Here is a 56,970-nt window from a genome sequence, read left to right on the forward strand (position 1 = left end):
ACTGCCGCTTTGACTTCAGGAACGGCAGATGGCTGCTCAGTCATTCCGCCACTAAATTGCACTATTAATGCGATAACTAATGCCAATACAGGCAGCGCCCAACTAAATCGCAGCCAACGGCCGGTTTTTTTGACCGGCGCCACAGCGGGTGCGGGTTCAGTGGCCGGCAGCAGAGCGGGTGGCACTTCTGGCGTTGGCGGCGGTGGGGCGACCGGGGTGACCACCGGCACCAGCGGGGTCAGCGGCGCGGCACTCAGCGCGGTGATCGGCGGCTCAATTATCTCTGCGGTTTGACGTAAGCAATCGAGTGGGTCAGTACGGGGTTTTTTATCCTGACTGACAAAGCCCCAGAAGGTCAACACCGGTTTACCTGCCACCAAATAGAGGTAGCTCTGATCGGGGAACTGCACTGTTTTGGCGAGTAACACACCGAAAAGTCGCTGGGAGGCTTTGTCTGATTTTTGCGCCCGCTGACACAAATCACTGGTGCTCGCCAGACAGACTGACAGCTGTTTAATCGCGGCTTTACGCTCCGCGTTACTGGCCGCCAGCCATGAGGTCACTTTACCTTCAATGGGGGCATACCAATCAATGCGGTCACCTTGCTCATTGAGCTGAGGAATGGCGAGGCAATCAGCAATATGCTGTTGTTTTTTAAGGCGCAATGCCTCTCTAATCTGCAGCGCTGAGGCATAAACCGGCTGCCCGTTTTCGCCCAACGCCAGAATATCGTCCAAACTACCACTGCGTAAAAATGATTTCGCCACGCAAAAGAGACCTTTGTAAGAAGAGCAAGGCAGAAAATAGTGTGCTATCTGCGACAACCACTACTTTAGTGCTGATAGGGGAAATCAAACGCCGGAATAAGTGGCAAAATCGCCCGTTGTTTAGCGGGCAAAGTAGGATAGCCACAGGATGAGGGTAATGAAAAACTGCGCCGAGAGGTTGGCCCTAACTCAATAAGTTTGCTGTGAAATAGCGCATTTTGCTGCATTGCGGTGTAGGGTAAACTCATCACCGCCTTTACGCGTATTGCAAGGAGTTATCTTGAATCAATCACAAGCGACAACCCATCTCTCAGCCACCGAGGCGATTGATCAACTGGAGAGTTTATACCAGTCGGCGCTGATGGCATTGCGTGATGCTATCAGCGCATTTATCCACGACGGCACCTTGCCAGATGTCGGCGAGCGAGCCAAGGGGCTGTTTTCGTACCCGCAACTGAGTGTCAGTTGGGATGGCCGATCCCGCGACCGTCAACGCACGCGCGCTTATGGACGTTTCTCACGCACTGGCCAATACAGCACCACCGTGACGCGGCCCGCGCTGTTTCGCGAATATCTGATCGAGCAACTGACGTTACTGGAGAGTGAGTACGGCGCAACGTTTGAAGTTACACCGTCACAACAAGAGATGCCATACCCTTTTGTTATCGACGGTTCCGACCTTGTTCTTGATCGCTCAATGACGGCGGGGCTGGCTCTGCACTTCCCGACCACTGACTTGTCAAAAATTGGCGATAGCATCACTGATGGTATTGATACCGATTCCGCCGATTTTCCGTTATCGCATTTCGATGCGCTGCGCACCGATTTTTCACTGGCGCGCCTGAAACACTATACCGGCACGCCAGCAGAAGATATTCAGCCCTACATTCTGTTCACCAATTATAGCCGCTACGTTGATGAGTTTGTCAGTTGGGCCTGCGAACAAATTCTGGACCCAACCAGCCCCTACCAGGCGTTATCCTGCGCCGGTGGCAGCTACATCACGGCGGAAAATGCCGATCCAGAGAGAACCACCTCTGATCTGGCATGGAAAAAGCACCAGATGCCGGCCTATCATTTAATCGCGGAAAGTGGGCATGGCATTACGCTGGTGAATATTGGCGTGGGTCCATCGAATGCCAAAACCATCTGTGATCATCTGGCAGTGCTGCGGCCCCATGCCTGGTTGATGATAGGGCACTGCGGTGGCCTGCGTGAGAGCCAGGCCATTGGCGATTATGTTTTGGCCCATGCTTACTTGCGTGACGACCATGTGCTGGATGCCGTGCTGCCGCCGGATATCCCAATTCCCAGTATCGCCGAGGTGCAACGGGCACTGTATGACGCCACCAAAGCGGTCAGCGGTATGCCGGGTGTCGAAGTAAAACAGCGGCTAAGGACCGGCACGGTGGTGACCTCTGACGATCGTAACTGGGAACTGCGCTTTTCTGCTTCCGCGCTGCGCTTTAGCTTAAGTCGCGCGGTGGCGGTGGATATGGAGAGTGCCACCATTGCAGCGCAAGGTTATCGCTTCCGTGTGCCTTATGGCACCTTGCTCTGTGTTTCGGATAAGCCGCTGCATGGTGAGATTAAGTTACCAGGGCAGGCCAATCACTTCTATGAAGGGGCGATTTCTGAGCACTTGCAGATTGGCATTCGGGCGATAGATTTGCTGCGGGCAGAGGGCGATCAACTGCACTCGCGTAAATTGCGCACCTTCAATGAGCCGCCGTTCCGCTAATGGGGCGGGGTGTTGGATCTCAGTTTGATTCCACTCAGTATCGGGCGGCGATGGATCTATAGTCGCCGTCCAGAGTTGTACGCTATTTAGAGTGGTCATAAGGAAGAAAAAGGGAAAGGGGTAATCAACAGCGCAAGCAGACGACGCTTAAGGCAACATCGCCTGTTAAAAGTGTGGATTTAGCCAGTGCATCAATGGCAAATTTGCGCCACTTCTTGATCACTCAGACCTGTCATTTTCATTACCGTGACGCGATCAAGACCATTGGCGAGCATGGTACGGGCAATTTTAAGAGTGGCATTCTTCTCGCCTTTAGCTTCGCCTTCTTGTTTCAATAGCGCGAAATAAATAGGGTGCAAAAGTTGCAGGAGTTAGCGGCGAACACCGGTGCCAATAGTGATACTGGAGATCCCACTTGAACCGCCGCTTACTCCAACATGGCCGCTATTGGCACAGCCAAGCAAGAGTAGCGCAATCATCACTACCGGTAATATCTTCATTTTGCGTCCTGCGCTATTTAAATCATTCGATAACTCATTATATGTGCAACAGCGGAATAGGTCGCCCTCAAAGTCATATACAGCGTAAATGTATAGCGGTAGCAGGCTGATTCAACCTGATTGGTCACAGCATCTGTTTAATAATCAGATCAACACCTTTGGTCACACTTAATTAACAGGATCGCCTATGCACTTTACTCAAGCCATCGCCAGACGCCCAGCGGAAACCTGTGGTAGCGGCCAGACCACTTCTCAACTGGGAGCACCGGATTTTGCCGCCACCGGTCAGCAGTTTTTGGCCTATGTGGATACCTTGCTGCAACTGGGGCTGAAAGTGACCATTTTACCGGCGGCCCCCGCCTATCCCGATGCCCACTTCGTTGAAGATACGGCGGTGGTGATGCCTGAGCTGGCGGTGATAACACATCCCGGTGCGCCGAGTCGTCAGGGAGAAGTGGATACTATCGAGCCACTATTTACTGACCGCGCCGTTTTTCGGATGAGCAGTCGCGGCCATCTTGATGGTGGCGATGTGCTGTTGGTGGATAAGCAGTTCTTTATCGGGCTGACATCACGCACTGATCAGGCGGGTATTACTGAATTTACTGACGCAGTGGCGCGCTATGGCTATCGTGTCACCGCTATTGAAGTGAGTGCCGGGCTACACCTGAAATCAATCGTTAACTACGTGGGCCGCAACACCTTGCTGCTGACCGAGGATTATCAGCACCATCCCGCATTTGCCGCGTTTGATACCATTGTTATTCCTGAGGCGGAGTCTTACGCCGGTAATACCTTATGGATCAATGATACGCTGATAACCCCGCAGGGTTATCCTTACACCCTGGCGCAAATTGAAAAACTGGGGATGCCTATCATCCAGCTCAATACCCGTGAATTTAAAAAAATGGATGGCGGCTTGACCTGCCTCTCACTGCGTTTCTAATGACCGATTGTTTCTACCGATTTTTCGTTTAACCACTTGCCAACACCGGGATCTTAACCATGAAAAAGACATTAGCGGCTCTACTGACTGGCATGATACTTTCTGCTCCGATGCTTTCGGCCCCGGCTGCGGCGATTGAGACGATAAGCTTTGGTGTCGATGGGGGTTATCCCCCTTTTGACGTGCTCTCTCCCAGCGGTGAGATCACCGGTTTTGATATCGATATCGCCAATGCGCTGTGTGACAATCTGCACGCCAAATGCGTCTTCGTGAAACAGCCCTTTGAAAGCATGATTGCGGCCCTTAACGCCCGTAAATTTGATGCCATTATTGCTTCACTCAGCATCACCGATGAGCGCAAAAAAGAGGTGGATTTCACCGACCGCTACTATCGCAGTGCCGCGCAGTTAGTGGCGCGTAAAGGCAGCCCGCTGCTACCGGAAGTGGCCAGCCTAAAAGGCAAAACCGTCGGCGTGCAGACCGGGTCGATTCATGAAACCTACGCGAAAAAACATTGGGGCGGGCAGGGAGTGAAAATTGTCTCCTATGCTAATCAGGATAACGTCTATCTGGATCTGCTCTCTGGGCGTATCAATGCGTCACTGCAAGATAACATTCAGGCCGCCAGCAGCTTTATTGATACGCCGCGTGGGCAGAAATTTGCTTTCGCAGGCCCGGTTATTCAGGATGACACCATCTCCTCTGATGTGGGGATCGCCGTCGGCAAAGATAATCCGGCATTACGTGATGCACTGAATGGCGCGATTAAGGCGATCCGCGCCGATGGCACCTATGACGCCATCCAGAAGAGATATTTCAGTTTCGATATCTACGGCGGCTAAACTACTTACGGTGACCAAGATTTTATGGTCACTAAGCTTGATAGCCATTTGATTCTATTGATCAATCCAAACCCGGCGGGAGGCCGATAATGGTCACAGACTATTTGCCATTACTGGCACAGGGGGCGGGGTTATCGCTGTGTGTCATGCTGCTTTCATTAGCCGTGGCACTGACACTTGGGCTGATTAATGCAGTGATCAAGCTGTTTGGCCCGCGCTGGTTACGTTGGCTATCCACCGGTTACACCACCCTGGTGCGGGGTATTCCTGAACTGGTGATCATGCTGCTGCTGTTCTTTGGCGGCGAAATGCTGGTAAATGGTCTCCTCGGCGTACTGGGTTTGGGGCCGGTTCGCTTCAACACCTTTATCTCTGGGGTGTTGGCGATCGGCATTGTGTTCGGCGCGTACTACACCGAAACCTTCCGTGGGGCGTTTCAAACTGTGGATCGCGGCCAGTTAGAGGCGGCGGTGGCCTATGGTATGCGCCCGGCACAGGTGTTTCGGCGCATTATGTTGCCGCAAATGCTCAGTTTTGCTATCCCGGGCATCAATAATAACTGGCTGGGATTGATGAAGGCGTCAGCGCTGATCTCTATTTTGGGATTGGAAGATATGGTGTGGCTGGCGGAGCAGGCGGGGCGGGCGACACAAAAACCCTTCCTGTTCTACTTCCTGGTGGCGATAATTTATATGGTCATTACCGCGCTTTCCAGTTGGGGCTTTAGCCTGCTGGCGCGGCGCTATGCGCTATCAACCTCAACGGCTGCGAGGGCGCGCTGATGAATTTGCAAACCATGCTGGAAGCCGCACCCACTTTTTTGTACAGCGACGGTTCGGATACCACCGGGCTGGCGATGACCGCCAAACTGTTTTTACTGTCGGTGATCCCCGGTTTGTTGCTGGCGCTACTGGTGGCGGTCGGGCAGGCGTTTGGCCCTCGGCCAATATCCTGGCTTATCCGCAGCATCACCTACTTCTTTCGCAGCACACCGCTCTATCTGCAATTAATGCTGATCTACTATGGTTTATCGCAATTTGACATTGTGCAGTTGGGCTGGCAGGAGGATCAGCCATTCTGGTTGCTATTTCGCGATGCCACCTTCTGCGCCACGCTGGCATTGGTGCTCAACACCAGCGCTTATGTTGCTGAACTGCTGGCGGGCATGATGGTGACTTTTCCTCGACAAGAGTGGGTGGCGGGCGAGGCGTTCGGCATGAGCCAGTGGCAGATTATTCGTCGGCTGGTGCTGCCCGCCACACTACGGCGCGGTATTCCGGCCTTGAATAACGAGATGGTGTTTCTGCTACATGCCACCTCGCTGGCCAGCACCGTGACTTTGCTGGATATCACCGGTGTGGCGCGGGCTTTTTATGCCTCGACCTACTCGCCGTTTATCCCGTTTCTGATGGCCGCCGCACTCTACCTGCTCTGCACCTTTATGCTGATCTTCCTGTTTTCACGGGCAGAGCGCCGCTGGCTCGCCTTTGCCCGCCACGACTGAGTGCCGGATTCAGGTTCGCTTGATCACCTGTAGCTCGGTCAGGGTGACGATTTTATCGACCCGAAATTTCTTGCTGGTCAGCCAGTTATCGGCCAGTAAGCGGTAATGTTCCATGTTGCGGCAGCCAATGCGCACCAGAAAATCAAAGCTGCCGCCGACCAGCCAACAATCCAGAACTTCCGGCGTTTTGCGCACTTCCTGTTCGAACGCCGCCTGTGATTGACCGTGGTCAGCTAGGGCGATTTGCGCCTGAATGACAAAAGCATGTTCTGGCTCCGGCAGCTCAATAATGGCGCTGTAGCCGCGAATAATACCGGCGCGCTCCAGTAACCGAACCCGCTCCAGACAAGGGCGCGCGGTCAGATTGACCTGCTCAGACAGCTTCTGATAAGAGATGCGGCCATCCTGACTCAGTATTTCAAGGATTTTTTTGTCAATTCGGTCAAGTCGGGCTTTCTTTTCCACAGATAGGACGTCCAATGAAAATCAATCATCATAAGTTACCTGAACATGCCCTGAGTGGGCAGCGGCAATTAACCAGTTTTCATTTCGGCCAGCCGGGTCTTGGCGAAAAAATTTACCTGCAAGCCGGTCTCCATGCCGATGAGCTGCCTGGCATGTTGGTTTTACACTATCTTAAAAGATTACTGAGTCAGGCGGAACGACGCGGTGAAATTCAGAGTGAAATTGTTGTTATGCCGCTGGCAAACCCGGCGGGTAGCGCGCAGCTGCTGTTGAACTGCGGCATCGGCCGTTTCGATCTGGTCAGTGGTCGCAACTTCAACCGCGATTTTCCTGATCTGGCCCGACTGGCGCAATCACGACTGACATCGCCCCTTGCGTTCGATGACAAGAGTCCGGGCGACCAAAAGCGTCTGCGGCAACAAATTCGCCGCGCCATGGTTGAGGCGCTGCATGACCTGCCCGCGCCCAGTGAGGTGGCCGCCATCCGCCAACACTTGTTGCAGCTGGCCTGTGATGCTGATCTGGTGCTCGATCTGCATTGTGACGATCACGCCATTTTGCACCTCTACGCCGATCCCGCCTGGCGTGAGCAGGTAGAAACGCTGGCACAATTTTTGGCTATCGACACTGTGCTACTGTCACAAGATAGCGGCGGCGGCTCCTTTGATGAAGCTTGCGGTTTGCCGTGGCATCGGCTGGCGGCGCAGCATCCGCGTCTCAGCCTGGCACCGGCTTGCATGGCGGTCACCGTCGAGCTGCGCGGGCAGCAGGATGTCAGCCACTCACTGGCGAGTGCCGATGCCGAACGTATTTATCACTATTTGCAGCACCGTGGCGCGATTGCCGGGCCAGCGCCTGTCACGCCGCAGCGGGAAATAGTGATGTTGCCGTTCAGTGCCGGCGAGATAGTCACCGCGCCGGCCAGCGGCATCCTGCTGCTGTTGCGTCAACCGGGTGAATGGGTTGGCAAGGATGAAGTGGTGGCCGAAATCATTGACCCGATCACCGATACTGTAAAAGCGGTACGCGCCCAGGCGGGCGGAATTATCTACGCCAGCCGACGCGCCCCTTTTGTGACCCTTGGCGCAGAAGTGATGAAAATCGCTGGAAAAACCCCCTACGACGGTGGCGGGGAGGTGGCGCAGTGAGGTTGCAGCAACACCATTAAATCGGGCAGGGAGTTATTTTCCTGCCCGATGTTCATTGCATAATGGCACGGCCTATAGGATAGAGTGCCGCGTGCTTTTTCCGCGGTTACTTCAAATGATCAAAGTCTGATGCGTCGTGGCGCTCGGGCAACTGCTCTTCTGCTGCGCCCCAGGTGCGGTTGACAATGCGACCACGTTGCACGGCCGGTCGCTTGGCGATATTTTCTGTCCAGCGCAGCAGATGGGTATAGGATTTCACATCCAAAAACTCCCCAGCTTCATATTGCAGACCGAGCACCAGATTGCCGTACCAAGGCCAGATGGCGATATCGGCAATTGAGTACTCATCACCAGCGATATACTCACGCTCTTTGAGCAAGGTGTTGAGCAAATCGAGCTGGCGCTTGGCTTCCATGGTGAAGCGGTCGATGGCGTATTCAATCTTTATCGGCGCATAGTGATAAAAATGACCAAATCCGCCGCCTAAATAGGGGGCCGCGCCCTGTAGCCAGAACAGCCAATTCAGTGCTTCGGTTCTTCCCGCAGGGGATTTCGGCAGGAAATGACCAAATTTGTCAGCCAGATAGAGCAAAATCGCACCGGACTCAAATACCCTGATTGGCGTGGCTGTTGAGTGGTCCATCAGTGCCGGGATTTTTGAATTGGGATTGACCGCCACAAAGCCACTGGAGAACTGTTCGCCTTCACTAATGCGGATGAGGTGTGCATCGTACTCGGCCCCTTTTTCACCGAGTGCCAGTAGCTCTTCCAGCAGGATAGTCACCTTCTGCCCATTGGGTGTTGCCATAGAGTAGAGTTGGAGTGGATGCTTGCCCACCGGCAGAGTCGCGTCATAACGAGCGCCGGCGGTAGGTCGGTTGATTTTCGACCATACACCGCCGCTTTCACTGTTCTCACTCCAGACCTTCGGGGGCTGGTATTCGTTATCTTTCATCATTGATTACCTTAGTTGAGAATGAAGACGAACTTGATCATACGCATAATAGCCGCAGAAATTATGCTATTTTCAGTCAATTAACGCTATTCAATCCATTATGCACTCTCCTGCAACACCTCTGATGCGGCGGCTTCAAGTTGCTGCTCCAGACTGTTGAGGATCTTGGATAACACCTTCTCTTGTGATTTGAACCACTCATCTTTATTGGCGTGGGAGGTGACCAGCCACCAGGACTCCTGGCCCTCCAGCTCATCCAGTTCGCGCAACATCGCATCAATTTGCTCTCTAACTTCATTGATTTTGCGGCGAAGTCGCTCAACATCATCAATGTAATCACTCGCCATCAACGGCTCCAGCCCTTGCTTTAAACTCTCCAGCAGAGTGTGGATCGCCGTGAAATCGCCTCTTTGGCGAGCTTGATTGAGCTGAACCATCAGTTGATGGGCTTTTTCTTTAAATTCATCCGCCACTAAATCTGGATGGCAAAGCCGACTGGCTTGCCGCCACAAGCGTTTTAGCTCCAGACGCTGATCAGAAGAGAGTTTTCGATCACTGTCATGGCGCTGCTCAGCATCATATTGCTGCTCCTGATAGCTTTCATATTTCTCTTTTGCTTCTTCACGGGCTTTGCGGGTTGATTCGGTATTGTGCGCATAAAAACTGTTTTCCAACTGTTGGATTTCGCCCAGCAGTGAGATCACCAATTCTGTCTGTTGTTGGATCTGCTTACGTATATCTATGGTTTCACTGGAAATAGGGGAGAGCGATAACCAGCGCTGCTTTAACGCAGCCAACTCATCAATGGCCTGAGCAATATAGTGCTGGCAGTGGCGATAGTCGCGCTCTTTGCGGCGGGCTTCTGCCTCAGCTTTGCGCAGGGTACTTTCCGCCAACTGCTTGCGTAAATTGAGGATCTGCTTAGTTATCGGGCCAAGGCGCACATGGTAGAGATCGTTAAAATCATCGAGCAATTGGATGCGCTCGTTGCGTTTATCGATTAACTCGCGTAACTGCTCCTCCAGCGCTTTTAGCTCCAGTTTACAGGCGGCCAACTCAAGATCCTGCCACTGCGTGACCCCCTGTTTATTGTTCAGCCACGCCGAAATGGCTTGCAGCGCATCGCTAAATTTTCCCTGTTCAATCGCCATGACGATAAACCCCAACGCGACATCTTCAGCTTCACTTTTAAGATAGGGAAGTTGCTGGCGGACAATATCATCATCTTCAAGCTCAATGGCGCTTTTAATGATCTCCAGCCGCTTAATGATTTTTTTCATAGATTTCGGATTGGCTAATGGCGAAGAGAGGATACCCCCATACTAAACAACGGTATCAATTTGTTCCAGATGAATAGGGCGTGTATCTATCGAAATAGAGTGATAATTCATGGGCCGAATGGCGGAGGTACTGATTGGCGATGACTTAAGTTAAATTAGTGTGCTCGCGGGGCTTACGCGAATGTCGAGCCACACATTCAAGATGGTGATCGGGTTTATGCTAAGCCCGATGACCGCGTTATTTAAAGTCGTCAGGCTGGAATCGTGCCGATTCAAAAAGAGAGGGGATGATAAAAGGCAACTGAGTGGTTTGTGGTTATCAGAAGGATAACGATGTGGTCATGAACAGTGATAATCAATTTAACATAATATACATTATGCGCACCAAGGTAAAGATAGGCGGAATCTGAGGTTTTGGGTCATGGCGAACACCACGCTGGTGAGTTGCTCTATTTATAGGTTTCAAAAACGCAACACGCCTCTACTACAGCAATGACTCTTTTAGCCTAAAATCCGAAAGATCCACTCATCACTGGATAAACCCAGCGATGAGAACAATACTTATATCGCTATAGAAATAAGCTCCACAGGGTCGAAAATATCTTTGATGAGAGGAATACTATGAAATTATTTAAAGCAATAACGACGTTAGTACTTTTAACAGCATTCTCTTCCGGTGCTATCGCCGCAGAATTGTTAACTAAAGAAGATCTGAATAAAAGCCCTGATCAGTATGAAAAAGTCGGTACTATCGTGACTTCTGGTGAGTTAGCCCCCATTGATGCCAAGGCTGAGTTGTCAAAAAAGGCAGATGAACTTGGTGGGGATTATTATGTAATAACCTCAACAAACACCAATACGAAAATTCACGCTAGTGCTGATGTGTATAAGAAAAAGTAGCGCGATGACTCTATTACTCAAGCTAAATCGGGCTGTTATCGTCACAGCTCGATTTTTTATCCTATTAGTCGGCCCCTTTAACCTGTAATGCCGTAGCATAAAAACCCCCTTCTTAATGTCTGGTGCCAACACCTTTTCCAACATGGCACAGCAGCTGTCAATGGGGCTGGGAATTGCCATTGGAGCACTCTCATCCCACTGGAAAATTTCCAGATAGCATTTGTGATTATTGGCGCACTCGCATTACTATCGATAATCGATACCTTGACGCTTAACCCAGATGCGGGCGATGAAGTACGCAAGCGGCCAGCCAAACATTGAATCCATTTATTCGTTAGCCGCAATCGCTTTCGTCTTTAGTTAAGAGTATGTTAATCATATTAATTATGTCATTGGCACTGAAAAGTAAGGAATGCATATGATAGTTTTCGTCACAGGTGCGACCTCCGGATTTGGTGAGGCTATTGCGCGCAAATTTATTAGCCACGGTCATCAGGTTATCGCAACAGGTCGTCGCCAGGAACGGCTGGATGAGTTAAAGGATGAACTGGGCGCTAAGTTGCATATTGTGCGGTTAGATGTGCGAAATCGTGCGGCTATTCAACAAGTTATAGACGACCTGCCGGTTGAGCTAAAAAATATTGATCTGCTGGTCAACAATGCCGGACTGGCATTAGGGCTGGAGCCTGCCCACAAAGCCAATGTTGAAGACTGGGATACCATGATTGACACCAATACCAAAGGGTTGGTTAATATGACTCGCGCGTTGTTGCCTGCTATGGTCGAGCGTAATGTGGGTCACGTGATTAACATTGGCTCTACTGCGGCTAACTGGCCCTATGCCGGTGGCAATGTTTACGGCGCGACCAAAGCATTTGTTAAGCAATTCAGTTTGGGCCTGCGTGCCGATCTGCATGGCACACGGATCCGTGTGACAGATATTGAGCCGGGTATGGTCGGCGGTACTGAATTTTCATCTGTGCGCTTTAAAGGTGATGATGACAAGGTGAATAAAACCTACGATGGCGCTAATCCATTGATACCAGAAGATATTGCTGAGGCGGTATATTGGGTGGCGACACTGCCCGCGCGGGTCAATATTAATTCGCTGGAGATGATGCCGGTCAGCCAATCTTTTGCTGGCTTGAGTATTCATCGCGAAGGCTAAAGGTAGCTTAATTATCAATCCCTAAAACGCCTGATGAGATCCATCGGGCGCTTAATTCTTTCATCAATAAAGACAAAATCTTCGAAGGTTCCGGCGTGGAAACCCTTCGTCAACCACCAGGAGCGGAAAATGAAGGCCAATGCAATCCATTCTGTTGTCGCGGGAGCCGTGTTCATGGCTATCTGTACTCAGACCTCGATAGCTGCTGAATCTGTTGAGGCGCTTTACAAACAGTGCCAGGCTAAACAAACGACGGCCGAGCAGCGCGAATGCTATCCGGTAGTGGCAAAACAATCGGAAATTGAACTTGTCGCGACCGAGAAAAAGGTGCGAGCTGCCTTGGTCGAGTTGGAGAACGAAAGCGAAGGCAGCCGGTCGATGCATCCCGTTAAGGCGTTCGACAACGCTGAGCGGGCATACCGGGCGTTTCGAACTGCCGAAGGCCATCGCGTGTTGGCCTCTTACGGTTCAGGGAATGGCGGTGGCCTTGCCTCGTACCAGGCGACCATCGAAATGAATATGATGAGGATCCATCAGTTGAATGACCAGTGAACCATTGTGCCATAGAATCTGGGACAGGCCCCTGGCCCAGTATTTTCTCAATACACATAACAGATTAATGATGGTGTTTATCAACAACCCGCACATGCCGGATTGCAACATAACTCACAGCACCAGTCATAATCAGTTTCCACAAGTGGTGGGGAGTTTACATCGCAAACTCTATTTTTTAGCTCAACTGTTATTGGTGTTGATGATATATCACCAGCACCACTTAACGCCTTATCTTGACCAAAAGTACAAAATGAAAACAGCATTAACGCGAGAACCATAATAACTTTTTTCATACAACCTCCATAGCTCAGTGGTAGAGCTTATGCTAATTGGTATCACAAGTTAGAAAATAAAACTTCAAATCTACAAATAGAGAAAATACGATGTCTGGCCCCGTTTATGGGCCTGTCTCAGATGATGAACCACTGTTTTTTTAATACTGCCTTTAAATGCTATGCTAACTAGTTAATTACCCGTCCGAACTAAATGATATTTTAGTTGATATTTTTTGTTCCAGTAAAAGTTATTATTAATAATTTGCCTATAAATATTTTTATATGCACCTCAAGTTTATCTTTATTGTTGATTATTAAGGAAGGTGTTGGCTTAATGATTTAATCGATTAATTATCGACATAAATATATTAGCCGATTTCTTTTCTTAACGAATAATTTAGGTGGACGTCTAAGTTGTCAGGAGAGATCCATTGGCTACATACCGCACTGAGTTGATACTTAGGGTTATCGATTGAACACTTTATATCATTATGCAGCCCTGATGCCATTTTCTATGCTCTGTTTGGTGAATGACTGTCGTTCCCCGTGATCGACAGTGCCTGGTTGTCTGATCCACAACCCTATAACAGGAGTACACTGCAATGTCATTCGTTCAATTTGCTTCAGACCCTACCTTAACGGCACCCCAGATTCCTGATGCCACCCGCAGCGGCGGTTTGGGATTCTATCCTGCTGGCGGGCAAATTCCGGTGCTACTCACCCCCGGCCACGCCGATATGCATATCAATGATGTGCTTATTTTGTTCCTGCAGGGGGCGGGTGATATTGGTTATCGCGAAGTCAGTCGTCGGGTACTATCCGCTATTGACCTGGAGACGGGCAGTTTGCTGCTACCCGTCTCCGCGGACGGTCTCCTCTCGGGGGCGGCCAATTTTTACTATACATTGGGGGCGGCCAGCTCTTTCCCGCTCACCGTGAGAGTCAAAACCAGTGTGCCCGGCGGCCCGCCAGTTCTGAACGAGAATCCCTATGTGAATGACGCCTTGCCACCCGTCGCCGGGCTACCGGCTATCATCAAGGCCAGCGATGTGCCGGGGAGCGGGCTAGCGGTCACTATCGCCAACTACCCCAATATGCACGATGGCGACACTGTTTATCTCACCTATGGCAATACCCGTGTGGTACGTCATATTGCCGGAGAGGACGTAGGCCTCCCGCTGAAGGTGGTGATCCCGGCCGCCACCTTGTTTAGTCAAGGAGACTGTACCGGACTGGTGGTGCGCTATGAGATCTGTGACCAGGTCAATAACTGGTCCCGCTGGTCGCCGGCTGTGCGGGTAGACGTGCGCACTCTGTCTCCCGGAGAGCTGCTCCCCATACCCTGGGTTCGGGATGACGTAAATGCCAATCTTGACCTCTCCACTTTGGGGTTGCAGGACGTGGCCATCTTTTTACCGAGTTATCCTGATATGGCTATCGGCGATATCGTCAATCTTCGCTGCTTCGGGATGGTGCCCGCATCGACCGACTGTGGTGAGGAGTCCACCTGGTTACCAGGCCAGGGTCAAAGCCTGACGGTTAATACGGCAGATATCCAATTTCCCTTGCAGTTTACCATTGCCAATAGCTGGCTACATATGCTGCCTCTTGGCAGTTTGCTGCTCTCTTATAACGTCGAAAAGGCCGATGGCTCCATGCCTAACTCCCGTAGCTTAGGGCTGACGGTGACCGGGGCCGGCGTGGGTCTTGGTCTACCGGCGCTAACAGTAGAAAGTGCTGTGGGAGATATGCTTGATCCGGATCTGGTGTTGTCCCCGGCCCTTGAAGTGACACTGTCACCCTATCCGATGATGAACCATGGTGACAAGGTCATCTTCACCTGTTTGATCAATGCCGCTCAAGATCTTGGCAATATGGGTTCGTTCCCAGTGTTGCTGGAGGAGGTGCGTTACATTGAAAGCTATCCGCCATACAGTTCGCTCAATTTCTCGCTAAATAAATCAATGCTGGAACATGAGGTCAATAATAAAAATCTGGGGTCAATTATTCTGATGTACCGGGTGGTGAGAAATGGCAATGTCCGCGTCTCGCCACGTCAGGTATTCCGGCTGCCGGAGGCGCAGTTCCGCTTACCGCGCCCAATGATTTTCCCCGCCGCTCAGGACGGAAAGTTGAATCTCAGTGATTACCCGAATGGGTGCGTGATCACTATTCTGCCGTATCCGGGCATGGCACGAAAAGACAGTGTGTTCTGCTACTGGAATGGCTTTGGCGCAGCCGGAACATATGAGGAGGAACAAGGGGTGACGACAAATATGGTCAACAGCCCACTGAGTTTCGAGATAAGTGCGGCGGTAATGCGGGCCAGTGCGGGACACCAGGTCAAGGTCAGCTATATGGTAGACCATGCTGATGGTGAACTCAGTTACTCAGAGGTATTGCAGCTAGAGGTGCTGCCGCTCGCGACTGTAAAGAGCTAACACTCACGCTGGATCGTCAACATGCCAGACGTGAGCAGAGCATTCAATTGGTGCTGACTGCCAGTGATGGGAAGGGAAAACCGCTGAACGGAGCCAATCTGGCACTGACACAGTTGTCGGCGACCAATCGTCAGGGAATAAGCTACCCCGCAACGTTATTGCTAAATGGTGAAAAGACCTACAGTGGTACTACTGGGGAGGATGGCACAGTGATGCTGATGCTAACCGACCCGGCGGGATTAGGGCTGGAAAGCACGCTGACGTTCAGCCTGCTTGGTGACGCCGGGGAGGTATCCGCGACAGCGAGTCAGTCGGTGATTTTTACCATAGTGACCAGTCCGGACACCAACAAGGCTAACTTCTGGGGACATATGAGCGATACGATAGTCGTCAGGAATGTTACGTTTAAACGTCCACCGTTGGCTGCTGAATGGGCAGCTGTTAGCCGAGAGGTGAATAATGAAACTTGGTCATGTTGTGAGTGGTTTGCTGCGAGTCAGTCCGGTGTACTGGCGAGCAGAGAACAATTGCTCGACTTACAGAGCAGTTACCCACTTGATAAGATTGAGACTTTTTATGGCTGGCCACTCCAGTTCTCGGGTACTGGGAATTTTTGGTCGTCAACAATCGGCATTAATCAAGTTAATCACTATGTCGTTAACCTCTCTAATGGTGTATCCGGTGAAACGAATAACAGGGATCTTTACTGGCCGGGCTGGTTATCAAAATAGTAAAATAGATTAATTATCAATCTGATGTTCTGCTCAATAAAGTCCAACAACCGGTAGCTTGTTGGACTTTATTTTATACAGAAACCCCAAATCAGGGGATGCCCCTCTCCCCTGAGGTAGCCATTAATTGACTCGCCAACCCGCCACAATAATCAACATTCCCGCGAGCGCAACCCCCGCTCCGACCCAATCGAACAGCGAAAGTTTTACGCCATCGACCACTCGCAACCAAACATTTTCAATTCACATTGCGTTACTTTACCTATCCGTCATCGAGCTGTCACTGACTGGTTTATCGACCTCAAGCAATGATATAATTTTTACCCGCTGATAGCGTGCCAGTAAATGACATAATGATTGAACATCACCGACTCATAAAGGACTTAAGACGATGAAGATAGATAGACTGCCACGCCTGATCCGCGTTTTTCTGCCACTCGCTCTGCTGACCTTGCCGCTGACATGGCAAACCCCGGCATTAGCACAATCAGCAAACTGCACTCAGGGCAGCACTTGCGTCTCTGTCGGCGGGAATAATGACCCCATGTCAAAAGAGCAGGCGCGCCAAAGCCAACAGCAGTGGGATGATAACCATCGTCTGCGCAACAAAGTGAACAGTCGGGTAGAAAAGAATTTCGATAAATTCGATCGTGCTGAAGATGCGAAAGATAGCTGTAATCGCAGCGAGAATTTAAACGCCTATTGGGAGCCGAATACTGAGCGCTGCCTCGACCGCTTATCCGGCCGCCAGATTAATCCGTAAACAGCGGCGATGGCTCAGATTTACTTGAGGTCATCGGGATCTGGGCTATCCTTTAAGCTGAGTTTAGGGATCAATACGTAGGGCAACCTGTTCATCCACATAAGGATTTTATGATGAAAAAAACAATTATTATCAGCACCCTGTTACTCTCTCTCGCGCCTCTGGCGGCGCTGGCATCTTGCGAAAGTGTCAAGGCGGAGATCGCTCAGAAGATTATTAACAATGGCGTGCCTGAATCAGGTTTTAAGCTGGATATCGTCCCTAATGATCAGGTCGAGCAAGCCGGTGGCCAAGTGGTTGGCCATTGCGAGAATGATACCCAGAAAATTGTTTATACCCGTATCAATAACGGCGAGTAATCCCGTGCCGTTTCCCGTCAGGGCGCGCCTTATGGTGCGCCCTTTTGCTTTGTTGATAACTCTTTTTTGTCGATAATCCTGTTTTGTCGGAAATAGCTCACAATATTGATAAAGATTCACTGGTCATTCACTTGACGGCAAGTAACAATCTATCGGCTTGCTAAATAAGGGGTTTGTCTCGATATGTCAGTCAGTGACTTTATCTCAGTCAACAACGTTACATGAAACATCCAGCGCATCTCTATCACTACCGCGCCATGCTGCGCCGACTGCTGATCTCAATCATGCTGGGCATGATGGCAGCCCTGATCGTTTGGTTATTTCATCAGGCGATGTTGGGGCTGGAGTGGCTGCTTTTCGCCCGAACCGATGGCAGCCTGGTTGCTGCGGCCTCTTCGATTACTGGCTGGCGACGGGCATTAACCCCGGCACTGGGTGGTTTGGCCGCCGGTGCTTTACTGTGGGCCTATCAACGTTATCAACAGCAAAAGCCCAGCACACCGACCGACTATATGGAGGCCATCGAGATCGGCGATGGGCGGTTAGCTGTCTCAGCCAGTTTGGTCAAATCCCTCGCCTCATTATTGGTGGTCTCCAGCGGCAGTGCCATTGGCCGTGAAGGGGCGATGGTGCTACTGGCGGCCTTGTTTGCTTCTGTTTTTGCCCAGCGCTATGCCAAACCGAGTGAGTGGAAACTTTGGGTTGCCTGTGGTGCGGCGGCGGGTATGGCGAGCGCCTATCATGCGCCCCTGGCGGGCAGTCTATTTATTGCAGAAATTCTATTTGGCACTTTAATGTTGGCCTCCCTCGGGCCAGTGGTTATTGCTGCGGTCAGTGCTTTGCTCACCACCAATTTATTGCAGGGTGGACAGGAGGCCCTTTATCAAGTGCAAGCCCTACCATCACCCTGGCCGATACAGTATTTCCTAATGGCATTACTGGGGATATTAGCCGGTCTCTGTGGGCCGCTATTTCTCAAAGCTATGGCCGCCAGTGGGCACGCGTTCCGCTCACTTAACCTGCCCCCCCCACTGCAACTGGCACTCGGCGGGATCATCGTTGGGCTATTATCGCTAATTTTCCCAGAGGTCTGGGGCAATGGCTACAGTGTGGTGCAGTCGTTATTAACTGCGCCGCCGGGCGTTTTATTGATTGGTGGAATACTGATATGCAAGTTATTGGCCGTGCTCGCGAGCAGTGGTTCGGGCGCGCCGGGCGGCGTATTTACCCCGACACTGTTTGTTGGTGCCGCTTTGGGGATGCTATGTGGGCAGATGCTGGCCTGGTGGCCGGTTCTCGGCGACAACATTGCACTGCTAATGGCGCTGACCGGGATGGCAACCCTATTGGCGGCAACGACTCACGCCCCGATGATGGCGGCATTAATGGTGTGCGAAATGACCGGCGAATACACCCTACTCCCCAGCCTGCTACTATCCTGCGTGATTGCGACAACCATTGCGCGCTGGTTACGCCCAATATCGGTCTATCACGGGCATTAAATAACTCAGATTGATTCATCTGCCTGGTATTTTAGCATGAGTAATTGGTGGCGGTTTTATATAACAATAAGGTAGTCGCTAACCATCAACAATTAACATTCGATACTGGTGAGTAATGTGCAATTATTAACTGCGCCAGACGAGACGGTGCATCTATACTGACTCTTTTATTCTGCCCATTAAATAGGATGATATAGATCTGTAGTGATTTTATCATGCATAAATTTAATAAAAGAGTAATTTTTCAATTCATAAGGTTCAAATCATGAAGTTCAAATCAATTATACCAGCCAAGCATGGCGGTAATAATTTAAAAGGAGTATTCATATGAATACAGTACAAGCTTGGGCCGCCCCATTATTTTGGGGGCCTTGGGTAAATTTAAGAGGCCATACTGGTAGCTCAGTTTACACCGTGAGTTTTGAAACGGAATCAGCAGCACCCTCATCTTTTGATGTGGAAATTGAATATGCGACAGAAACTCATATGCAGCTGGTCTATACTCAAGGCCCCGGTGAGTTTCAAATCTCTAATAACAATGGCACCGGTACAGATAGAATAAGATTTAAAAGTCATACTGTCGGTCAGGTCATCAAGGTTAACTTCTAAGTAAAGTGAAATTCCGTGGGCTTTTATCTTTATTTGTTATAAGCAATAAACTCTGCGGAATTTCTTAATTGGCATATTCATTGACTATGGCTAATGCCACTGCCCGGTTAGCGACGGCCTGGTAATATACCCCATTAACAAAAAACAGTGCAGATACTATTTTGGTTTCCGGGTATATCTGGTAGCCGTTAAATAGCGTTTGCATTTTTTCTCCAATATTTGAATTGATGAATGTTGAAAATTGCTTCACACACTTTTTCTTGTTATCCAGTTCTATAATGAGATTATCATTTTTATAGAATAGAGATTTATCTTCACGCAGAGATACCTGTTCAACACATGTTTTTTCCAGAGAAAAATATTTATTATTGATCTTGTAAACTAACAGTCGTGGTTCATTTTTTGTTGTACATGAAGAGAGTATTAATAATGAGAGAGTGGAGAATATTATTTTATATAGTTTGACAGCGTTTTTTCTCATAAAAACAAACCTCATTAGTAAAAACAGTCTCAGTGGTCAATAAATAATCACATAACTGCCTGATTAGCACCCATCATATACCTCGGGTGCTAATCAGTGGCAGACTGACCGCATAAATATTTAATCTCTGGCCTTAATCTAGTGGCCTATCGGGCATAACTCACCTTGCCACTCGTACTCTGTACGAGTAATATAACAACTCACAGGGAAGGAGTCGAGGCAGATGGATCTATTACATTTCATTGAAACCTCTATTTTTCAAAGGAAAATCGACGGTTTATTAAGTGCTGATGAGTATCAAAGGTTCCAAGAATTTCTCAGTTTAGATCCTACGGTTGGCGATACTATATCCGGCACGGGTGGATGCAGAAAAATCAGGTGGGCATTATCAGGAATGGGAAAAAGTGGTGGGATTAGAGTCATTTACTACTACCTGACCCGAGAAGGTGAAATATATCTACTGATAGCCTATCCAAAGAGTGAGAAAGATAATCTGACTAACAGTGAAAAAAACCAGCTCAGAAAAGTCATCGAGGCTATCGAGGAGGCAAAATGAAAGATGAATTATTCAGTGAATTGATGGCCAGTGCTCAGGAAGCATTAGCAATTAAGCGAGGTGACATGCAGGCTGCGCGAGTCACTACACTCACTTTGCCGGATGTTAAAGCTATCCGCGCAAAAGCGAAACTAAAGCAAGATGAGTTTGCTCAGGTCGTTGGTGTGTCCCCTTCCCTTGTTCAGGCATGGGAACAACATAAAAGAACGCCAACCGGTAGCAGTTTGAAATTACTGCGCATTATTGAAAAAAACCCAGACATGCTGAATATTTTCAGAATGGCATGATAATATTAGCGTGAGCTCCCCTCACGCTAATGAATCAGATCTATTCGTCGTGGTTTGAGCGGCTAGAATAGCGCGCGGATTATTACTCATTTCATTACCCCAGCCAATGGGATAATTATATTATTGACTAATCACCGATAAATCTAAATATTTCGCCAATGGTTTCTCTTCCGGGTGTGGCAAATAGGGTAATTGTCCTAACTGCGGTGCCGGTAAACGTTCCCGTAGCATGGCGATGGTTTCCGCGTAGTGGGCTAATCCGGGGTTAATGCGATTTGCGACCCAACCTAATAGTGGCAATCCATCATTGAGAATGGCTTGTGCGGTTAATAGGGCGTGGTTGATACAGCCTAATTTAATGCCGACGACCAAAATAACCGGTAATTGTTCTTGTATTACCCAGTCAGAATAGAAACGTTGGTCATTCATCATCACTTTCCAGCCACCACAACCCTCAACCACCACAGTATCCGCTTTGGCGGATAAGCGCTGTAGCCCCTGGGTCATTTCGCCGTAGTTAATCAGCGTATCCGAGCAGGCGTGGATAACATCCGCTTGCAATGGGAATGGGTTAACTTCCTGATAATTAAGCTCAATGGATGACGATGCTTGTAAAATTAGCGCATCCTGATTGCGTAATCCATTGGCGGTCTCTTTGCTTTCGGTCGCGACAGGTTTATAGCCCGCCGCTGTTCTGCCATTTTGGCTTAAGGCCTGAAGTAAGGCCCGTGACACCACGGTTTTACCAACAGCGGTGTCGGTACCCGTCACAAATACTCGCGTTAACATAACAATACTCCAAAATCTGGCCACCCAGACTTAACTCTTTTCACTTAACATTAGCGAAATGGGTAATATGGATAAAAGTCTAGGCGATGCCGACCACGGACAGCTTGCGTTAGCGCAAGGTTTTGCCGAACTGAGAGAGGTTTTTAACGGATAAGAGCAAATAATAGGAGGAGTAGATAAGAGATAACCACTAATAATTAACTCTTAATTATTAGTGTTAATAGGTTAGCCTTGCAGTAGTTTGACTAATAATGAGCCGTTATAGAGCGCTTCTTTTACTAATGCCGCACCGGGCATCGTACCCTGATTAAAGAATGCGGTCGGTTCAACCAGAATATTATCGCTGTATGCGGGCAGTGCTTGTTGGCGAATACAAGCTGCAATGGCCGGATGTAAAATAGAGGCTGCTTTATTTAGCGGCGAACCCACCAGGATTTTTTCTGGATTAAATAAATTGACCATGATGGCAACAATTCGCCCTACGCTGTGGCCAACACCCAAAATAATATCTTTGGCGAGTTGATCACCGGCCAAAGCGGCATCACATAAAGATTCAACACTCAGTGGCGTGCCATGTAATAACGAACTCATGGAGCCGTTTAACCGCTGTTGTGCAATTTCCAGCATATTCTCAATACTGGCAACTGTCTCAAGGCAGCCATGATTACCGCAATAACAGAGTTTGCCGTAGGGATCGACTTGGGTATGACCAATCTCGACCACACTGCGGCTACCGGCATGTAATACCCTGCCCGCAGTAATAACACCGGCACCCACATTATGGTCAATCACCACCTGAATCACATTCTGGCACCCGCGCGAGGCACCATACAGCGCCTCCGCCATGGTCCAGGCGCAAATATCGTGTTGCAGATAAACTGGCAGTCCCGTTCGCTGCTCCAGTGCGGGGCCAAGTAGCATCTCATCAACATCATAAAACGGCATTTTATGCACAATACCTGCTGGCGCATCAATAATACCCGGCATGGTAATGGCGATAGCGGTTAGCCTTTCAAGCTTTTCCTGATGGCGGATAAAGAATCGATCCACCTCGTTGAGAATACGATTTAGCAGGGGTTCAGGGTGACTATCCGGTAACGGGATCTGATCTTCGACCACCAGTTTGCTACTGAGGTCGCGTAATGCGAGGGTGATGAAGTCACGACTAATACGCCCGGAGACATAGTGCCAGGCCTCGGTATCCAACACTAAACCAATCGCTGGCCGCCCACGACTACCCACATCTTGGTATTCGGTCTCTTTAACCAGGTGTGCTTCAACTAGCTCTCGCACGATTTTAGTGATACTGGCGGGGGCCAACTGTGCCCGCTTAGACAGTTCAATACGTGATATTGGGCCGAACAGATCAATTAGCCGATACACGGCCCCTGCATTGGTCTGCTTGATTTGATCAATATGCCCAGGCTGTCCATCCGTTATCACTAAACCGGCTCCTTCTCTGCCAACCGAGTATTTTTCGCGCTTCTAAATAAAGATTATCGGCTATGTTGGGGCTTTTAGCATATGGCGTCAACTATTTGATTAGTTATGTGATTTACTGCACATAATAAGTAATCATTGCTGGTTATTTATACGGTTTGAAGTCAAGGGAGCAGTGGTTTTTTTACCACTACTGCAGCAGTATTTTCTAGGGTTCTTCCACTGGCCCCCTTTCAGGAAGGAGTTAGTGGAGGGCCGAGGGGGAATAACCCGCAAAACTGATTACCTTGTGACGTAGAGGTGTATATGACCAGCATTAACTATGCCATATCGACTGATATACTGAGGATTCTGTCTGCTGAAATAACCGGTTACCATCGTTATAAAATTTTTCTGGTCTGGTGATAATCGAATGCTGGTGACATGTTGCCAATAACCATTTCTTCTTAGAATATCAGGTAAGTTACCCGTTTCCACTCTAGATATATTATCCCTATCAATAGGCGTCATAACCCACTCCATTTTACCGCCGACAACAACTCTAATACGTCCAGCTGCGATAGCATTTTCTATTATCTCATCAAATGTCCGTGGTGGCCCTACTAGTATTGGTGTTTGGTATGGAAACATATTGGGTTGTGCTGGGAAAAGGCCTAATTTTTCTAACTCTTCACGTGATAGCATATTATTCACCGATGATATTTAATGGTTAATGTAACTTGGTCATTGTCATTGTCATTGTCATTGTCACTTTTGCTTTCATATCTATATCCCTTTAGAAAAACCCACTCTCATATTGGCGATTAAAAAAGTGATAAATGGCACACCAAAATAGTCGGTAATCCTAAATCCTGACATTGGTATGGCGCTTTTTCATCATATCTATCTTGCTCTAAAATCACCTCCCGTTATGTACAAAATATTCTTAATAGGAGATTAACGACGCAGTAAGCAAAAATTCTGTTATTTTAATATTAATTTAGATAACGTTAAAATAACGGCAGTAATACTGAGAGTGGGCTTCGAAACTCCGGCTGTTTTTCATTGACAGCTGGGAGATAGTAAATTATGTACAATTGACTGATAAAAAAGGAATTTAAAATGGAATTAGCTCAGTTTATTAATGGAAAGCGTATATTGGTCCGCAGGTGTAATAGCACTCCTTCCAGGCGTGTGGCGGTTATTAGTCATGGGCGATTCTTGCCCTTACAGGCTTTGTTCGGCGGTATGTCGATGGACACCCGTGTTCCAGCAGGCGTTGCGGTTAACTGGTATGTCAGACACGGTGAAACCATCTCAAACCATACAGTTATGGGGCTATATGAGCGGTTACACCGGGGGGATTCTCCTGTGTCGATAAAAGATTATTCAGGTAGAAACACGGTAAAAAACTACATTCTGCGGGCAGATATTTCTCTTGGACGATCTTGCACTTCCCGATCAGGAGGCCACTGTGATGTTATCCTCCCGGTGGATATTATCACCACGCAAAACATTCTGGAAGCCATCCAGGCAGGCCAGTTGCCATACCATGAGGTGTACTTCCTCTCTTGCCGTGCAAACCGACTGACACAGACGAATATCTAATTTACTGCAGTGTTATCGGCTAACTTCGTCTATTCCATTAGAACCGTCAAAGCTGGTGATATCTTGAATTGGCGCGATAAATATGACTGTATTCAGTGACTATCTGGTTGGTCTGGCTTTTAATGCTGCCATTAAGAAATTCAATCTTGTGGTATTGGACATCAAACGTATTGTTCTGCGGCTCATCGTGTTTAAATACGCGAAAGTACTCATTGAGGTCTCTGTTATATTCTGGCCCGTGTCCATGTTTCGAAAACAGATCATTCGCATCTTCTTGCAAAAATCCTGTTGTAACCGAACCGGCATAGCCAACGACATAAGTGTTGGCAATTATACGTGACAACTCTGCCGCTATAGACCCTAGATAAAAATCTGCCGAATGGCAAAATGCCAAATGTATACGCCGGATATTCGCCACCGGAGCACCTTTAATGAAGTTCGCTAGATCCCCCGCACGACGAAACCGATTACCGATAATTGCCACCTTCGATATAAATACATTGTTGTGAAAATCAAATTCACCATGACAATTGATGGTTAACTCCGTTCCTATCGGAGTTTTTTCCTTAAAGATATAGCCATCTTGGCAGTGCAGGACTAACTCTTTCACGGCTCGCTTCCTTACTTTGATTGAAACTATTCGCAATGGTTACAAAACCCCTGTTGTTCGGCTTTTTCACCCTGTGGGGTATGCTTCCGACCCAAATGGATCGGGAGCGTTACGACTCTAAGTACGGCTGGGTGCCGATGTCAATATTCATGTAAACAACGGCTTGGTGGAAGTGGTCAGCAGAAAAATTAGCCCGAATCTGTCACTCATTGTCTCGGGAGATGTTGAACCACTTGAGACGTGATGTCCTATGGCTGGATCTCCGCCAGCATTAGGCGAATCAATGCCTCGGCTGGATCTCCGCCAGCATTAGGCGAATCAATGCCTCGGCTGGGGCGGTAACCGGTCGGTGCTTATGATTGACCAGCCATACCTCGGTGGTGGCGCTGGCTTCCGCCAAAGGTAAGTATTTCACCCCATCCACTTTTATCCGGGTAAATGAGGCTGGCAGGATTGAAATACCCAAACCGGAAGAGACCAGGCCGACGATCGTCATCGCCTCGCCAACTTCCTGCGTAATATAGGGCGTGATACCCGCGCGAGCTAACAGCCTGAGGATCTCGTCATACAGCGCCGTCCCCACCTCGCGCGAAAAGAAGACAAACGGCTGCTCAGCCAGTGAGCTAAATTTGACACTGCCATGGGGTAGTGCCGCCAACGGGTGCTCTTCGTGGACTACCGCGACTAACGGTTCACGCAGTAGTAACCGGTATTGCAGTGCATCTGGCAGCCGTGTATTGCGCATCACACCAATATCAAGCCGCCCATCCAGCAGCGGTTCAATTTGCTGTTTGGTGTTGACCTCCTGCATCTTAATGTGAACTTGCGGATGCAATTGACGGAATGCCCGTAAGTTTTTAGATACCGTGCTAATGAACGGCGCTGATGAAGTAAAACCAATGGTCAATTCGCCGGACTCTCCACGATGTAAACGCGCTGCCTTTTCTGCTGCCGAGTTTACCTGCGCCAGAATTTGATAAGACTCCTTTAAAAACAACGAGCCCGCTTGAGTCAGACTGACATTGCGGTTGTTGCGGGCGAACAGTCGCGCACCGATTTGCTCTTCCAGAATTTGAATTTGCTGGCTCAGCGGCGGCTGAGAAATACGCAACCGCTCCGCTGCTCGCCCAAAATGCAGCTCTTCAGCCACCGCAATGAAGTAACGTAAATGTCTGAGTTCAATACTCATTGGGTTCCATTGATATGTTTAAAGTCTTATTGTGAATGATTAATATATTAGACAAAAAACTCAGCTATTTCTATGATCGCGTCATTGAGCTGTTTAAGTGGCTAGCAAGAAATTCTATTTGATTGTATTAATGATAAGGAAATACCGTGACCACCTCTTCGCGCACCACGGCGACCCTAGCGCCAGCGCCCGCAGCAAATGATGATACCCCCTCTTCAGCACCCGCTTCCGAGGTGGCTCGCTTATCGAAACGCCCCTATATCCAACGCGGCACGCCAGAGTTTATCCGCGTTACGCTGGCTTTCTTTTCCGCCGGATTGGCGACCTTTGCCCTACTCTATTGTGTACAACCGATCCTGCCGTTGCTGTCGCAGGACTTCAATATCTCACCGGCGGGCAGTAGTTTATCGCTCTCGGCCGCCACCGGCATGTTGGCCTTTGGGCTGATGTTTACCGGCCCTCTTTCGGATGCGGTCGGGCGTAAATCGGTGATGGTAGTGGCGTTGATGTTGGCGGCGATCTGCACCCTTATTTGCTCATTGATGACCAGTTGGCACGGTATTTTGTTGATGCGGGCATTGATTGGTCTCTCTCTTAGCGGCGTTGCTGCTGTCGCGATGACCTACCTCAGTGAGGAGATCCACCCCAGTTTTGTCGCACTCTCCATGGGGTTATATATCAGCGGTAACTCCATCGGTGGGATGAGTGGTCGGTTGGTCACTGGCGTACTCAGTGACTTCTTTTCATGGCGCATCGCGCTGGCGGTCATTGGCTTATTTGCGTTAGCCGCCGCTTGTATGTTCTGGCGCATCCTTCCGGCGTCGAAACACTTCCGCCCCACTTCGTTACGGCCCAGAACCTTGGCCATTAATTTCAAACTGCACTGGCGTGATCCCGGCTTGCCATTACTGTTTGCCGAGGGCTTTCTTATTATGGGCAGCTTTGTCACTCTCTTTAATTACATTGGCTATCGCTTACTGGCTCAACCCTATTATCTCAGTCAGGCGGTGGTGGGCTTATTATCAATAGTTTATCTCACTGGCTCCTATAGCTCGCCGAAAGCAGGGGCATTAACCAACCGCTATGGACGTGGGCCGATATTATTGGCATCAATTGGTATGATGCTAATTGGGGTGCTGATCACCAGTTTTCCGCCAGTCATAACCATTTTTATCGGCATGATGGTATTTACTGCGGGCTTTTTTGCCGCGCACTCGGTTGCCAGTAGCTGGATTGGCCGTCGTGCTCGCCGAGCGAAGGCACAGGCATCTTCACTTTATCTGTTTTGTTATTATGCCGGTTCGAGTGTCGCGGGAACATTAGGGGGGATCTTCTGGCTTAATTTAGGCTGGACCGGGGTTGTCGCATTTATCGCCACGATGTTGCTACTGGCGCTATATGTGGGTCAGCGGCTACGTCAATTGCCCGAAGCAGCGAAAATTTAATTTTCAATAAAAACGGTTGAAATATAAATTAAGTATATAATGTAGTTAGGGATTTTTTTACGGTACTAAGTTACTTAATTTACGTCATTTCAGGAGAACATATGACCAGTCACTTTCTTACGCTTTGGGATATTCTGGCGACCACTTTTTCAATCTTCTTTTTTATTGCCTATTTACTGATCCTGTTTCAGGTTATTTCTGATCTCTTCAGAGACCATGAGCTAAATGGTTTTTATAAGGCGATTTGGATTATCTTCTTGCTGTTCATCCCATTACTGACCTCACTTATCTATCTGGTCACTCGCGGTAAAGGCATGGCGCAGCGTTATCGTGCCACAGTACAAAAATCCGTCTCTGAGACCAATGATTATATTCGCCAGGTCGCGGGTAAATCACCGGCAGAACAGATTGCTGACGCCAAAAAGCTGTGGGATGAAGGTACGATCACTGAAAGTGAATATATGCAGCTTAAAGCCAAAGCACTGGCCTAATATTTAATTGATCACTAAAGGCTAAATGTCATCTATTAGATCATTTAGTCTTTAGTGCCGCTTTATTCGCGAATCCGCGACATTTTTTATCGGAGATACAACCAGCGCGATCATCACAATCCCGAAAAGAAGTGCACCACTACCCGCGAAGAGTTGACCGACTGTCATACTGCGCATCTGCCAGCGTTATCATTGCTGCAAAAACAGTTGCAACCACTGCTGGGGTCAATGATTCGGTAGCTTTTATGCCAACACTTTCTACTGTCTCACGCGCCACGTTCACCAATACCCGACCAGGCGGGCGAAGCACTACCTGACGAAGCCCATTGTTGCTGTCGCGTGTGACGAGGCCAATTTTTTCGAGAGCGATCAATTGACGCACTACAGCTGATTGAGGTTTACCCATCTTATTCACGAGTACTGAAATATTTATCCGATCGCCGTCCGATCGCGCGATAACATTGAGTAGCGCAAAGTCACTGAAGCTGATGCCATGATATGTACCCAATTCATCGTCAAGCTTAAGTTGCAGACTGGCGTGGGCACGATATAACGCCAAACAAAAATCGAGATTTGTGTTCATCAACATTTGTTCCTGGGTTCGTCGTAGCTAAGTTCGTCGGGACAGAGGATCTCCTGGCGCCACAGGCTAACTAACATTTCCAATTCCTGCGCGGCATCGAACGCGGGATCTTCACTGGCTTTAACCATGTCCAGCACCTCAAAGAGAAAGTTACTCTCACCATGCTCGACCCAATCCTGCGCAAGTCTCATGTTGCGATGTTGCGCATATCGCAGTTCAAAACGATGACGGTTGAGTGTGCCTTGAACGTTAGCACTGCCTGCAACTAATACTCTCCCCGTAATCTTGTTACGGATCGCATACACCCCCGCTCTGCTTTTCGTCTCCAGGTACTGCCGTTTCAGCACTTGTTTGTTTGTCATCATCCATCCTTTTCATTCCAAATAAGTCATGTCGCAGCTGTCAGCGACATGCTCTTTTACGAATAATACCCGGATAATATTATGTGTCAATAATACCCGGGTAAATATATCTATCTCTATATCGCATGAAAATTTGGGATCTAATGGCGAATGAGGCAGACAGACTCTGAAGAGGGCTTCTCATAATCTGAAAATAAAACCCGTTAAGCTGGCGGTTATGGTCTGAATTTACTGCTGTTTTGCGTCACCAGTAGTTGCAAGTTTTGCGGATGTCGTCAAAAAGGTGACTAATCAGAATGAAACTGTCTGCATAATATTTACTACTAATTTTTATCCGGGTATATTAAACGGCCATTGATATCCCATTGAGGCTGAATGCATGTCTGAATACCTGTCGAAGCCCTCGACAGCCTTTGGAGACCAACAGCTGTTGCTGTCAGGTCCGCTTGTCGAGGTTGCGCTGGCCATTAAAAATGAGCTCGAAAATGGATCAACAAAAACGTTCCTTGTTTTTGATGACGTGACAGGCAGTGTGATCGATTTGGACCTGCGTGGCTCTGATGCCGACATCATAGAGAGACTTTCCCAACCTTCTCAGCCATTTACGGGGCGTTATGCCTCCCGCCAGAACAAGTCGCCAGAACCTGTGGAAGACGATACTGCAGAATCGAAAGGTCGGGGGCGGCCAAAATTGGGTGTTGTTGCTCGCGAGGTAACCTTACTGCCCAGGCAATGGGACTGGCTAGCCACCCGGCCTGGCAGTGCATCAGCTGTAATCAGACGTTTGGTAGATGAAGCCATGCACTCGGAGGGGTCACGTGAACAAAGACGGGCAGCTCATGAGGCGGTTTATCAGTTCATGCAGGCGATCGCCGGCGATCTGCCTGGCTATGAGGAGGGAATACGTGCGCTCTTCGCAGACGATCGAACCAAACTTGAACAATGTATTGCAGCATGGCCTGTAGACATTAAGGCTCATGTTCTTCGCCTGGCTTTTGGTTCATCAGATCAACTTGCTACGAAAACCACTCTATAAAATTGCAGATTTCCGACTGTCAAATAGCATCTGAGCTTTGTGACGTTAACAGGAAGAGATCTGATTAACGAGTCGGTTGAAGAACCCAAATTGTTTGCCGACATTATGTGTCTGAAATGCCCATCATGGGTACGGAGTGCCATCTTTATGGGTGAATTTCCACTTACCGTTCTCTGCCACAGCCTGGAGATCGTCGTCAGGATAGCGACCTTCATCTCCCGGCGTCCTATCACCGACCTCAATGTATACGACCTCCTCTGATGTCTCGTTAATCAAATGGTGACCGTTGCCAGTACCCGCTTTGAAGCCAGCACACATGCCAGGGGAAAGTTGTGTAAGCCCTTCATCGGTGCAAAGTGTTGGGTTTCCCTGCAAAATGTAGATGAACTCATCTTGTTTAGTGTGGGCGTGGCGAAGAGCGGATACTGCATTGGGAGCAAGGCGCGTAAGATTGACACCGAAGTTCGAGAGCGCAAATAAGTCGCCAAGAGATCGCTTTTCCCTGCCGGCCATGCGTGATGCAAATGGTTCGGGGTAGTTTGAAGGCTTTGTTCGAACGGGTGCGTCCGCAGCATTGATTGCGATCAGACTTTCTCGCTTTGTCATTCGATCCTCCGAGAATAAAAATTAGGGATAAGTGTTAAGGTCGACTATAAGCAAGCCACGATGCAACGCATGTGCTGGATGGCTTGTTGTATCACGAATCGGAACTGTGCATCGAAGAATACCATATCGATACCAAGTGCTTATTTCCCTTCCGCTTCCAGTCTCTCCAGCAAACGTGACAGGATCGCGGAGTTGTAATAAACGATCGCGTTGGAGATCAACCGCCTGCACTGGTTGCTGATTTCCGTTTCAATGTCATTTTTCCCGGCTAACTCCTTCTTTCCGCCGACTTTGGCTACTGCGGCGCGTAGAGCTTTGTGCGAAACCTGACAAAAAAACAAATGCAACTGAACATTTTGGAACTAAAAAGCCCTTCACTTGTCAATTTTTAGTACAGCGTCAATATATTTTTCTTCGCTTGACTGGGAACGTTACCGGTGATTTTGTGAAAAAATAGTTTATTTAAATCAATAAAGTATAAATCACATGGAGGTATTACGATGCAAGATCAAGATAGGCAAGAGAAGAAAGCGATGTTTATTTCGTTCGATGCCGTTGCGGTCTCGGGGATCACGGTCGAAGCCATGAAAATCGCCTTATTACTACAAGAGCGCAGTTTTCACTCTTATCTGGATTTGGGATATGACATCAAAATCGATAAAGGCAATTTTAACAAATCCTATGACAAGGAAAATGACATCTACCGCGATGTCTTCGAACTCGTCCGCATCGACGGCATCATGTCGATTCCTAACTATAACCTCGATTTTATCAGACATGTACACGATGCGCTGATTAGCCAAAAGATCCTCGTCAACGATGAAGAGAAAATCATCCTGTTACACACCATCGACCAGACGGCCAGCCAGCTCGCTGAGCATATCGTCGCACAATGGGAAAAACTTGGCGTCAGTAATGTGGTGGTAGAAAACGGCACGCTGCCGGAAAACATCATCTACACCAAAGCCTTGTATCTCGCCATCGAGCATTATGGTCAGCGACATGCTCTAACGCGGTTCGTGATCTGGCGCGATCACGACCTGATGTGGAACAGCGAAAGAACGACGCTGAAGTACGGCTTTCCTCCTTATTCCCATGCTGTTAAGCCGAGCAAATCAAAACACATAACTTACGTCACACTGAATCACGATTTAAAACAAAAACTCGAGGCCTGGTGCGATGATGATATCAAAGTCCAGGTAAAGAAAAACACTTATGATTTTTCGGAACAGAAAGCCAGGATCAATATTCGAGAACGATTGGGCGTGGGTGAAGATGATATTTTAATCGCCAGAACCACCCGAATTATTTCGCAGAAACGATTAGATCGCGATCTGGTGTTGGTCAGCCGACTTAATCACTTATTCCAAAATGATAATAACGATCGTTGCGTCTATCTGGCGATAGCCGGCAATGAAAAAGAAAACCTGACGTGTTGCCGGGAGCTTCAAAAATTAGCCCGGGAATTGCGCATCGAACCCTATATCAAGTTTGTCGGCATGCTTCCCCATGAGTGCATACGCTCTGCGAACGATGCCATCTGCATCGAGGACTTATATTACTCCTGCGATTTGGTCTCATTTCTCACCTCTTACGATTACGACAGTTATGGCAACCCGATTGGCGAGGCGGTGAGCCACCGACGCTGCTACATCACCACCAGTTACGAGTATTATCACGAAGTGTACGGCCAGCACGGTTTCGAAGCGCCGGTCATGAGGATATCCGAAAAACAGGACGGTTTGCCTACCGCTGAATTCGTCAACGAACTGTATCAATTCCTCAATAACAAGGAGCGGATGCAGAGCGTAGCGGAAAAGAATTTCGCCCTTGGAAAAAAGGTGCTCTCCAATAACATTATTGAGTTTTTAAATGCGGGGTTTGAAGTCCAGTGATGTAAAAAACCACGCTACGCGTTATCAGAAATCGATTTTGATACGATCCTGTCTCAAAATATCCAAAAAATGATATTTGGAACCAAAGACTTCAAACTGTTCATTGGTGACGCCCGCTTCGGTATCGATGCCAATGTAGTAAAGGCTGAAAACCGGATTTGTGGCGGAGAGAGGGTTGCCATCGCTAAGCTCCTTATTCCGTCTCGGCGGAGAATTGGGTGTTGATGATGGCCTCAACCAGCGTGATACCGATTGGCGTCAGTGTCACCACCTCGTCGGATACCGTCACCAGCTTCTTCTGCACCAGCTTGTCCAGCGTGCGATTGATCAGGGTATTTTCGAAAAAGCTGTTGCCGTCGAAACGCTGTTTGAACACCTTGTCATCCACGGGGATCAGCGTGGAAAGCGCCATCTTGAAGGCATTGACTTCGCGCTGTGCGGGCGAGAACCCGCGGCTCTCTTCAATGGGCAGCCGGTCTTCGTTCAGCGCCTCTTTGTACTTCTTGTAGCCGGTGATGTTGATGGCCTCGGAACGGGTCGATTTGGAGCTGCCGCCCAGCCCAATCGCCACTTCCGGGTACTGTTTGTTGAGGTCGGTGATCAGGCCTTTCCATTTTTCCGGTTGCTGGTCATTGCGGTGGAAGTACATGGTCGGGTGCTCGGTATAGCCATCGGCCAGGTATTTCTCAACCAGTTCGCGCATCTGATACTGCTTGCCGAGGCCGGGGAAGCTCATGTTATTAATGTTGATCAGCCCCTTTTTCTGCCACAGGCTTTCGCGCTCGCCGGAGACGCCGGTACGGTTTTTGATGAACTCATCCATGTGCAGCTTGGTGCAGACCACGTGGGAAAGCCCCAGTTCGAGCGTCTTCTCCATGTCATATTTCACGTCGTCCACCGTCTGGCCGAGCATGCCGTAAATCAGATCGACGCTGACCCAGTCGATGTCGATTTCCCGCGCATGATAGATGGTTTCCACACACTCATCGGCCGAGTGCATGCGGCCGCAGGCGGTGATAATTTCGTCATTGAAGGATTGGGTGCCGAAGCTGATTTTGCTGAAACCGAGATCTTTTAATATCGCCAGATACTCTTTGTTCAGCGTGCCAGGCTCGCCCTCGAAGCGCATGGTGGCGGTGGAGAAGTTAAAGTGGCTCTTGTAGAACGTCATCATGCGGCGCAGTTCTGGCTCCGGCAACAGTGACGGGGTGCCGCCGAAGATATTGAATTCACCTACTTCCACCGTGGCGAGGCTCGGCACGCGATCTAGCCACATCAGGGCTTCTTTGATATTGAAGTCCACAAGGTCGCGGAATACATCCTGCGACGAGGCGGCTTTCGGGTTCAGGATCACCGTCGGGTACTGGCAGAAATGGCAGCGATAGCGGCAGGTGGGGATATAGGCCCAGAGGTGGATTTTGCCCGCTTTCTTGATATCGCTATCCATATCGGCAAAGAACGACGGCAGCGGGTAGTCGGTTATGTCTCCGGGGAAGACGTGGCAGCCAAAGGGATCTTTGTAGACATACTCCAGAAAGGCGCGGTTTTCCGGCTTCGTCAAAAAGGCGTTCACCAACGGTGTGGGATATTTTTCATCAATATCCAATAACGATTTCAATGCGTCGTTGCTCATCAGAATACGCCTCCATTGCCAAAATAGTTGTGAGCTTCGCCGGACTCGCGGTCTTCGCAGAAGTAATAAACAAAGCGGGTGAAATCTTCGGCCTTGACCGAAGCAAAACAGGCAGGCAGTGGCGGCGGGAAGCCGATATCGTCGCCTACGACGTGCCGCATGGCGGCAAAGAGTTCGTCGCGGAACTCGAGATAGAGGCGGTACGCCGGGGTCTTGTAGGCGTGGATCGGTTTGAAATCGATGATGCGCATCTCGTGTTTAAGTTCGTGAATGCGGCGGTAAAGGCTGTCGGCAAGCGGCCCGGAGAAGAAATCCCGCACTTCGCTGTTTTCCAACAAGAGATAAGGGTTGAGCAGAACGGGAAGAAGGATGTTCTTTGGCGTGTAGTCCTTGACCGAGTAGTCCCAAGCCAATTTTGCTTCCGCCAGCGTGGTGTCCACTAACGTGGGCTTCTGCCGCTCAACGTCCGGCCGCACGTCTTTCATGATAATGATGCCGTCTTTGCCGTAGGCAATGCCGTTGATCACCTCGTCCAGAATGGTGTCTACCCGGCGGCTGTTGATTTCGACATAAGCGTGGCGGGCATAGACCGGTTTGCCGCCGTAAGCGATGACCTTAATCCCGAAATCCCAGTCGTCTGACAGATGCTCGACGAAACGCCCGTTGTTAATCTGGTAGAAAATTTCAATGCCGCCGACGGCGTCATACAGACTGCGTTCCACGCCGAATCCTTTACCGTCGGGGAAACCGCCAAACAGCGAGAAAGAGTATTCGCGCAGGCGCAGCGTTTTTTGGATCTCGGCGAGCAGGTTGGGGCGCCGTTCGAAATCTTCGGCGTTGTAGTAATAGTTGCAGGTACCTAAATCGCCTTGCTGGCTGATCATGGTATTAATCAGTTCATAAAGCCAATAAGCGTCAACGGTACAGTCGGCATCGGCGGAAACAATATAATGTTTGCGCTTTTGCCCCAGTCGGCTGTCTCGCGCTTTGGAGCGCAGCGAGGCGTAATCCATGCCGCGTTTTCTGGCCGAAGAAACGCCCTGTACCTTTTCGTCGATAACGTGAATATTCATTGACGGATGCTGAGTGATAAAGGCGTTTATTTTGGCGACCGAATCGTCGGTGGAGTTATTATCAACGATGATCAGCTCATAGGTGTCGTGAGTAATAAGACTTTCTTTGGTTTTTTGATTGAGGAGCGAGAACAAAACGGTATTAATACGAACGCTTTCATTATAAACGGGCAGTACGACCGACACTAACGTGGTATCGCGCATAGTTCCTCCAGGATGAATTTCCGAGTGGAAAACCTTCGGCACTTTCGCCGAGCTGCCGACCATTTACACTTACTACAGTCTGGTGGCCGAAAACCAAAACAGTTCGCTGCCAGCAGGCCCGAACTACCGTAATGTGCCGGGACAGGAGAAAATCGAGTGCATCGTCGGCATTCACAATCTGGCGCTAAAACCGGGCGTGTCGCCGCAGCAGTTTGAGCAGTTCATCACCGACAATATTTATCGCGTGGAGGACTACCCGGGCTGGAAACTCCATATGCTGAAAGGCCAGAGCGGCAATCGTCTGGATCAGTACGCGGTGATGTTGATCATCGAAAGCCTAGAGTCGCTTAACTCGTTCCACCCTGACCTGGACGAAAGCGCTTGCATTCGTGGCCGGGTATCAGGATACCTAGCAAATGTACGCCGAGTGGAAAGAGCTGGCGTCGTTCTCCGGTGCGCGGCAGATCTACACAGATTATATTTCAATTGCTGGGTACTGGCTATATTCAGAACAGGTCGGCAACGCTTAACGTGAGTTTTCGTTCCACTGAGCCCCCTGTTCGTAGGTGTCCTATGGAAACTTTCGGTGGTTCCGGCGTAGACCCCATATTCCCGTTAATCAATGATGGCACTATACTTTCAAAAGTGTGCTTTTTTATTGATGGTATATAATGTATGTTGTAACTAAAATTACCTTTATTAGAAAAGAAAATGAACAAGTATGATTTGATAGAACGATTGAATAGCCGCTTTACCTCACTAGAGGTTGCCTTGCAACTCCTCCACCAGCAACTCAATGAATTACCTTTACTTGCCGCGCGGGTCTTTTCCCTGCCGGAGATAGAGAAAGGCTCTGAACATCACCCCATTGAGCAAATCGCGGTCACCGCGACTGTCGGTAATCAGGCCAGAGAGCTGGGGTTACAGCATTATCAGCGACTATTTATTCATCATCAGGGGCAAAATACCAGTAGCAAAGCGGCCCTGCGCCTGCCAGGTGTACTCTGTTTCTCAGTGACTGATAATCAGTTGGTTGAATGCCAAAATATCATTCGTGAAATTAATCAGCTAAAGAGTGAATTGGAACAGATAATCACCATCGAGTCCGGGCTACCCAGTGAGCAGCGTTTCGAATTTGTGCATACCCACTTGCATGGTCTGATTACCCTGAATACCTATCGCACCATTACACCGCTACTCAACCCAAGCTCCGTGCGTTTTGGTTGGGCGAACAAACATATAATAAAGAGTGTTACCCGCGAAGAGATTCTGGCGCAGCTAAATAAAAGCCTGAATGCCGGTCGCGCGGTTCCGCCCTTTACCCGTGAGCAATGGGTTGAGTCAATTAGTATAGAGATCAATGATATTCAACGCTTGCCTGAAAAAACCAAGCTGAAGATTAAGCGGCCAGTCAAAGTGCAGCCGATTGCGCGCGTCTGGTATCAGGAGCAACAAAAACAGGTGCAACACCCCTGCCCTGTGCCATTGATTGCTTTTTGTCAGGCGCAATCAGTGGCTGAATTACCTAAATTAGGTGAGTTAACCGACTACGATGTTCGCCACATTAAGCATAAATATAAACCCGACGCCAGGCCGTTGCGGCTGTTGGTGCCGAGGCTACATTTATATAGTGAAGAGACGAAATAAAAAACGCCGGAAATCACATCCGGCGCTCACTATCACTCGGCAGAGGATGACTTCATACTTCCAACCATCTCTTCTGGCTTGACCCACTCATCAAACTGCTCACTGGTCAGATAACCTAACTTCAGCGCGGCCGCTTTTAGTGTTAGCCCCTCTTTATGGGCCTTTTTAGCAATCTCCGCCGCTTTGTCATAACCAATATGAGTATTTAGCGCAGTGACTAACATTAGCGACTCATTTAATAGCTGAGTGATGCGATCACGATTTGGCTCAATACCCACGGCACAGTGCTCATTAAAGCCACGCATCCCATCGGCCAGTAAGCGAATTGATTGCAAGAAGTTATGGATAACCAGCGGACGGAACACATTCAGCTCAAAGTTTCCGGATGCCCCACCAATATTGACCGCCACGTCATTCCCCATCACCTGTGCACACAGCATGGTCATGGCTTCACATTGTGTCGGATTCACTTTACCCGGCATGATGGAGCTACCGGGTTCATTCTCCGGAATAGATATTTCACCGATACCGCAACGAGGGCCAGAGGACAACCACCGCACATCATTGGCAATTTTCATTAACGACGCCGCCAACCCTTTCAATGCACCATGACCATGTACCAGTGCGTCACAAGTGGCTAATGACTCAAATTTATTCGGCGCAGTAATAAAAGGTTGATGTGTCAGGGCTGCAATCTCATTAGCGACACGCACCGCATACTCGGGATGCGTGTTCAGGCCCGTGCCGACAGCCGTCCCCCCAAGCGCCAGCTCACACAGATGGGGGATCGCGGCTTCAATATGCTGTCTGCTGTGAGATAGCATCGCCACCCAACCCGAGATCTCCTGCCCCAGTGTCAATGGAGTTGCATCTTGTAAATGTGTACGGCCAATTTTCACAATATCGCGATAGGCTGCTGCTTTCTCCGCTAGCGTGTGCTGTAAAACCTGCAATTCAGGCAACAGATTCTCTTTTAATCCTATAACCGCCGCAACATGCATTGCCGTCGGGAAGACATCATTGGAACTTTGACTCTTATTAACATCATCATTGGGATGCACCAGGCGGTTATTTCCCCGCTCGCCACCCAATATCTCACTGGCACGGTTAGCCAGCACCTCATTCATATTCATATTGGTTTGAGTACCAGACCCGGTCTGCCAGATAGATAGCGGGAATTCACTCGCGTGGCGGTCGGCCAGCACTTCATCGGCAGCGCGCATAATGGCTTCTGCGCGGTCGGCAGGCAACAATCCCAGATCCCTATTAACCTTCGCCGCCGCCCGTTTGGTCAGCGCCAAGGCATGGATCAATGCCGTCGGCATTCTCTCTTGCGAGATGCGGAAATGTTCTAACGAGCGTTGGGTTTGTGCGCCCCACAACTGGTCTGCTGGCACCTCGATAGGCCCCATGGAGTCTTTTTCACTGCGAGTGGTCATCATCACTACCTCCTTAGCATGTAGAACAAAAAGGTTAAAGTCTGTCATACCGCCTCCCGGACAGTATGAACACTATCATGGCATATTTATCGCCACCGTTATGCGATTGATTCCTATTTCTCTCGTCCGTAGTGCCAACCTGCGAGGCGGATAGCATTACTACTTGCAACCCCTTGACCCCCATTGTTTACTAAGGGACTATTTTTCTCGGGCGCGTGGATTGACCAGCTTGCCATACAAGTTGATGGGTTATCCTCTATTGCGGCCCTTAACAAACGGCAGATCATCGATATGCAAAAAATGAAGAATGCAGTACAAAACTATGCCTGGGGCAGCACTGATGCGCTTACGAAGCTTTACGGCATGGCAAATCCGCAGGGCAAACCCATGGCTGAACTGTGGATGGGCGCACACCCCAAGAGCAGTTCTGAAGTGGCTGATGCCAACGGCCAATGGCACTCATTGCGTGAGGTGATCGCGCAACATCCTGAGGCGAATCTGGGGCGCGAGGTGTTCAAGCGCTTTGGTGAGTTGCCATTCCTGTTTAAAGTGCTCTGTGCGGCTCAACCGTTATCCATTCAGGTTCACCCGAGCAAAGCCGCCGCCGAAATTGGCTTTGCTAAAGAGAATCAGGCCGGGATCCCGCTGGATGCTGCCGAACGAAATTATAAAGATGCAAATCATAAACCTGAGTTGGTCTATGCCCTGACATCTTTTCAGGCCATGAATGGTTTCCGCACCTTGGAAGATATTCAGGACTTACTCCAGCCGTTAGCGGCCGCCCACCCTGATATAGCCGCCTTTTTGCGCGAACCGGATACTGAGCATCTCGCCACGCTTTTTGCCAGCTTGCTGAGCATGGCTGGTGAACCGAAAACGCGCGCCCTTGCCATCCTGAAAGCGGCATTAAATAATCAGTTGGGTGAGCCATGGGATACCATTCGCAGTATTTCGCGCTTCTACCCCGATGATAGCGGTTTGTTCTCCCCGCTGCTGCTGAACGTGGTCACTTTACAGCCAGGCGAAGCGATGTTCCTGTATGCAGAAACACCACATGCCTATCTGGACGGTGTGGCGTTGGAGGTGATGGCGAACTCGGATAACGTATTACGCGCGGGGTTGACACCAAAGTTTATCGATATCCCTGAATTAATGGCTAATCTGCAATTTATCCCAAAACCGGCGGATACCCTGCTCACCACACCCCAGCAGCATGGTAACGAGTTGGCCTTCCCGATCCCGGTTGAAGATTTCGCCTTTTCTCTGCATACATTAACCCCTGAACCTCAGACATTAGCGCAAAACAGTGCTGCTATTGTATTCTGTGTTCAGGGTCAAGCCGTGCTACAAAAACAGCAGCAGGAGATCACCCTGCAACCAGGAGAGTCCTGCTTTATACCGGCTAACGAATCACCGGTAACTGTACATGGAATAGGCTCTATTGCTCGGGTTTACAACGTAGAGTGAACAAAGTTACTCATTTTGTTGTCAATAACTGGCTTTTTGCCGTTTCGATAGATAGATTTCGAACTCGCGTTAAATAGTTATCGTATCAATAATATTTGTGCATGGTGAGTTTGACCTATATTTATCTTTGGTGATATTTAACGAGTAACTCATTACCGTGATCAACACAGTGAATTTGGTGTATTAGAAAAAGGATGAACAGAACAATGAAAAAATCGTTAGTGGCTGTCAGCGTCATAGTCGTACTTGGCGCAGCATGGACTGGAGCCTCATGGTATACCGGCAAACTGATTGAGCAGCGTATGGGTGAACTGGTTAACAACGCAAACGGGCAGATCCGTACCTTGCTGCCAAAAGCCGGGGTGAAACTCGCGTATAAAGATTACCAGCGCGGTCTGTTCACCAGCCAGGTTCGTTATGTGTTGCAAGCAGATAGCAGCGTCGCGGGCGAAAAAGCGTTAAAAGAGGGGGATGAAGTCGCATTCATCGAAACTATCGATCACGGCCCATTCCCGTTAGCGCAATTGAAGAAATTCAATCTGATCCCGAGCATGGCTTCGGTACATACTGAGCTTGCCAATACGCCGGCGCTGAAAAAACTGTTTGAAGTCACCAAGGGTCAATCTCCGTTTACTGCGGATTCACGCATCTCATACGGCGGTGATACCTCTTCTGCCATCACCTTTATTCCTATTGACTATCAGCAAAATACCACCAGTGTGAAGTTCTCTGGTGCCCAGTTTGATGCTGATGTTTCCCGTGATTTACGCAATGTGAAGATAAGCGGTAACAGCGAAAATATCCTCTTCTCAACTAAAAATCAGTGGGATCAAATCGAACAATTTAACGTCCAGGGCCTGACACTGAAAAGTGATAGCCATATGGGTAAGTTTGATCTCAGCATTGGTGATCAGCAACTTGGCATTAAGCAGATCAGTTTTAGTCTTGATGGCAAAGAGACCGCGACACTGGTTGGCTTTAACCTGAACACCCAATTAGGCGAAACCGAGAAAGACTTGAACGGTAAGCTGGCCTACACATTGGATGCACTTAAAATTCAGGGCAGTGATTTTGGTTCCGGTAAACTGGCCTTTACCTTCGACCGTCTGGATGGTCAAAGCTTGAAACAGTTTACCAACGCCTACAATCAGCAAGCGCTGAAAGCCGTTCAGGCCGGTGAAAATCTTGATGCTGAAGCTTATCAGCAAGAGATGACCGAGATGTTGCTTGCTAAACTCCCTGCTCTGCTGAAAGGCAGCCCAACATTCAGCATTGCGCCTCTGAGCTGGAAAAATGCCAAAGGGGAAAGTACCTTTACCCTGAATGTTGATCTGACTGATCCGTCACAAGCTAAAGCTGGCAGCGCTCCCCTGTTAGCGCAGTCGGTGAAAAAAGTCGATGCGACACTGACTATCCCAATGGCAATGGCGACCGAACTGACGACTCAAGCCGCGAAGTTGCAAGGCTACAGCCTAGAAGAGGCGCAAAAATTGGCACAACAGCAGGTTCAGGGCGTTGCTGCTATGGGCCAGATGTTTAAGCTGACCACCACTAAAGACGATGTTATCAGCAGCAGCATTCACTTTGCTGATAACCTGGTTGATTTGAATGGCCAGAAAATGTCACTGCCAGAGTTTGTTGGCCTGTTCGGTATGTTCGGCGGTGCACCGGCTGAAGAAGAGAGTGGTGATGAGCCGACAGATGCTCCAGCTCCAGCAGCACCGGCCCAGTAAGTCTCTTAATTGGTGCACAAAACAGTGCCCCTCTTGATGATGTATCTGGAACGGAGAGGCGGGAGGAAAAGTAAAGCGTCCGCGCCAGGGATGGCGCGGACCAAGCCTCCAGGGAGTTTTTTTTCAAAGGGCAGGCGGCGGGTTTACGATCTACCTGCTCTCTCCTGCGCAACAGGCACTTTATCAAAAACCTCCGGAGCCTATAGCTCCGTTTTTTATCCCTCGCGGATTAATCCTCGCCGAATGACCATTATCGCGACTAACAGATCAACTTAATAAAAAATACGTCAGTTTAATAAGAAATAGCGTGAAGTATTGGAACGACGGCCTGCTACCCCATCACTTTGTTGATAAAAATAGAGACCTGAGTGGGCGTTATCGCAGATCAAGGTTAATGTGTATTTGGTGAGATCAGTACCAAACATCTCTTCTGAGTTAATAACCCCAATATTATCAGCAATCCTTCCATACTTATATTTACCAGAATAATCTTTTCCATTATTTAATATTTTATAGCTATATTTCCCACCACTATGGAACTGCATTTTGTAGACGTTTCCTGCCATAGGATTGCCGGGGCTATAGGCGTTAGATATCTCCATAATAAAATCCTTACCTTCAACACTCTCAGGGAGTTGACAAGAGGCGTAGGCAGTTCCTATTGAAGATATAATAATAGCAAATAATATTTTTTTCATTCATCACTCCTAAAAAGATTGATGGGCACGAGAGAAATAATATATTCAGCCAAGTGATATATCTTTGAGTTGTATTTTGTCGATAAAATAGAGTGCGAAATGCCAATTAACTTATAATGTTAAATAGCAGGTAAATAATTAATTTATTCGGCTGAAAGAGTAAAATACTGAATCGACAGCCGCATATCAAGGATATCCTGCGCTAGCAGCTCAATCTCAATAGTGATCAGCGCCCATATTCAGGCTGATCCTCGGCGGATCAACATCGGCGGTAATATCACATTTTGCAGTTGAAGATCGACCCCCGCAATACGCTGGAGCAATCGTTGCCCGGCACTGTAGCCTATCTCTCGAGCGGAACTGGTAATAAAAGTGAGTGGCGGCTCAGTAAGCTCCGCTTCCGGCACATCACCAAAGCCGATCAATGCCACTTGCTGATCGAGATAGGTATCCACCCCAGCACTACCAATGGTTCTACCAGTACGCAAAATACCAAAATAGGCACCGAGGGCAACTGACGCCTGATGGCAAACAATGGCACTCACATTGGGATGATGGCGCAATAATGTCTCTGCTGCATCAGCGGCAGCTTGCTGCTGACTATCACACTCAACCACCCATTCGGAGCGAAACGGCAGCCCATACTGCACCAGAGTGGCACAAAAGCCCCCTAGCCGCTCGGCCCGTGTTAATGAGTGCGAATGGCCCCCCAGATAGGCAATCTGCCGATGGCCCCGACCAATCAGAAACTCGGTCGCCATTTTGGCCGCCTGCATGTTGTCCGGGCGCACCACATCCACCCCCTCCAATACATTCGAACGAGCCGCGCAAATCAACGGGATATCGTGCTCAGCAGCCCGCTCCTGTAGCCCCATCTCCCGTTTTGCCCCCCCGCCCAGCACCAGCCCATCGACCCCTTGATCAATCAAGGTTTCGAAGCAGCGCAGCAATCCCTGACCTTCCCGACCACTTTGCGTCAGAAATAGCAGTTTACCCCCCGCCTCAATCGCCTCACTCAAACCAGCGGTCATGGCGGCATAAAATGGATCGCCAATATCGCGCACAATCAAACCAATCACGCCAGACTCCCCACCGCGCAGTTGCGCCGCCTGGCGGTTACGCACATAACCTAACTGTTCGATTGCCTGATTGACCCGATCGGCGGTTGCCGGAGAGATACGCCCTTTGCCACTGATAGCCAGCGACACAGTCGCCACTGAAACCCCGGCAAATTTAGCCACATCTGTAATGGTGATTTTTTTAATGGTCATACCGCAGAATAAGCCAAGTTAAACGTTTAATCCGATGGATTACTCTAATACATAAACAGGATCAATAATTGTGATTTACCGCTCATATTATCGAGGTTAAACGTTTTATCTTGTTTTACCTCCAGACAGGGAGACGAAAACATTGCCACTATCAGTGGTGTTAACAACAGGAGCCACTATGTCAGCGGTAAAAAAACAAAAAATCACGCTGTGGGAATTTTTCCAAAGTTTAGGGAAAACCTTCATGCTGCCCGTCGCCTTGCTCTCTTTCTGTGGGATCATGCTGGGTATCGGCAGCTCCCTTAGCAGTAAAGATGTCATCACCCTACTGCCGTTCATTGGTCACCCGGCCTTCCAGTTATTATTTACCTGGATGAGCAAAGTGGGTTCATTTGCTTTTAGCTTCTTACCGGTGATGTTCGCCATCGCCATCCCATTGGGGATGGCGCGTGAAAACAAAGGGGTAGCGGCATTTTCCGGTTTCGTTGGCTTTGCGGTGCTAAACCTGGCAACCAACTTTTACCTCACCACCCGCGGCGTGTTACCCACCACCGACTCATTGGTACTGAAAACCCATAACATTCAGAATATATTAGGTATTCAGTCCATCGATACCGGTATTTTGGGTGCGGTGATTGTCGGGGTCATTGTTTACTTGCTGCATGAACGTTTCAATACCATTCGCTTGCCTGATGCATTAGCCTTCTTTGGTGGTACGCGCTTTGTGCCTATCGTGACCACCGTGGTTCTTGGACTGGTTGGTTTATTGATCCCGCTGATCTGGCCTTGGTTTGCCGCCGGTATTAATGGATTGGGCCGATTGATTAACGGTGCCGGCATGTTCGGGCCAATGATTTTCGGCAGCGGGGAGCGCTTATTGCTGCCGTTCGGCCTACACCATATATTGGTCGCATTGATTCGTTTCACTGAAGCAGGCGGCACCATGGATGTGTGTGGTCATAGCATCAGTGGCGCGCTAACTATCTTCCAGGCACAACTATCTTGCCCCACCACCACTGGCTTCTCTGAGAGTGCAACTCGCTTCCTCTCTCAGGGCAAAATGCCCGCCTTCCTCGGCGGTCTACCGGGTGCGGCACTGGCGATGTACCACTGCGCAAAACCTGAAAATCGCCATAAAATTAAAGGATTACTGATTTCTGGCGTAGTGGCCTGTGTAGTTGGCGGCACCACCGAACCAATTGAATTCCTGTTCCTGTTCGTGGCACCTTTCCTGTATCTGATCCATGCGTTCCTGACCGGTTTGGGCTTTACCGTCATGGCGCTGTTGGGGGTGACCATTGGCAATACCGACGGCAATATCATTGATTTCGTGGTGTTTGGTATTCTGCACGGCACGGCGACCAAGTGGTATTGGGTGCCAGTGGTCGCGGGGATCTGGTTTGTTGCCTACTATATGATCTTCCGCTTCGCCATTCAGTACTTCAATATCAAAACCCCAGGGCGCGAGAATGAAACCGCCGCCAGCCTCAATGCAGAGAAAACAGCCAATGGCACCATTACAGGCAAATCTGGCTACAACTCCCCGGCTATCTTAACGGCTCTGGGAGGTGCGGATAATATTGTCTCGCTGGATAACTGCATTACCCGTTTGCGGATGTCAGTCAAGGATATGAATTTGGTGGATAAAGCGGCATTGAAAGCCAACCGTGCAATCGGCGTGATCCAATTGAATGACCATAATCTGCAAGTCGTTATTGGCCCGCAGGTGCAATCGGTGAAAGATGAATTAGACTCACTGATAAGCCATGGGCAATTTGCCACGCCTTAGCTAAGTGCGGTTACCTAACTACCGATAGACCCAAGGTTTTTGCTGTTGCCGCGGATAACCCGGCGACCTCAAATACCGAGGGTCTATCTCATAAGCGAGACACTCATGTTCGATTTCTCCACCCCCGTCGATCGTCACGGCACCTGGTGTACCCAGTGGGACTATATTGCTGACCGTTTTGGTGCAGCTGACCTGCTACCATTCACCATTTCAGATATGGACTTCCCTACCGCGCCGGTGATCCTGCAAGCCCTCAATCAGCGCATTGAGCACGGCGTTTTGGGCTATAGCCGCTGGCAGCATGAAGATTTTCTCGGCACGATCCGCCATTGGTATCAGACCCGTTTTCAGTGCCACATTGATACCTCCATGGCGGTCTACGGCCCCTCGGTTATCTACATGGTAGCCCAACTGATTCGCTGCTGGTCAGCACCCGGCGACTTTGTTATCACCCATACCCCAGCTTATGATGCCTTTTATAAAGTGATCCTCGGTAACCAACGCCAGTTGCTCAGCTGCCCGCTACATAAAGTGGATAACCTGTGGCAATGTGATATGGCGCATCTCGAAGCGCTACTGGCGCGGCCACAGACTAAAATATTGTTGCTATGCAGCCCGCATAACCCGACGGGCAAAGTCTGGACGCCCGCAGAGCTGGCGCAGATGGCCGAGCTATGTGAGCGCCATCAGGTGAAAGTGATTAGCGATGAAATTCATATGGATATGACCTGGGGTGATCAGCAACATACGCCATGGAGCCAGGTGGGCCATACCCCCTGGGCCTTACTCACCTCCGGCTCCAAGACATTCAATATTCCCGCCTTAACGGGCGCATACGGTTTTATCAGCGATACTGAGACCCGCGAGACCTACAGCCAGATGTTGAAAGGCCGTGATGGCTTATCTTCCCCAGCTGTGCTGGCTATCGTGGCACATATTGCGGCTTATCAACAAGCTGCCCCCTGGTTAGATGAGCTGCGCGATTACCTGCAAGCCAATCTGGCTTATGTGGCGCAGCGGTTGAATGCCGCGTTCCCAAGCTTAAACTGGCAGCCACCACAAGCCACCTATTTGGCGTGGATAGATTTACGCCCCCTGAATATTGATGATCATCAATTGCAGGAAGTGCTGATTGAGCGAGAGAAAGTCGCCATTATGCCTGGTTTCACCTACGGCGAAGAGGGTCGTGGCTTCCTGCGGCTCAATGTCGGCTGCGCCCGCAGTAAGGTGGAGGCGGGTATGGATAAGTTAATTAGTGGCATTCAGTTTTTGCAGGGAGAATAGCTGCAAAATCTGAGTATCGCCCGCTGTCATTCACCAATAAATGTGACTTTAGTCACCTTTTAATGCAACGTGCTGGATATTTTCATTAATTTGTTTTTATAATGTTCTGCACTTTACCCACAAGAATCACCTTCTGATAAAAGTGAGTGCACAATATGATTGATCCCCGCCTTCCCTTGACTGACATTCATCGCCATCTTGATGGCAATATCCGTGCGCAAACTATTCTGGATTTGGGCCGTCAGTTTAACCTGTCGCTACCTGCTGATGAAATCAACGCTCTGCGCCCTCATGTGCAGATCACCAAAACGGAACCTGATCTGGTGAGTTTTTTGCAAAAACTGGATTGGGGAGTCGCGGTTTTAGGCTCGCTTGATGCTTGCCGTCGTGTGGCTTATGAGAACGTCGAAGATGCCGCCAACGCCGGGCTACACTATGCCGAGCTGCGCTTCTCGCCCTTTTATATGGCCATGAAGCATCAGTTGCCAGTTGCCGGGGTGGTTGAAGCGGTGATTGATGGCATCACCTCCGGCTGTCGTGATTTTGATATTGATATTCGCCTGATTGGCATTCTTAGCCGTACTTTCGGTGAGCAGGCATGTCAGCAAGAGCTTGATGGCTTGTTAGCCCATCGCGACGCTATTACCGCCCTGGATCTGGCCGGTGATGAGCTGGGCTTCCCTGGTGGTCTGTTTCGCAGCCACTTCAACCGCGCGCGGGATGCGGGGTTGCGCATTACCGTCCATGCCGGTGAAGCCGCTGGCCCTGAGAGCATCTGGCAGGCTATCCGCGAGTTAGGGGCGGAACGTATTGGTCACGGTGTTAAAGCGGTAGAAGATATCAAGCTGATGGATTATCTGGCTGAGCATAAAATCGGTATCGAGTCCTGCCTGACATCCAACATCCAGACCAGCACAGTCGCAGCACTGGCAACACATCCTTTGGCGACCTTCCTGCGCCACGGCGTGATTGCATCAATCAATACTGATGATCCTGCGGTTCAGGGTATCGAGATTGCTAATGAGTACCATGTCGCGGCACCTGCTGCCGGATTGACGCCGCAAGAGATCCGTCAAGCGCAGGAGAATGGCCTGACCATGGCCTTTATCAGCGAAACTGAGAAACAGGCGCTGCGCGATAAAATTCGTGGGTGAAACGATTGAGATGATCAAATAAAAAACGCCCGCACTTCATGGAGGTACGGGCGTTTTATCAATGAGTTAACTATTTGGTTTCAGCGCGACTCGTCGCGGCCAGCAACTCGGTCGCCTGCTATTTTTCTGCACTCTCTCTGGCGACCCGTTTGGCGTAACGCTGCGCCAATATGGCACAAACCATCAATTGAACCTGATGGAATATCATCAGCGGCAATACCATAACCCCCACCACAGCGGCCGGGAACAGCACATTGGCCATTGGAATACCATTAGCCAGACTTTTCTTCGAGCCGCAGAACACAATGGTAATTTCATCGGCGGTATTGAAACCGAGCCAACGCGCAGCCAGGGTATTGACCACCAATACTACCGTCAGCAGCACCATCGAACAGACCAATATTGCCAACAGCGACCAACCATCAATTTGATGCCAAATCCCCTGAACCACCGCCTCGCTAAAGGCCACGTAGACCACCAATAAAATCGATGACCGGTCAGTGATATTAACCAGTTTTTTATGGCGTTCGACCCACTTAGCAATCAGCGGACGTGAGAGATGGCCGACAATGAATGGCACCATCAGTTGCATGATGATTGAGCCGATAGCGTGCAAAGTATCGGTATCACCGCCCTGAGTCTGCATCAACATGCCCACCAGAATCGGTGACAGGAACACCCCAAGAATGCTAGACGCCGAGGCGCTACAGATGGCCGCCGCCACATTGCCCCCCGCCACCGAGGTATAGGCGATGGCGGATTGAACGGTGGCGGGCAAGGCACACAGATAGAGGAAGCCGAGATACAGCGTCGGGGTTAATACGCCGGGAACCAGCACATTCATGCCAAAACCGAGCAGCGGGAATAGCGCAAAGGTACTGAGGAATACCACCAGATGCAGTTTCCAATGCCCCATGCCGGAGACTATCGCCGTGCGTGATAACTTGGCACCGTGCATAAAGAACAGCAATGCAATTGCTGCGGTGGTCAGGTGTTCAAACCACACTTTAACTTCCCCTTCACACGGGAAGATTGACGCGATAATGACCACTAAAATCAGCACTAATAAGAACTTATCTATCTTTAATCGTTGCAGCCATGACATGCCAAGGTGTTCCCCAAACAAAAATGCTGGGCTATGCTGCCGCCCAGCGAGAGTCAAAACTCAGTTTGCCGATGAAACCGGCAGCGCTTTTTTCTGTTGATCAGAGGCCATACCCAGCTCAATCAACTCCATCACTTTAATCGCTTCGCTGGCCGGAACTGGATTCGGCGCGCTGCCCAAAATGGCATCACGGATCCCCGCATAATAAGCGGGATAATTACCCGGCAGTGTCAGCAGTGGTTTCTCCGCCAGAACACCATCATGTGACAGTGTCACTACACCATCACGCATATCATAGCCCCAATCAGCCTGCGGTAGACGTTCACCCGCTTTCAGCCGATCTTCTTGTGGGTCGAGACCAAACTTAATGTAGCTGCCCTGCATACCGTGAACGATATAGCGTGCGGTTTCTGCGGCGGCGAGCACCGTGCCGTGTAGTACCACCCGTTGATCGGGGTAGCTGAGAATCGCATGGAAATAGTCAACCGACTGCGCACCGGGGCGCAACATGCCCAAATCGACATTCAGCGTCTCTGGCAGCCCAAACAGTTGCAGTGCCTGATCCAGTAAATGTGGCCCTAAATCGTACCAGATGCCGCTGCCAGCACCGGCTTGCTCACGCCAGCGTTGGCGGATCTCCGGGCGATAGCGGTCAAAATGAGACTCAAAATAGACCACTTTGCCCAGCACACCTTCGGCCAGCAGCGTTTTTAGCGTCAGAAAATCACTGTCCCAGCGGCGATTGTGGAACACCGAGAGCAGTAAACCGGCATCATCGGCCTGTCGCTTCAGTTCATTCGCTTGTGACAGTGTCACGGTAAACGGCTTATCGACCACCACATGTTTGCCCGCGGCCAGTGCTTTTTGCGCCAGCGGGAAATGGGTGTCATTGGGGGTAGGAATAACAATCAGGTCGATGGTGGGATCATCAAATAGCGCTTGTGGCTCTGACACCACGGTCATAGTTGGCCAGTCGGCATGAACTTTACTGGCATCACTGCTGGACACGCCGGCCAGTTCCAGCCCCGGAGTGCCCATAATCAGCGGCGCATGGAAGGTTTTACTGGCGTAGCCGTAGCCCAGTAGACCCACTTTTATTTTTTCGGCCATGGTATTCCCTCTTACTCAGGATATTTCGTTATTTGATATCACTCGTTTAACCGATTTGACACCATGATGATTCCCGCGACAAGAGGTAATTTTTTGCTTAACGCAACCGGCGGGCTTAAACCCGCACTATTGCCTCACCACTATCCCGCCATTCTGGCTGACGCAAACTGCGTTGCGGGTAGTTGGTTTCAATACTGCGCCGCCTGAAATCACTGGGGCTGACCCCTACGCGCTTGCGGAAAACGCGGGAGAAATAGAGTTGATCGTCATACCCCACCACCCGACCAATAGTGGCAATCGGCTCTTGCGTGGTTTGCAGTAACAATTTGGCACGGATCACCCGCTGATCTTCGCGCCAGCGCAGGATATTGATCCCCACTTGCTCACGGAACAGGTGCGCCAGTCGCGACGGAGATAGGCAGACATGGCGTGCCACCTCGTCAATACGCAACTCACCCGCCAGATTGCCGGTAATAAACTGGCACGCCTCAATGACACGTGGGTCCATAATGCGCTGCGGGCTAAGAGGATCCTCCTCCATCGCCCGTAACAACAGGCGTTCGAGCAAATTCATGCCCAGCTCTTCACCAAAACGTCGACCCGATTTTTGCGTCTGTTCGATATTGGCAAACAGGCGATCAAACTCCAGCAGCAAGTTATTGTTTGGTAATGATAAGCGCCCGACTTCATGGGTTTTACTGTGCCACTCCAACCAATCAGCCCAATAAGCCCGTGGCCGGAAGTAGACCCAGCGGTGATACCAACAGTCGCTGTTGGGTGAGCGGCCATAATAGTGCGCTGCCTTGGGGGGAAAGAGCAGCAAGTCACCGGGGTTACTGTAAAAGGTATTTTCGCCGTCAAAAATTTTACCCTGCCCCTTGATGGTCAGGTTGAGAATATACCCCTTCATGCCACCCGGTCGGTCGATAAAGAAATCGAGTGGTCCGTCTGCCAGAATCGGGGTTAATCCCGCCACCAGATAGGCGTTAAAGGTGTAGCCTGGTAGCAATGGATTGGGTTGCGGTTCCTGAACCATTCGATGGTACATTTAGCCTCCTTGGAGTCCTGCGCTGATTTTTGCTATACAGATTCACTCTGCCTATTTCAGTTTATCGGACGGATTTCACGCCGCCCGATAGAGGTGACAGAAGTGTGAGCCAGATGGAGTTTTTATGGATTTTTCTGCCATCAGGCGGTTTATACCGTCCGTTTAGCCAGCTGTTTGTAACGGTCGAAGATCACCGCCGCCAGCAGAATCAAACCCCGCACCACGTATTGCGAGAATGGCGAGATATTCAGCAGGTTCATGGCGTTTTCCACTGTCCCCAGAATCAGAATACCGGCGATGACGTAAGAAATTTTACCAATCCCGCCTTTCAGTGAGACCCCACCCAGTACACAGGCAGAAATCACAATTAGCTCATAGCCAATCGAGGTCATCGGCTGACCACTGGTCATGCGTGAGGCCAAAATAATCCCCGCCGCCGCCGAAACTAAACCCGACAACACAAAGATAATGATTTTGGTGCGCACCACCGGAACACCCGCCAGCCGCGCGGCATCTTCGTTGCCACCAATCGCCAGGGTATTGCGGCCAAAGGTGGTTTTATTCAGCAGAAAACCAAACAGTGCCAGACAGGCAATGGTTATCCAGATGGGTGCGGGCAAACCGAGCCAGTTGGTGTAACCGAGGGCGAAGAATCGTTCGTCTTCGATACCCACCGCTTTACCATCAGAGATGATGTAGGCCAGACCACGGACAATTTGCATGGTGGCCAGGGTGGTGATTAAGGCGTTGATTTTCAGGCGGGCAATCACAAAGCCGTTAATCAATCCGCACAGTGCCCCCAGCAGCAGACCCGCACCCACTCCCAGCCACAGGCTTTCGGTCATATTGATCACCACCGCAGTGGTGACACCCGCGCAGGCAATGACCGAGGCGACCGATAAGTCAAAATCGCCGGAGGCCAGACAAAATAACATGCCACAAGCCACCATCCCCGACATCGAGATAGCCAGCCCCAGCCCTTTCATATTGATGAAGGAGCCAAAGTTAGGCACAAATATCACGCAACCAATAAAGACCACGGCGAACACCACCAACATGCCGTAGCTATCCCAGATGCGGGATAGGCCGAATCCGCTTTTAGCCGGTGCATCCTGTGGTGGCTGTGACTGATTTGATGCCGGACTCTTCTTCTCAGAACTCAAAGTAACGCTGGACATGATTCACTCCTTTACAATCAGGCAACCGCAGGCGCGGCATCAGTAGCAATATTCGGGGTACGTAGCATCGCCAGACTTAATGCTTGCTCTTCAGTGGCATAACCGTGGTCTAACTCACCGGAAATCGCCCCTTCACGCATCACCACAATCCGGTCCGCCAAGCCGAGCACTTCCGGCAGATCACTGGAGGCGAACAGCACGGCAATGCCCTGCTTCGCCAGTTGATAGATGACGTTATAGATCTCATGTTTAGCGCCGACGTCAATGCCGCGCGTCGGTTCATCCAGCAAAATCACTTTCATATCTTCGGATAGCCAGCGGCCTAATATGGCTTTTTGCTGGTTACCGCCGGACAGATTCATAATTAGCTGTTGGGCGCCGGGTGTTTTGATATTCAGCGATTCAATGCGTAATGCCGCATTCTCCCGCTCCCAGCGGTTGTTAATCAGACAGCCTGCCGTCACTGTTTTGCGCCGTGCACTAATATTGATATTGTCCTGCACCGAGTGGACCGGAATGATGCCGTCAGCTTTGCGATCTTCCGGGCAGAGCATGATACCGGCGGTGATGGCGTCAATGGGCGAACGGATCTTTAGTGGTTTGCCATCCAGCAAAACCTGCCCGCTGGTCAATTGGGTGCCACCAAAAACCCCTTTTAGTAATTCGCTGCGACCAGCTCCGACCAGGCCAAACAGGCCGACAATCTCCCCTTGATGCACGCTAAGTGTGATAGGCGATTTCACCCCAATGGCTTTTACCGCTTGCAAAGCCAGGCGCTCAGGGCCGAGTTCACGCGGCTGATAGCCATAGATGTCCCCCAGGTTACGTCCAACCATGGCCTGCACCAGCGAGTCGTTATTCACCTGGCTCATATCATCAAAGGTGCGCACATAGCGGCCATCTTTGAACACGGTAATAGCATCGCTGAGCGCAAAAATCTCCTCCATCCGGTGCGAGACATACAAAATGACTCGCCCTTCGGCGCGTAACTCGCGGATCACCCGAAACAGTTGTTCGATCTCGCGGGCGGAGAGTGAGCTGGTTGGCTCATCGAAAGCAATAATTTTGGCATTGCGCGCCAGCGCTTTGGCAATTTCCACCATCTGCCATTGGCCGATGGAGAGATATTTCAGTGGGGTGTCGGGATCAATCTCCAGCCCCAGATGTGATAGCTGCAAACTGGATTCATAGCGCAGCAACTTGCGATCAACCATGCCCATCTTGGTAGGCAATTGGCCCAGATAGATATTTTCTGCCACTGTCATCTCTGGAACCAGATGCAGCTCCTGATAAATAATGGCGACCCCCGCGTCGAGCGCTTCGGTGGTATTGGTAAAATTAACCGCCTGGCCTTTGATGTGGATTTCGCCCTGCGTTGGTCTGTAGTTACCACTGAGAATTTTCAGCAGGGTCGATTTTCCCGCACCATTTTCACCCATCAGGGCGTGGATCTGGCCCGCCTGACAGGTAAAACTGATATCATCCAGCGCCTGAACACCGGGGAAACTTTTTCCGATGCCACAAAAAGCCAGATAAGGTGACTGTCCGGCTTCCAGCTCAGCTTGTAACGCAGAATGGAGTGCTGACATGATGGCTTCCTTATAAAGTTGGGTTGCACTGCCCACCTAATGGCGGGGTTAGTTGGGGCAAGCCGCAGCCTGCCCCCAGTGCGCCATAGCGCGTAATGGAATTACATCAAGCCCTTTTTCTCTAACTCAACTTTGAAGTTATCGCGGGTGATCAGCACCACATCCGTCACTTCGGTAAATTTCGCCGGTTCAACATCTTTGGTCACCCAGTCATGCAGCATCTGAATGCTCTTATAGCCATGGATGTCCGGGCTAGGTAACAAGGAGCCATAGAAGCCCGTCGCCTGACCTTTGGAGAGTTCGCTGACCGCATCCACCCCGTTGATACCAATGCCGATCACATTCGGCGCTTTAAAGCCCTGACCTTCAGTGGCGCGCACCCCACCCAGCACCGTATTGTCGTTCATGCCAACGATCAGCCAGTTTTTCACTTCAGGATGCTGCACTAGCATGGAGTTGGCGGCATCGAATGCGCCGGGGATATCATTGGATTTAGTTGGGACTTTATAGATCTGTTTTTCTGGGAAGCCCGCTGCTTTCAGTGCATCCATGGAGCCACTGGTGCGCCGGCGTGCGGTGTCCAGTTCATCCGAGGTGATGGCCATCACCGCCGTTTCGCCCGGCTGCCAGCCACGATTGCTCATCTCTTTCCACAACTCCTGGCCCTGGCGCTCACCAATTTTGGTCGCTGCCATCATCACCAACGGCACACTCTCCATCGGCTTGCCTTTGGCATTCACGAATTGATCGTCAACCGCAATCACTTTCAGATTATAACTGCGGGCCTTGGCCTCAATGGCTGGCCCCAATTTCGGGTCTGGCGTACAGATAACAAAGCCTTTCGCGCCACTGGCGGCCAGACTGTCGATGGCATTCAGCGTCTTCTCACCATCGGGCACGGCAATTTTTATCACTTCGAAACCTAAGTCCTTGCCCGCTTTGTCAGCGAATTTCCATTCGGTCTGGAACCATGGCTCTTCAGGCTGCTTGACCAAAAAGCCTAATTTCATGCTCTCGGCAATAGCTGAATGTGACATAACGGCCGCTAACCCAACCACTGCCAGCGCCTTAGTTAATTTATGCATAGTGTTCTCCGGACTGTTTTTGTAGGAAGAGATGTTTTTTGTCTGTTTTTTCGTCAACCACCTAAATCTCACGATTTTTAGTGGAAACGTTATCAATACTGTTTTTCAGCTTCAGTGCAGCTAGATGCTCTATTTAAAGCCACCTAACTTAAGCACACCCGGTAAGACGGTGACAGTTTTAGCCTGAATTATGCTTTGGAATGTAGAGCGCTATCACATCCAGAGATTACAGTTTGATTATCCATATATTCAGCAAATTTAACCTCTCTCTAACTTTTGACTGACATCACAAAAACGCTGTAGGAAGCAGAAAAGTACATACTTCCAGCTATCTACTCCTCACCGCTTGCCACTACTCACTCCTATCTTGGATAGCAATTAATCGGCTATTGCCAATGAACCCTTATGTTCTGCAATCGTTAGGAGTAACCACTTATGACAGGCGATGTTATATCGGCAGAGAGTGCCATCCCGGTAAATAGGGCCATCTCCCTCGGGCTGGATTTTGGCAGCGACTCGGTTCGGGTATTGGCGGTTGATTGTCAGCACGGCACCGAGATAGATACCGAAGTGGTCTACTATCCACGTTGGCAGCAAGGTCTTTACTGCCAGGCGGCGCAAAATCAGTTTCGCCATCACCCACTCGACTATATAGAAGCGATGGAGCAGGCCATCCGTCAGGTGGTGGGTCGTCTCAGTGCCGAACAGCGCCAGCAGATTGTGGCTATCGGGGTAGATTCTACCGGATCGACACCGGCACCGATTGATGCACAGGGTCAGGTCCTGGCGCTGCGCCCTGAATTTTCCAACAACCCGAATGCCATGTTTGTGCTGTGGAAAGACCATACAGCTATCGAAGAAGCCGAAGAGATCAATCGCTTATGCCGCAGTGGTGAGTTCGCTGACTATTCGCGTTATATCGGCGGCGTTTACTCTTCCGAGTGGTTCTGGGCAAAAATTCTGCATGTTACCCGCGCAGATGCGGCAGTGCGTGATGCTGCGGTCTCCTGGATTGAGTTGTGCGACTGGGTTCCGGCGCTGCTATCGGGCACCACTGCGCCAGCAGCTATTCAACGGGGCCGTTGCAGTGCCGGCCACAAAAGTTTGTGGCATCCATCATGGGGCGGCTTACCGCCACGCGAATTTTTGGCCGCACTGGACTCCAGTCTGGTTAATGACCTCGATTACCCTCTGTTTACCGAGACCTATACTGCCGAGCGCCCGGTGGGGTTGATTACCGCGCAGTGGGCTGAACGTCTGGGGCTACCCGCTACGGTGATCCTCTCTGGTGGCGCATTCGACTGCCATATGGGTGCCGTCGGTGCGGGTGCTCAGCCTTATACATTAGTCAAAGTGATTGGCACCTCCACCTGCGATATTTTGATTGCCGATGAAAAACTGGTGGGTGACCGCGCCATTGCCGGTATTTGTGGTCAAGTGGAGGGCAGCGTGGTGCCCGGCTGGATTGGGATGGAAGCGGGTCAATCCGCCTTTGGTGATATGTATGCCTGGTTCAGCCGCTTGCTGAGTTGGCCACTACATCAAGCCGCTTTAGCCCAGCCAGAGTTGCAACCGCAACTCAAACAGATTGAATCTACCCTGCTCGCCTCATTAACTGCCGAGTGGGCGAAAAATCCCTCCCTTGATCATCTGCC

At 49.8% G+C, this 56,970-nt stretch carries 56 protein-coding genes and 5 pseudogenes (2 of these 61 running past the window's edge); 31 read left to right on the forward strand and 30 right to left on the reverse strand.

Translation table 11 applies throughout. The features are described 5' to 3' along the window. Together AACW11_RS00920 and AACW11_RS00925 are read right to left on the reverse strand one after the other, a co-directional pair. Positions 1-767 carry the 5' portion of an SrfA family protein gene (locus AACW11_RS00920; RefSeq protein ID WP_212585572.1) on the reverse strand. Its footprint begins 544 nt before the window's first position, so only the first 767 of its 1,311 coding nucleotides appear in the window; its start codon is at positions 765-767; the stop codon falls past the left edge of the window. A gap of 65 nt (positions 768-832) precedes the next feature. After that, on the reverse strand, positions 833-1,015 hold the full coding sequence (locus AACW11_RS00925; protein ID WP_212585573.1) for a hypothetical protein: 183 nt from the start codon (positions 1,013-1,015) through the stop codon (positions 833-835). 32 nt (positions 1,016-1,047) lie between these two features. On the opposite strand from AACW11_RS00925, the gene AACW11_RS00930 reads away from it, so the two are divergent. Further along, the gene (locus AACW11_RS00930) at positions 1,048-2,508 is read left to right on the forward strand and encodes an AMP nucleosidase (protein ID WP_212585574.1); all 1,461 of its coding nucleotides are present in this window, start codon (positions 1,048-1,050) and stop codon (positions 2,506-2,508) included. A 191-nt stretch (positions 2,509-2,699) separates the two neighbouring features. On the opposite strand, the pseudogene AACW11_RS00935 reads toward AACW11_RS00930, so the two are convergent. Next, a pseudogene (locus AACW11_RS00935) lies at positions 2,700-2,840 on the reverse strand (ISNCY family transposase); the annotation flags it as partial. Positions 2,841-2,879: 39 nt separating this feature from the next. Beyond that, entirely contained in the window at positions 2,880-3,008 is a 129-nt protein-coding gene (locus AACW11_RS00940) for a hypothetical protein (RefSeq protein ID WP_283049818.1), read from the reverse strand. Positions 3,009-3,195: 187 nt separating this feature from the next. On the opposite strand from AACW11_RS00940, the gene AACW11_RS00945 reads away from it, so the two are divergent. The 4 genes from AACW11_RS00945 (at position 3,196) to AACW11_RS00960 (ending at position 6,300) form a co-directional block, all read left to right on the forward strand. Further along, positions 3,196-3,954 (forward strand): dimethylarginine dimethylaminohydrolase family protein, encoded by a 759-nt coding sequence (locus tag AACW11_RS00945; RefSeq protein ID WP_212585575.1) that lies wholly within the window; start codon positions 3,196-3,198, stop codon positions 3,952-3,954. 59 nt (positions 3,955-4,013) lie between these two features. Then, complete coding sequence (locus tag AACW11_RS00950) at positions 4,014-4,796, forward strand: ABC transporter substrate-binding protein (protein ID WP_212585576.1); 783 nt, start codon at positions 4,014-4,016, stop codon at positions 4,794-4,796. 89 nt (positions 4,797-4,885) lie between these two features. After that, positions 4,886-5,578 carry an ABC transporter permease gene (locus AACW11_RS00955; RefSeq protein ID WP_212585577.1) on the forward strand — a complete coding sequence of 231 codons (693 nt, stop codon included), beginning with the start codon at positions 4,886-4,888 and terminating at the stop codon, positions 5,576-5,578. Then, on the forward strand, positions 5,578-6,300 hold the full coding sequence (locus AACW11_RS00960) for an ABC transporter permease (protein ID WP_212585578.1): 723 nt from the start codon (positions 5,578-5,580) through the stop codon (positions 6,298-6,300). Before AACW11_RS00955 ends, AACW11_RS00960 begins: the two co-directional genes overlap by 1 nt. A gap of 9 nt (positions 6,301-6,309) precedes the next feature. Here the strand turns inward: AACW11_RS00960 and AACW11_RS00965 are convergent, their stop codons facing one another. Continuing rightward, positions 6,310-6,765, reverse strand: coding sequence for an Lrp/AsnC family transcriptional regulator (locus AACW11_RS00965; protein WP_212585579.1), 456 nt, complete (start codon positions 6,763-6,765; stop codon positions 6,310-6,312). Between the two features lie 14 nt (positions 6,766-6,779). Here AACW11_RS00965 and AACW11_RS00970 point away from each other — a divergent pair, with 14 nt between their 5' ends. Beyond that, positions 6,780-7,913, forward strand: coding sequence for a succinylglutamate desuccinylase/aspartoacylase family protein (locus tag AACW11_RS00970; RefSeq protein WP_212585580.1), 1,134 nt, complete (start codon positions 6,780-6,782; stop codon positions 7,911-7,913). Positions 7,914-8,019: 106 nt separating this feature from the next. On the opposite strand, the gene yghU is transcribed toward AACW11_RS00970, so the two are convergent. Further along, entirely contained in the window at positions 8,020-8,868 is an 849-nt protein-coding gene (gene yghU, locus AACW11_RS00975; protein WP_212585655.1) for a glutathione-dependent disulfide-bond oxidoreductase, read from the reverse strand. Positions 8,869-8,966: 98 nt separating this feature from the next. Continuing rightward, a complete protein-coding gene (locus AACW11_RS00980) occupies positions 8,967-10,148 on the reverse strand; it encodes a DnaJ family molecular chaperone (protein WP_212585581.1) in 1,182 nt (393 codons plus the stop codon). A 621-nt stretch (positions 10,149-10,769) separates the two neighbouring features. Between AACW11_RS00980 and yahO the strand changes: the two genes are divergently transcribed. From yahO to AACW11_RS01000, 4 genes and pseudogenes are all read left to right on the forward strand, one after another. After that, on the forward strand, positions 10,770-11,048 hold the full coding sequence (gene yahO, locus AACW11_RS00985) for a DUF1471 family periplasmic protein YahO (protein ID WP_212585582.1): 279 nt from the start codon (positions 10,770-10,772) through the stop codon (positions 11,046-11,048). Between the two features lie 115 nt (positions 11,049-11,163). Continuing rightward, positions 11,164-11,369 (forward strand): annotated as a pseudogene (locus AACW11_RS00990) (MFS transporter); the annotation flags it as partial. A 97-nt stretch (positions 11,370-11,466) separates the two neighbouring features. Then, a complete protein-coding gene (gene ydfG, locus AACW11_RS00995; RefSeq protein WP_212585583.1) occupies positions 11,467-12,216 on the forward strand; it encodes a bifunctional NADP-dependent 3-hydroxy acid dehydrogenase/3-hydroxypropionate dehydrogenase YdfG in 750 nt (249 codons plus the stop codon). A 129-nt stretch (positions 12,217-12,345) separates the two neighbouring features. After that, positions 12,346-12,768 carry a lysozyme inhibitor LprI family protein gene (locus tag AACW11_RS01000; RefSeq protein ID WP_212585584.1) on the forward strand — a complete coding sequence of 141 codons (423 nt, stop codon included), beginning with the start codon at positions 12,346-12,348 and terminating at the stop codon, positions 12,766-12,768. A gap of 80 nt (positions 12,769-12,848) precedes the next feature. On the opposite strand, the gene AACW11_RS01005 is transcribed toward AACW11_RS01000, so the two are convergent. Then, positions 12,849-13,064: an ST-I family heat-stable enterotoxin gene (locus tag AACW11_RS01005; RefSeq protein ID WP_212585585.1), complete on the reverse strand. Its 216-nt coding sequence runs from the start codon at positions 13,062-13,064 to the stop codon at positions 12,849-12,851. A gap of 584 nt (positions 13,065-13,648) precedes the next feature. Here AACW11_RS01005 and AACW11_RS01010 point away from each other — a divergent pair. Then, a complete protein-coding gene (locus tag AACW11_RS01010) occupies positions 13,649-15,487 on the forward strand; it encodes a hypothetical protein (protein ID WP_212585586.1) in 1,839 nt (612 codons plus the stop codon). 50 nt (positions 15,488-15,537) lie between these two features. Further along, positions 15,538-16,218 carry an adhesion domain-containing protein gene (locus tag AACW11_RS01015; protein WP_212585587.1) on the forward strand — a complete coding sequence of 227 codons (681 nt, stop codon included), beginning with the start codon at positions 15,538-15,540 and terminating at the stop codon, positions 16,216-16,218. A 123-nt stretch (positions 16,219-16,341) separates the two neighbouring features. Here AACW11_RS01015 and AACW11_RS01020 read toward each other — a convergent pair. Then, positions 16,342-16,452, reverse strand: a pseudogene (locus tag AACW11_RS01020) (YnfA family protein); the annotation flags it as partial. A gap of 157 nt (positions 16,453-16,609) precedes the next feature. Between AACW11_RS01020 and AACW11_RS01025 the strand changes: the two are divergent. The 4 genes from AACW11_RS01025 to AACW11_RS01040 all read left to right on the forward strand — a co-directional run bounded on the left by AACW11_RS01025 (position 16,610) and on the right by AACW11_RS01040 (position 19,451). Then, a complete protein-coding gene (locus AACW11_RS01025; RefSeq protein WP_212585588.1) occupies positions 16,610-16,981 on the forward strand; it encodes a DUF1283 family protein in 372 nt (123 codons plus the stop codon). A gap of 113 nt (positions 16,982-17,094) precedes the next feature. After that, positions 17,095-17,340 carry a DUF1161 domain-containing protein gene (locus AACW11_RS01030; protein WP_212585656.1) on the forward strand — a complete coding sequence of 82 codons (246 nt, stop codon included), beginning with the start codon at positions 17,095-17,097 and terminating at the stop codon, positions 17,338-17,340. A 221-nt stretch (positions 17,341-17,561) separates the two neighbouring features. Beyond that, positions 17,562-18,842 (forward strand): voltage-gated ClC-type chloride channel ClcB, encoded by a 1,281-nt coding sequence (clcB, locus tag AACW11_RS01035; RefSeq protein WP_212585589.1) that lies wholly within the window; start codon positions 17,562-17,564, stop codon positions 18,840-18,842. A gap of 327 nt (positions 18,843-19,169) precedes the next feature. Beyond that, positions 19,170-19,451, forward strand: a complete 282-nt coding sequence (locus AACW11_RS01040) for a colicin Z C-terminal domain-related protein (protein ID WP_049600362.1) — start codon at positions 19,170-19,172, stop codon at positions 19,449-19,451. Between the two features lie 64 nt (positions 19,452-19,515). Here the strand turns inward: AACW11_RS01040 and AACW11_RS01045 are convergent, their stop codons facing one another. Beyond that, positions 19,516-19,932: a hypothetical protein gene (locus AACW11_RS01045; RefSeq protein WP_212585590.1), complete on the reverse strand. Its 417-nt coding sequence runs from the start codon at positions 19,930-19,932 to the stop codon at positions 19,516-19,518. A gap of 223 nt (positions 19,933-20,155) precedes the next feature. On the opposite strand from AACW11_RS01045, the gene AACW11_RS01050 reads away from it, so the two are divergent. Continuing rightward, on the forward strand, positions 20,156-20,488 hold the full coding sequence (locus AACW11_RS01050) for a type II toxin-antitoxin system RelE/ParE family toxin (protein ID WP_032898916.1): 333 nt from the start codon (positions 20,156-20,158) through the stop codon (positions 20,486-20,488). Beyond that, entirely contained in the window at positions 20,485-20,775 is a 291-nt protein-coding gene (nadS, locus tag AACW11_RS01055) for a NadS family protein (RefSeq protein WP_032898914.1), read from the forward strand. Before AACW11_RS01050 ends, nadS begins: the two co-directional genes overlap by 4 nt. 120 nt (positions 20,776-20,895) lie before the next feature. Here the strand turns inward: nadS and bioD are convergent, their stop codons facing one another. The 3 genes from bioD to AACW11_RS01070 form a co-directional block, all read right to left on the reverse strand. Further along, a complete protein-coding gene (bioD, locus tag AACW11_RS01060; RefSeq protein WP_212585591.1) occupies positions 20,896-21,564 on the reverse strand; it encodes a dethiobiotin synthase in 669 nt (222 codons plus the stop codon). Positions 21,565-21,789: 225 nt separating this feature from the next. Next, positions 21,790-23,007 carry a sugar metabolism global transcriptional regulator Mlc gene (gene mlc / locus AACW11_RS01065; RefSeq protein ID WP_212585592.1) on the reverse strand — a complete coding sequence of 406 codons (1,218 nt, stop codon included), beginning with the start codon at positions 23,005-23,007 and terminating at the stop codon, positions 21,790-21,792. A 279-nt stretch (positions 23,008-23,286) separates the two neighbouring features. Next, positions 23,287-23,688: a hypothetical protein gene (locus AACW11_RS01070; protein ID WP_212585593.1), complete on the reverse strand. Its 402-nt coding sequence runs from the start codon at positions 23,686-23,688 to the stop codon at positions 23,287-23,289. 417 nt (positions 23,689-24,105) lie between these two features. On the opposite strand from AACW11_RS01070, the gene AACW11_RS01075 reads away from it, so the two are divergent. Continuing rightward, a complete protein-coding gene (locus tag AACW11_RS01075) occupies positions 24,106-24,591 on the forward strand; it encodes a putative adhesin (RefSeq protein ID WP_339379032.1) in 486 nt (161 codons plus the stop codon). A gap of 46 nt (positions 24,592-24,637) precedes the next feature. Here the strand turns inward: AACW11_RS01075 and AACW11_RS01080 are convergent, their stop codons facing one another. Together AACW11_RS01080 and AACW11_RS01085 are read right to left on the reverse strand one after the other, a co-directional pair. Next, positions 24,638-25,201: a hypothetical protein gene (locus AACW11_RS01080; protein ID WP_212585595.1), complete on the reverse strand. Its 564-nt coding sequence runs from the start codon at positions 25,199-25,201 to the stop codon at positions 24,638-24,640. 280 nt (positions 25,202-25,481) lie between these two features. After that, positions 25,482-26,390, reverse strand: coding sequence for a LysR family transcriptional regulator (locus AACW11_RS01085; protein ID WP_212585596.1), 909 nt, complete (start codon positions 26,388-26,390; stop codon positions 25,482-25,484). A gap of 146 nt (positions 26,391-26,536) precedes the next feature. On the opposite strand from AACW11_RS01085, the gene AACW11_RS01090 reads away from it, so the two are divergent. Further along, positions 26,537-27,835, forward strand: a complete 1,299-nt coding sequence (locus tag AACW11_RS01090) for an MFS transporter (protein ID WP_212585597.1) — start codon at positions 26,537-26,539, stop codon at positions 27,833-27,835. Between the two features lie 101 nt (positions 27,836-27,936). Beyond that, positions 27,937-28,326, forward strand: a complete 390-nt coding sequence (locus AACW11_RS01095) for a PLDc N-terminal domain-containing protein (protein ID WP_212585598.1) — start codon at positions 27,937-27,939, stop codon at positions 28,324-28,326. A gap of 139 nt (positions 28,327-28,465) precedes the next feature. On the opposite strand, the gene AACW11_RS01100 is transcribed toward AACW11_RS01095, so the two are convergent. Then, positions 28,466-28,909: a MarR family winged helix-turn-helix transcriptional regulator gene (locus AACW11_RS01100; RefSeq protein ID WP_212585599.1), complete on the reverse strand. Its 444-nt coding sequence runs from the start codon at positions 28,907-28,909 to the stop codon at positions 28,466-28,468. After that, positions 28,909-29,274, reverse strand: a complete 366-nt coding sequence (locus tag AACW11_RS01105) for a GIY-YIG nuclease family protein (RefSeq protein ID WP_339379033.1) — start codon at positions 29,272-29,274, stop codon at positions 28,909-28,911. The genes AACW11_RS01100 and AACW11_RS01105 overlap by 1 nt, the downstream gene beginning before the upstream one ends. Positions 29,275-29,650: 376 nt before the next feature. Here AACW11_RS01105 and AACW11_RS01110 point away from each other — a divergent pair, with 376 nt between their 5' ends. Then, the gene (locus tag AACW11_RS01110; protein ID WP_212585601.1) at positions 29,651-30,307 is read left to right on the forward strand and encodes a DUF2239 family protein; all 657 of its coding nucleotides are present in this window, start codon (positions 29,651-29,653) and stop codon (positions 30,305-30,307) included. Positions 30,308-30,430: 123 nt separating this feature from the next. Here AACW11_RS01110 and AACW11_RS01115 read toward each other — a convergent pair whose 3' ends face one another. Then, the gene (locus AACW11_RS01115) at positions 30,431-30,913 is read right to left on the reverse strand and encodes a cupin domain-containing protein (RefSeq protein ID WP_212585602.1); all 483 of its coding nucleotides are present in this window, start codon (positions 30,911-30,913) and stop codon (positions 30,431-30,433) included. A gap of 146 nt (positions 30,914-31,059) precedes the next feature. Further along, positions 31,060-31,236: pseudogene (locus AACW11_RS01120) on the reverse strand (Tn3 family transposase); the annotation flags it as partial. A 177-nt stretch (positions 31,237-31,413) separates the two neighbouring features. Here AACW11_RS01120 and AACW11_RS01125 point away from each other — a divergent pair. Continuing rightward, positions 31,414-32,808 (forward strand): glycosyl transferase family 2, encoded by a 1,395-nt coding sequence (locus AACW11_RS01125; RefSeq protein ID WP_212585603.1) that lies wholly within the window; start codon positions 31,414-31,416, stop codon positions 32,806-32,808. A gap of 193 nt (positions 32,809-33,001) precedes the next feature. Here the strand turns inward: AACW11_RS01125 and AACW11_RS01130 are convergent, their stop codons facing one another. Together AACW11_RS01130 and AACW11_RS01135 are read right to left on the reverse strand one after the other, a co-directional pair. Beyond that, complete coding sequence (locus AACW11_RS01130; RefSeq protein ID WP_212585604.1) at positions 33,002-34,441, reverse strand: radical SAM protein; 1,440 nt, start codon at positions 34,439-34,441, stop codon at positions 33,002-33,004. Next, positions 34,441-35,718: a glycosyltransferase family 2 protein gene (locus AACW11_RS01135; RefSeq protein WP_212585605.1), complete on the reverse strand. Its 1,278-nt coding sequence runs from the start codon at positions 35,716-35,718 to the stop codon at positions 34,441-34,443. Before AACW11_RS01135 ends, AACW11_RS01130 begins: the two co-directional genes overlap by 1 nt. Before the next feature lie 16 nt (positions 35,719-35,734). Between AACW11_RS01135 and AACW11_RS01140 the strand changes: the two are divergent. Both AACW11_RS01140 and tus read left to right on the forward strand, forming a co-directional pair. Further along, positions 35,735-36,248, forward strand: a pseudogene (locus AACW11_RS01140) (hypothetical protein); the annotation flags it as partial. A 181-nt stretch (positions 36,249-36,429) separates the two neighbouring features. Continuing rightward, the gene (tus, locus tag AACW11_RS01145; RefSeq protein ID WP_212585606.1) at positions 36,430-37,365 is read left to right on the forward strand and encodes a DNA replication terminus site-binding protein; all 936 of its coding nucleotides are present in this window, start codon (positions 36,430-36,432) and stop codon (positions 37,363-37,365) included. 32 nt (positions 37,366-37,397) lie between these two features. Here tus and fumC read toward each other — a convergent pair whose 3' ends face one another. Beyond that, positions 37,398-38,807 (reverse strand): class II fumarate hydratase, encoded by a 1,410-nt coding sequence (gene fumC, locus AACW11_RS01150; protein WP_212585657.1) that lies wholly within the window; start codon positions 38,805-38,807, stop codon positions 37,398-37,400. A gap of 288 nt (positions 38,808-39,095) precedes the next feature. On the opposite strand from fumC, the gene manA reads away from it, so the two are divergent. Together manA and AACW11_RS01160 are read left to right on the forward strand one after the other, a co-directional pair. After that, entirely contained in the window at positions 39,096-40,271 is a 1,176-nt protein-coding gene (manA, locus tag AACW11_RS01155; protein ID WP_212585607.1) for a mannose-6-phosphate isomerase, read from the forward strand. 206 nt (positions 40,272-40,477) lie between these two features. Further along, the gene (locus tag AACW11_RS01160; RefSeq protein WP_212585608.1) at positions 40,478-42,004 is read left to right on the forward strand and encodes a YdgA family protein; all 1,527 of its coding nucleotides are present in this window, start codon (positions 40,478-40,480) and stop codon (positions 42,002-42,004) included. Between the two features lie 287 nt (positions 42,005-42,291). Here the strand turns inward: AACW11_RS01160 and AACW11_RS01165 are convergent, their stop codons facing one another. Further along, positions 42,292-42,702 carry a hypothetical protein gene (locus tag AACW11_RS01165; RefSeq protein WP_212585609.1) on the reverse strand — a complete coding sequence of 137 codons (411 nt, stop codon included), beginning with the start codon at positions 42,700-42,702 and terminating at the stop codon, positions 42,292-42,294. 239 nt (positions 42,703-42,941) lie between these two features. Further along, entirely contained in the window at positions 42,942-43,973 is a 1,032-nt protein-coding gene (gene malI / locus AACW11_RS01170) for a Mal regulon transcriptional regulator MalI (RefSeq protein WP_212585610.1), read from the reverse strand. Positions 43,974-44,151: 178 nt separating this feature from the next. Between malI and malX the strand changes: the two genes are divergently transcribed. The 3 genes from malX (at position 44,152) to add (ending at position 48,200) form a co-directional block, all read left to right on the forward strand. Beyond that, entirely contained in the window at positions 44,152-45,762 is a 1,611-nt protein-coding gene (gene malX, locus AACW11_RS01175; RefSeq protein WP_212585611.1) for a maltose/glucose-specific PTS transporter subunit IIBC, read from the forward strand. Between the two features lie 105 nt (positions 45,763-45,867). Then, a complete protein-coding gene (locus tag AACW11_RS01180; protein WP_212585612.1) occupies positions 45,868-47,046 on the forward strand; it encodes a MalY/PatB family protein in 1,179 nt (392 codons plus the stop codon). Between the two features lie 155 nt (positions 47,047-47,201). Further along, complete coding sequence (gene add / locus AACW11_RS01185; RefSeq protein WP_212585613.1) at positions 47,202-48,200, forward strand: adenosine deaminase; 999 nt, start codon at positions 47,202-47,204, stop codon at positions 48,198-48,200. Between the two features lie 118 nt (positions 48,201-48,318). Here the strand turns inward: add and AACW11_RS01190 are convergent, their stop codons facing one another. From AACW11_RS01190 to AACW11_RS01215, 6 genes are all read right to left on the reverse strand, one after another. Beyond that, complete coding sequence (locus tag AACW11_RS01190; RefSeq protein WP_212585614.1) at positions 48,319-49,305, reverse strand: bile acid:sodium symporter family protein; 987 nt, start codon at positions 49,303-49,305, stop codon at positions 48,319-48,321. A 60-nt stretch (positions 49,306-49,365) separates the two neighbouring features. Further along, positions 49,366-50,415 carry an oxidoreductase gene (locus AACW11_RS01195; RefSeq protein ID WP_212585615.1) on the reverse strand — a complete coding sequence of 350 codons (1,050 nt, stop codon included), beginning with the start codon at positions 50,413-50,415 and terminating at the stop codon, positions 49,366-49,368. A gap of 115 nt (positions 50,416-50,530) precedes the next feature. Continuing rightward, positions 50,531-51,463, reverse strand: coding sequence for an arabinose operon transcriptional regulator AraC (araC, locus tag AACW11_RS01200; protein WP_212585616.1), 933 nt, complete (start codon positions 51,461-51,463; stop codon positions 50,531-50,533). 149 nt (positions 51,464-51,612) lie between these two features. Then, positions 51,613-52,641: an L-arabinose ABC transporter permease AraH gene (gene araH / locus AACW11_RS01205; protein ID WP_212585617.1), complete on the reverse strand. Its 1,029-nt coding sequence runs from the start codon at positions 52,639-52,641 to the stop codon at positions 51,613-51,615. Positions 52,642-52,658: 17 nt separating this feature from the next. Then, on the reverse strand, positions 52,659-54,230 hold the full coding sequence (gene araG, locus AACW11_RS01210; protein WP_212585618.1) for an L-arabinose ABC transporter ATP-binding protein AraG: 1,572 nt from the start codon (positions 54,228-54,230) through the stop codon (positions 52,659-52,661). A 101-nt stretch (positions 54,231-54,331) separates the two neighbouring features. Beyond that, positions 54,332-55,315, reverse strand: a complete 984-nt coding sequence (locus AACW11_RS01215) for an arabinose ABC transporter substrate-binding protein (protein ID WP_212585619.1) — start codon at positions 55,313-55,315, stop codon at positions 54,332-54,334. A 435-nt stretch (positions 55,316-55,750) separates the two neighbouring features. Between AACW11_RS01215 and AACW11_RS01220 the strand changes: the two genes are divergently transcribed. Further along, positions 55,751-56,970, forward strand: partial view of a ribulokinase gene (locus AACW11_RS01220; RefSeq protein ID WP_212585620.1) — the 5' portion only. It continues 514 nt past the right edge of the window; 1,220 of the gene's 1,734 nt are visible here — the first part of the coding sequence; its start codon is at positions 55,751-55,753; the stop codon falls past the right edge of the window.

Origin of the sequence: Yersinia sp. Marseille-Q3913 (genome assembly GCF_963892745.1) — a bacterium.
Lineage (GTDB): Bacteria > Pseudomonadota > Gammaproteobacteria > Enterobacterales > Enterobacteriaceae > Yersinia > Yersinia bercovieri.

Bases quoted from the DNA above. Each gene is read 5' to 3' on its own strand.
- AACW11_RS01215 (WP_212585619.1), bottom strand. From the start codon at position 55,315: ATGCATAAATTAACTAAGGCGCTGGCAGTGGTTGGGTTAGCGGCCGTT.
- nadS (WP_032898914.1), top strand. From the start codon at position 20,485: ATGAAAGATGAATTATTCAGTGAATTGATGGCCAGTGCTCAGGAAGCA.
- AACW11_RS01050 (WP_032898916.1), top strand. From the start codon at position 20,156: ATGGATCTATTACATTTCATTGAAACCTCTATTTTTCAAAGGAAAATC.
- AACW11_RS00925 (WP_212585573.1), bottom strand. From the start codon at position 1,015: ATGAGTTTACCCTACACCGCAATGCAGCAAAATGCGCTATTTCACAGC.
- araH (WP_212585617.1), bottom strand. From the start codon at position 52,641: ATGTCCAGCGTTACTTTGAGTTCTGAGAAGAAGAGTCCGGCATCAAAT.
- AACW11_RS00940 (WP_283049818.1), bottom strand. From the start codon at position 3,008: ATGAAGATATTACCGGTAGTGATGATTGCGCTACTCTTGCTTGGCTGT.
- AACW11_RS01115 (WP_212585602.1), bottom strand. From the start codon at position 30,913: ATGACAAAGCGAGAAAGTCTGATCGCAATCAATGCTGCGGACGCACCC.
- malX (WP_212585611.1), top strand. From the start codon at position 44,152: ATGTCAGCGGTAAAAAAACAAAAAATCACGCTGTGGGAATTTTTCCAA.
- AACW11_RS01195 (WP_212585615.1), bottom strand. From the start codon at position 50,415: ATGGCCGAAAAAATAAAAGTGGGTCTACTGGGCTACGGCTACGCCAGT.
- ydfG (WP_212585583.1), top strand. From the start codon at position 11,467: ATGATAGTTTTCGTCACAGGTGCGACCTCCGGATTTGGTGAGGCTATT.
- araC (WP_212585616.1), bottom strand. From the start codon at position 51,463: ATGTACCATCGAATGGTTCAGGAACCGCAACCCAATCCATTGCTACCA.
- AACW11_RS01125 (WP_212585603.1), top strand. From the start codon at position 31,414: ATGCAAGATCAAGATAGGCAAGAGAAGAAAGCGATGTTTATTTCGTTC.
- AACW11_RS01000 (WP_212585584.1), top strand. From the start codon at position 12,346: ATGAAGGCCAATGCAATCCATTCTGTTGTCGCGGGAGCCGTGTTCATG.
- bioD (WP_212585591.1), bottom strand. From the start codon at position 21,564: ATGTTAACGCGAGTATTTGTGACGGGTACCGACACCGCTGTTGGTAAA.
- AACW11_RS00955 (WP_212585577.1), top strand. From the start codon at position 4,886: ATGGTCACAGACTATTTGCCATTACTGGCACAGGGGGCGGGGTTATCG.
- AACW11_RS01030 (WP_212585656.1), top strand. From the start codon at position 17,095: ATGAAAAAAACAATTATTATCAGCACCCTGTTACTCTCTCTCGCGCCT.
- AACW11_RS01100 (WP_212585599.1), bottom strand. From the start codon at position 28,909: ATGAACACAAATCTCGATTTTTGTTTGGCGTTATATCGTGCCCACGCC.
- yahO (WP_212585582.1), top strand. From the start codon at position 10,770: ATGAAATTATTTAAAGCAATAACGACGTTAGTACTTTTAACAGCATTC.
- AACW11_RS01010 (WP_212585586.1), top strand. From the start codon at position 13,649: ATGTCATTCGTTCAATTTGCTTCAGACCCTACCTTAACGGCACCCCAG.
- AACW11_RS00945 (WP_212585575.1), top strand. From the start codon at position 3,196: ATGCACTTTACTCAAGCCATCGCCAGACGCCCAGCGGAAACCTGTGGT.
- AACW11_RS01075 (WP_339379032.1), top strand. From the start codon at position 24,106: ATGGAATTAGCTCAGTTTATTAATGGAAAGCGTATATTGGTCCGCAGG.
- manA (WP_212585607.1), top strand. From the start codon at position 39,096: ATGCAAAAAATGAAGAATGCAGTACAAAACTATGCCTGGGGCAGCACT.
- malI (WP_212585610.1), bottom strand. From the start codon at position 43,973: ATGACCATTAAAAAAATCACCATTACAGATGTGGCTAAATTTGCCGGG.
- AACW11_RS01040 (WP_049600362.1), top strand. From the start codon at position 19,170: ATGAATACAGTACAAGCTTGGGCCGCCCCATTATTTTGGGGGCCTTGG.
- AACW11_RS01095 (WP_212585598.1), top strand. From the start codon at position 27,937: ATGACCAGTCACTTTCTTACGCTTTGGGATATTCTGGCGACCACTTTT.
- AACW11_RS01180 (WP_212585612.1), top strand. From the start codon at position 45,868: ATGTTCGATTTCTCCACCCCCGTCGATCGTCACGGCACCTGGTGTACC.
- add (WP_212585613.1), top strand. From the start codon at position 47,202: ATGATTGATCCCCGCCTTCCCTTGACTGACATTCATCGCCATCTTGAT.
- araG (WP_212585618.1), bottom strand. From the start codon at position 54,230: ATGTCAGCACTCCATTCTGCGTTACAAGCTGAGCTGGAAGCCGGACAG.
- AACW11_RS01190 (WP_212585614.1), bottom strand. From the start codon at position 49,305: ATGTCATGGCTGCAACGATTAAAGATAGATAAGTTCTTATTAGTGCTG.
- AACW11_RS01070 (WP_212585593.1), bottom strand. From the start codon at position 23,688: ATGCTATCACGTGAAGAGTTAGAAAAATTAGGCCTTTTCCCAGCACAA.
- AACW11_RS01025 (WP_212585588.1), top strand. From the start codon at position 16,610: ATGAAGATAGATAGACTGCCACGCCTGATCCGCGTTTTTCTGCCACTC.
- tus (WP_212585606.1), top strand. From the start codon at position 36,430: ATGAACAAGTATGATTTGATAGAACGATTGAATAGCCGCTTTACCTCA.
- AACW11_RS00950 (WP_212585576.1), top strand. From the start codon at position 4,014: ATGAAAAAGACATTAGCGGCTCTACTGACTGGCATGATACTTTCTGCT.
- AACW11_RS00980 (WP_212585581.1), bottom strand. From the start codon at position 10,148: ATGAAAAAAATCATTAAGCGGCTGGAGATCATTAAAAGCGCCATTGAG.
- AACW11_RS01135 (WP_212585605.1), bottom strand. From the start codon at position 35,718: ATGCGCGATACCACGTTAGTGTCGGTCGTACTGCCCGTTTATAATGAA.
- AACW11_RS01045 (WP_212585590.1), bottom strand. From the start codon at position 19,932: ATGAGAAAAAACGCTGTCAAACTATATAAAATAATATTCTCCACTCTC.
- AACW11_RS01110 (WP_212585601.1), top strand. From the start codon at position 29,651: ATGTCTGAATACCTGTCGAAGCCCTCGACAGCCTTTGGAGACCAACAG.
- clcB (WP_212585589.1), top strand. From the start codon at position 17,562: ATGAAACATCCAGCGCATCTCTATCACTACCGCGCCATGCTGCGCCGA.
- AACW11_RS01005 (WP_212585585.1), bottom strand. From the start codon at position 13,064: ATGAAAAAAGTTATTATGGTTCTCGCGTTAATGCTGTTTTCATTTTGT.
- AACW11_RS01160 (WP_212585608.1), top strand. From the start codon at position 40,478: ATGAAAAAATCGTTAGTGGCTGTCAGCGTCATAGTCGTACTTGGCGCA.
- yghU (WP_212585655.1), bottom strand. From the start codon at position 8,868: ATGAAAGATAACGAATACCAGCCCCCGAAGGTCTGGAGTGAGAACAGT.
- AACW11_RS01165 (WP_212585609.1), bottom strand. From the start codon at position 42,702: ATGAAAAAAATATTATTTGCTATTATTATATCTTCAATAGGAACTGCC.
- AACW11_RS00960 (WP_212585578.1), top strand. From the start codon at position 5,578: ATGAATTTGCAAACCATGCTGGAAGCCGCACCCACTTTTTTGTACAGC.
- AACW11_RS01105 (WP_339379033.1), bottom strand. From the start codon at position 29,274: ATGATGACAAACAAACAAGTGCTGAAACGGCAGTACCTGGAGACGAAA.
- fumC (WP_212585657.1), bottom strand. From the start codon at position 38,807: ATGATGACCACTCGCAGTGAAAAAGACTCCATGGGGCCTATCGAGGTG.
- AACW11_RS00970 (WP_212585580.1), top strand. From the start codon at position 6,780: ATGAAAATCAATCATCATAAGTTACCTGAACATGCCCTGAGTGGGCAG.
- AACW11_RS01085 (WP_212585596.1), bottom strand. From the start codon at position 26,390: ATGAGTATTGAACTCAGACATTTACGTTACTTCATTGCGGTGGCTGAA.
- AACW11_RS01130 (WP_212585604.1), bottom strand. From the start codon at position 34,441: ATGAGCAACGACGCATTGAAATCGTTATTGGATATTGATGAAAAATAT.